Here is a 56,416-nt window from a genome sequence, read left to right as displayed (position 1 = left end):
ATGCGTAGAACGCCCCGAAGACTCACACGCCCCGGGCGGCCCGGCCCGCGCGGGCGGCTCAGACGGCCTCGAAGGCCACACCGTCGTACGCGGCGACCCCGTCCGTGGCGGCGGCCGCACAGCGGTCGATCTCGCACCAGATCGCCTTGCCCGCCCCTTCGGGACGCCAGCCCCAGCGGTCGGCGAGGCCGTCGACGAGTTCGAGCCCGCGGCCGTTCGTCTCCTCGCCGGCCGCGTGCCGGGGCGCCGGGGGCCGGGCGCAGGAGTCGGCGACCTCCACGCGCACGGTGCCGGGACACGCCTCCTGGACACCGGGCAGCACCATCCGCAGCACGGCCGGACGCCCGGTGTGGACCACGGCGTTGGTGACCAGTTCGGAGACGAGGAGGATCAGCGTCTCGGCCATGGGTTCGTCAGGGTCTATCCCCGAACCGGCAAGGCGCGAGCGCGCCCACCTCCGGGCCCGCCCCACCTCCGCGGGGTCGGCCCCGACCTCCAGCTGAACCTGAAGCACCTGCACCGCTCACACCATCCGAACCGGCGGACACGTCGCCTCGCGCCACTGACCACACTGGCCACTGAGGAGGATCACGGAACGTGATCCCCTTGCAGCACAGCATGGTTGACGTACAGTCACCCCAACAAGCGCTTCGGGCATATTCCAGCGCGAAGGAGTACGCGTACGGCATACTGTGCGACGCGTCTCGCGGGGGGTCGAACAGGCGGGCGTGACGCCCCGCCCTGCGCTGCGAACGGCGCCCGCGCGGCGGAGCCGCAGGTCGATACAGCCCGGGTTCCGGAGCCGCCTCGGAGGCGACACCGCGACCGTCGCACGGGTTCTCACTCGCATCTGCCACAAGGTACCGGAGCCCGGCGCCGACTCCGCGCCGTGACGAGCCCCGGGAAGGACACAACCCGATAACCACGCACGGTGACTGTCCGTGCATCCTTCCTCAGAGCACCCGGACCGTCCGCGGGCGCCGAGCTACAGGGAAGCCGCCAGCGTCTCCTCCGCGTCCCGTGCGCTGCCGCCCAACTCGGCCCGCACCCACGCCCTCTTCAGATGCAGATGGACGTCCGCCTCCCAGGTGAAGCCCATGCCGCCGTGCACCTGGAGGCAGTCCCGCGCGCCCTGCACGGCGGCCTCGTCGGCGAGGAGTTCGGCCGCCGCGACCTCGACCGGGTCCCGGGTGACGGCGGCGGCGTACACGGCGGCGCGGGCCACCTCGACCCGTACGAGCATCTCCGCGCACAGGTGCTTGACGGCCTGGAAGCCCCCGACGGGCTGCCCGAACTGCTCGCGGTCCCGGGCGTGTTGGACGGCCATCTCCAGGGTGCGGCCGGCCGAGCCGAGCTGTTCGGCCGCGTACAGGAGGGTCGCCCGCCAGGGCGTGGGTCCCGCGCCGGGGAGCCGGTACAGGGGGGTGAGCGGGTCGACGGAGGCGAGCGGCTCGGCGCCGGCCGCGTCGCCGCGCACCACGTCCGCCGCGTCCCGCCAGGGCAGCAGCCCGCCGTACGGCGCGGTCACCACCGCCTCGCCCGACGCGGCGCCCGGCACCTCGCCCGCCGCGAGGAACGTCGCCACCAGCGGCCCCGGCACCAGCGCCCGCCCCACCTCCTCGAACACCACCACCGCTTCCGGCAGCCCGAGCCCGACCCCGCCCGCCGCCTCCGGCAGACACAGGGCGAACAGCCCGGCCGAACCGAGCTCGCGCCACAGCGCCCGGTCGAGCCGCGGCGCGTCCACGGCGGCGCGCAGCGCGTCCCGCCCGAACCGGCCGGCCAGCAGCTCCCGGGTTCCGTCGCGCAACGCCCGCTGTTCCTCCGTCAGTTGGAAGTGCACGCCTACTTGCCCCCCTTGGGCAGTCCGAGGATGCGCTCGGCGACGATGTTGCGCTGGATCTGCGACGTGCCGGCCGCGATCGTGTACGACAGCGAGGAGAGCCGGTCGAGCGTCCACTCCTGGCCGGTGTCGAGGGCGCCCGCGCCGCCGAGCACCCGGGCCGCCACGTCGTACAGCCGCTGCCGGGCGTGCGAGTAGCGCAGCTTGAAGACCGAGCCGCCCACACCGGGCACCCCGCCGCTCACCTGCGCCTCGCTCACGTTCCACTGCGTGAGCCGCCACAGGCCGCTGAACTCGGCTGCCAGCAGTGCGAGTTCGCGGCGCAGGACGGCGTCGTCCCAGCGGCCGCTCTTGCGGGCGTGGGCCGCGAGTTCGCCGAGCACCCGGCGGCAGGCGACGACCTCGCCGACGAAGGCGGTGCCGCGCTCGAACGACAGGGTCACCATCGTCACGCGCCAGCCGTCGTTCTCGGCCCCGACCCGGTTGCCGGCCGGGACCCGCACCTCGTCGAGGAACATCTCGGCGAACTCGGTCGAGCCGGCGAGCGTGCGCAGCGGCCGCACCGTGATGCCGGGCGCGTCCATCGGCATGGCGAGCCAGGAGATGCCGCGGTGCTTGGGGGCCGCCGAGTCGGTGCGCACCAGCAGTTCGCACCAGTCGGCGACCTCGGCGTGCGAGGTCCAGATCTTCGAGCCACTGATCACGTACGCGTCGCCGTCCCGCCGGGCCCGCGTGCGCAGCGCGGCCAGGTCGGACCCGGCCTCCGGCTCGCTGAACCCCTGGCACCACACCTCCTGCCCGCTGAGGATCGGCGTCAGCCAGCGCGCGCGCTGCTCCGCCGTGCCCTCGGCGGCGATGGTGGGCCCCGCGTGCAGCAGCCCGACGAAGTTCGCGCCGACGTAGGGGGCGCCCGCCTTCTCGGTCTCCTCCAGGAAGATCAGCCGGGTGGTCGGCGAGGCTCCCCAGTGCACGTCCCCGTACCCGGCGTCGTACAGCCTGCGCTGCCACCCGGTGTCGTACGCGCGCCGCCCCGGCCAGTCCCCGGGTGACGGCTTGGGTCCCAGGGCGGGCAGCACGCCCCCGAGCCACTCGCGCAGCCGCGCCCGGAACTCCTCTTCCTCGTCCGTGTACGTGAGGTCCACCGGGCCCGCCTACTTGCCGTGCTTGTCGAGGTCCAGGCCGAGCATGCGGATCGCGTTGCCGCGCATCAGCTTGTAGATCGTCTCGTCGTCGAGGCCCTTGACGTGGTCGAGGGCGACCTCCTTGGTGTTCGGGAAGGTCGAGTCGACGTGCGGGTAGTCGGTCTCGAAGGTCGCGTTGTCGCGTCCGACGACGTCGAGCGAGGCGACGCCGTGCTTGTCGCGGAAGAAGCAGCAGAACATCTGCCGGTAGTAGTACGTGGACGGCGGCTCGGGGATCAGGTCCCGCACCCCGCCCCACGCGCGGTGCTCCTCCCACACGTCGTCGGCGCGCTCCAGGGCGTACGGGATCCAGCCCATCTGGCCTTCGCTGTACGCGAGTTTGAGCGTCGGGAACTTCACCAGGACGCCGCTGAAGAGGAAGTCCATCATCGAGGCCATCGCGTTGTTGAAGCTGAGCGAGGCCTGGACGGCGGGCGGTGCGTCGGGGGACGCGGCCGGCATCTGCGAGGACGACCCGATGTGCATGTTCACCACCGTGCCGGTCTCCTGGCAGACCGCGAAGAACGGGTCCCAGTAGCCGGAGTGGATGGACGGGAGCCCGAGATAGGTCGGGATCTCGGAGAAGGTGACGGCGCGCACGCCCCGCGCCGCGTTGCGCCGGATCTCGGCGACGGCCAGCTCGACGTCCCACAGCGGGATGATGCACAGCGGGATGAGCCGGCCGCCGCTGTCGCCGCACCACTCGTCGACCATCCAGTCGTTGTAGGCGCGCACGCAGGCGAGCGCGACCTCCTTGTCGTGCGCCTCGGCGAACGTCTGGCCGCAGAAGCGCGGGAAGGTCGGGAAGCAGAGCGACGCCTCGACGTGGTTGAGGTCCATGTCCGCGAGCCGCGCCTTGGGGTCCCAGCAGCCGCGCCGCATCTCCTCCCTGGTGATGCCCTCCAGGGTCATGTCGTCGCGGTCGAAGCCGACGGCGGCGATGTTGCGCTTGTACGGGAACTTCAGGTCCTCGTAGATCCACCAGTCCGTGGGCGGCCCGTCCGGGTCCATGGTGATCTGGTACTTCCCGGCGACGTAGGCGAGTTCGCCGATCCCGGCGGTGAGCGGCTTCGGTCCCTTGTCCCGGTACTTCGCCGGCAGCCAGGTCTCGAAGAGGTGGGCCGGTTCGATCACATGGTCGTCGACGCTGACGATGCGCGGCAGTTCCGTCATGGTGCTGAGCCCCTCCGCCGTTTCCTGCACGTTATCTGATGACCCGTCAGATGCAGGCTAGCCCCGCACCCCTGGACCGACAAGAAGCACGGACTTACGCTCTCATCTGATTCTGACGGTCCGTCAGTTGCGGCGCGGCGCGTCAGCAGAGGTCACGGCAACGACTTGGGGGTCACGGCATGACGCAGAGCACCGCACACGCCCTGGGCGCGTCCCGCACGCTCTGGGAGCTGGTCGAGCGCCGGGCCGCGCTCACCCCCGGACAGCCGGTCCTGCTGCAGGGCGAACGGACCGTGACCTTCGGCGAGTTGCGCGACCGCGCCGAACGGGTCGCGGCCGGCCTGCACGACCGGGGCGTCCGCCCGGGCACGGTCGTCGCCTGGCAGCTGCCCACCCGGATCGAGACGGCCCTGCTCACCTTCGCGCTCGCCCGCATCGGCGCCGTCCAGACGCCGGTCATCCCGTTCTACCGGGACCGCGAGGTCGGCTTCGCGCTCCGGGAGTCGAAGGCCGAGTTCTTCGCGACGCCCGGCGTGTGGCGCGGCTTCGACCACGGCGACATGGCACGGCGGCTCGGCGCGCGCGGCGTCTTCGAGGCGTACGAGGACCTGCCGGAGGGCGACCCGGCCGTCCTGCCGCCCCCGCCCTCCGACGGCACGTCGGTCCGCTGGATCTACTGGACGTCCGGCACGACGTCCGACCCCAAGGGCGTGCTGCACACCGACCGCTCCCTCATCGCGGGCGGCTCGTGCCTGGCCCACGCCCTGCACCTGTCCTCCTCCGACGTCGGCTCGATGGCCTTCCCGTACGCGCACATCGCAGGACCCGACTACACCGTGATGCTGCTCCTGTACGGGTTCCCGGCCGTGCTGCTGGAGCACTTCGCGCTGCCCGACTCGCTGGACGAGTACCGGCGCCACGGGGTGACGGTCGCCGGCGGCTCGACGGCCTTCTACTCGATGTTCCTCAAGGAGCAGCGCAAGGACCCGGCGCGGAAACTGATCCCCACGCTGCGCCTCCTCGCGGGCGGCGGCGCCCCGAAGCCGCCGGAGGTCTACCACTCCGTGGTCCGCGAGATGGACGTGCAACTCACCCACGGCTACGGCATGTCGGAGGTCCCGATGATCACCATGGGGGCGCCGGACGACACGGCGGAGATGCTCGCGACGACGGAGGGGCGGCCGCCCGAGGGCATGGAGATCAGGATCGTCGACGGGGACGGCAAGCAGGTGCCCGCCGGGGTCGACGGCGAGGTGCGGCTGCGCGGGGAGGCGGTCTGCCAGGGCTATCTGGACCCGCGGCAGTCGGCGGAGGCCTTCGACGAGGACGGCTTCCTGATCACAGGCGACCTCGGCCACGTCCTGCCCACCGGCCATCTGGTCCTCACCGGCCGCGCGAAGGACATCATCATCCGCAAGGGCGAGAACATCTCCGCGAAGGAGATCGAGGACCTGCTGCACGCCCACCCCCGCGTCCAGGAGGCGGCGGTCGTCGGCCTGCCGGACGCGGAGCGCGGCGAGCGGGTCTGCGCGGTCCTCGAACTCCGGGCGGGGGCATCCGGGTTGACGCTCCCCGACCTCACGTCCTATCTGCGCGCCGAGGGCCTGTCGACCTTCAAACTGCCGGAACAGCTGGAGATCCTCGACGCGCTCCCCCGCAACGAGACGCTGCGCAAGGTCCTCAAGTACAAACTGCGGGAACGCTTCTCGGGGTAACCCGCGGGGCCCGGGTCAGTCCGGCACGGTGAAGTAGAGGGCGAACGCCCGGACGACCTCGTCCTCCGAGATCCGCCCGTCGCCGTCCGCGTCCAGCGCGGCGGCGGCCGTCGCGGCGACCTCGGGCCCGACCCCCACGACGCGCATGATGCGCTCCGCCGCGGCCGTGCTGAGCCCCGCGCCCTCCGGGTCGGCGACGGCGATCGCGCCGCGCAGGAACGGCCGGGCGATCTCCGCGAACCGGTCGGGGCTGTCCCGCAGCCGCTTCACGGCCCCGGTCACGAACTCCCCCCGGGTCACCCGCTGGTCCCCGTCCACGTCCGCGATCCCGGCCATCCCCTGCCAGAACGCCTCGGCGCCCGCGTACAGCGCCTGCCCCCGGTCGCAGCGGGCCGTGGTGCCGAACTCGGCGAGCAGGGCCTTGGCCGCGACGTAGAAGTCCTCGCGGTCGATGTAACCGTTCCCGTCCTGGTCGAATCCGGCGAACCGGGCCGCGATCCTCCGCTCGTCCATGGTCATGGGCCGCCTCTCGGGTAGTGGGGGTGTGCCGCGTTCGGAGCGTACGTCGAAGAGGGGCGGGCGCGGCCTGAAAGGTGACGGTTGTGTCAGGGCTGGTGGAATTCCGGGACAACTCCGTGGCGAGGTCCGTCACGGCCGGTCCGCGGGCGGACGCAACCGCGCTACGCCGACATCGGCTCCGCGTCGTCGTCCACGGCCGCCGCCACGTCCGGGTACACGTCGAAGAGGCGGCGGACGCCCAGGGCGCCGAGGACGCGGTTCACGTGGGAGCCGTCGACCGCGCCCTGGGCGGGGAGGATCAGGCGGAGGCGGCCCTGGCAGGAGCGCATCAGGCGGCGGGACGCGATGAGGACGCCGACGCCGCTGGAGTCGCAGAACAGCACGTCGGAGAGGTCGAGGACGACGCTGCGGCGGCCGTCGGCGACCGCTTCGTGCACCTGCTGGCGCAGCGCGGGCGACGTCACGAGGTCCATCTCGCCCGACGCGCGCACGACGGCCCAGTCGCCCCGCCCTGACTCGGTCACCTTGAGCGCCACGCGCCACGCCTCTCGCTCGCCGTCACTTCGATCCGGAACCTGTGCCTACGTTTCGCTTCCACAGCGCGGCTGCCCGGACGTGTTGCGATGAAACACCACCGCAGGCCTATCACATATGACCTGGTTAAGAACCAGACGGTCCCAGGTGGTCGGATACGGACCCATCCGGTCATACACCAGCTGCACAGGCCACCGGTTCTTTACCACCCGCTACCGCCGCGGAGCGCACAATGCGGCAAAGGTGCGTGCGTTGTCGGCGCCTCGGACTACATTCGGGTAAGAGGCAAGCAGTTCATGAGTACGGGCAGTCGGTGAGGGGGCCTCATGCCCAAGGACACTCCGTCCCGCTGGGACCGGAGGATGCAGCAGCGGCTCGCGCACGGCGAGGCCGCGGCGCTCGGCGAGCTGTACGACCGCTTCGCGTCCCTGGTGCACGGACTCGCCCACCGCGTCCTGGACGACGAGGACGCCGCCGACCAGATCACCCGCGAGGTCTTCACCCAGATCTGGGAGAACCCGGAGGCGTACGACGCCAAGCAGGGCCCGCTGCGGTCGTTCATCGCCACGCTCGCCCACCGCCAGGCCGTCCACCGGCTGCGCCAGACCGAGTCCGCCGCCCTGGTGCGCACCGGCCTCGGCACCACCGAGGACCTGGAGCGCAAGGTGCGCCGCGCGTCCGCCGCGGCCCGCGCCGACTACATCGTGACGTCCATGCCCGCCCCGCTGCGCGCCGCCCTGGAGCTCGCCTACTTCCAGCGCCGTGACTACCGCCAGACCGCTGCCGACCTCGGCGTCACCGAGGACGAGGCGCGCCGCCGCCTCCGCCTCGGCCTGCAGCTCCTGTCCACGGCCCACGACAGCGGCACACCTCCTGGCGGATACGGGAGGCCGGCGTGAGCGGGGCCAACGGACCGGACCGGTTCGATCCGCACGATCCGCACGACCCGTACGAGGAAGAGCCCGGGCAGCCGCAGGACAGCGGCGCCACCGCGGGCGCACCGCGCATACCGACACCGCGCGCCTCCATAGAGGACACCGGCCGCCCGCTGCCCGACCTCGCGGCCCCCGTCCCCCTCGTCCTCGAGCACCGCGTCCTCAAGTCACTGCTCGGCGCCTGGGCCCTCGCGGCCTGCTCGCCCGAGGAGACCGTCGCCGTGGAGGACCACCTGGGCGACTGCGGCTCCTGCGCCGAGGAAGCACTGCGGCTGCGCGACGCCGTCGGCCTGCTGCACGCCGAGGAGTCCCTCGACCTCGACCCCCTGCTGCGCTCCCGCGTGCTGGAGGGCTGCCTCACCCGCCGCCCCGCCCGCGTCCCGGTCCCCGTCTGGGCCTCCCCGTACGACGCGGAGACCGCGCGGCTCGACGCGCTGCTCAAGGACATCGGCGACGGCGAGTGGCACGCGCCGGTCAGGCTCCGCTGGTACGAAAGCGGCGACCAGGTCAGCCGCAAGACCACCGTCGCCGGTGTGATCGCCCATCTCACCAGCGTCGACGGCCTGGTCGCCCGCGCCATCGGCCTCGACGACCCGCTCGGCTCGCCGGCCCGCGAGGGGCTCGGCCCCGCCGCGCGCACGGAGGCGTACTGGAAGGCGTCGTACTTCCCGCCGACCCGCGCCGTCCGCGTCCCCTGGCGCGACCAGTCGCACGCGCTGATCCGCACGGTGTCGTTCGCCGGCGCGGACGCGAGCGGCACCGGCGGTTCCGGTCAACTCCCGATCTCGTACGGGGACTTCGAGCTGTCGTTGCGGGACGCCATGACCGACAGGGCCTTCGAGTGCTGGGTCCACGCGGGTGACATCGCGGACGCGGTGGACTATCCGTACGAGGCCCCGGCCCCGCGCCATCTGAACCGGATGATCGACCTGGCCGCCCGGATGCTGCCCGGTTCCCTCGCGCTGCGCCGCCGCCAGGGGCTGGCCGCCCCGGCGCGGGAGCTGGTCGCGGCCGGTGCCGCGGGGCGCAGTCTGCGGCTCGAGGTCGAAGGGGCGGGGGGTGGCGAGTGGCTGATCTCCCTCGACTCACCCGGGGCGGTCGGTTCCGCCGAGCGGGAGGTGGCGCACGTCGCCCTGGACGGCGTGGAGTTCTGCCGGCTCGCCGCGGGGCACGTCTCCCCTGACGAGGCTGCCGCCGGGCAGGTCGGTGACCGTGAGGCGATCCGCGACGTGTTGTCGGCGACGGCGGCACTGAGCCGGATGTAGCCGGTCCCCGTCTGCCGGGCCCTGAAAGGCACACTCCGTGCGCCTCCAGGAGGCCGCAGGCCTCCTGGGGCGCGGGGAACTGCGCGACCAGCCCCCACTCAGCCGCACCCGACTACGCGAAGACGACCGTGCGGCGGCCGTTCAGGAGGATTCGGCGCTCCGCATGCCACTTGACGGCCCGCGCCAGCGCCTGGCACTCCACGTCACGGCCGATCGCCACCAGCTGATCGGGCGTGACGTCGTGCCCGACCCGCTCGACCTCCTGCTCGATGATCGGCCCCTCGTCGAGATCGGCGGTCACGTAGTGCGCGGTCGCACCGATCAGCTTCACACCCCGGGCATGCGCCTGGTGGTACGGCTTCGCGCCCTTGAAGCTCGGCAGGAACGAGTGGTGGATGTTGATGATCCGCCCGCTCAGCTGCTTGCACAGGTCGTCCGAGAGCACCTGCATGTAGCGGGCGAGCACGACGAGCTCGACGCCCTCCGCCCGCACCAGGTCGAGCACCTGCTGCTCGGCCGCGGCCTTGGTGTCCTTGGTCACGGGGATGTGGTGGAACGGGATGTCGTACGACGACACCAGCTCGGCGAAGTCCGTGTGGTTGGAGACAACCGCGGCGATGTCGACGGGCAGCGCTCCGATCCGCGCGCGGAAGAGCAGGTCGTTCAGGCAGTGGCCGAACTTGCTGACCATCAGCACGACCTTCATCCGGTCCGACGCCCGGTGGATCTGCCAGTCCATCCGGAACGAGTCCCCGATCGCGGCGAAGCTGGCCCGCAGCTTCTCCACGGTGACCGGGGCGTCCGCGCTGAAGTGGACGCGCATGAAGAACAGACCGGTGTCGTGGTCGCCGAACTGCTGGCTGTCCTCGATGTTGCAGCCGGTCATGAAGAGATAGCTCGACACGGCGTGCACGATGCCCTGCTTGTCGGGGCAGGAGAGGGTCAGGACGTACTGCTCGGGACCGGTGACGGGTGCGGACTGCGCGTTCATAAGGGCAAGGTTCGCACACCCGTGGATCCGGCGGAGCGGCGTTCCGGGGTGCGGACCGCGGCCGGAGGTCAGGCGGCCCTGGTCATGATCCGCAGCACTTCGAGGGTGCGCGGCGCCGCGTCGGGATCCTCACCGTCACTCGTGGCGAGCCGCACGTGCGCGTCGCGCGCGGCCCGCACCGCCTCCGGCCATCCCTCGTGGTCCAGGTACGCGGAGACGGGGGCGTCAGGACCCACCTGGTGCATGATCCGCAGGACCCGCAGCACGGCGGAGTCGACGAGCGCCGCCTCCTGCGAGTCCCGGAATATCGTCCCGACGTACTTCTCGGCGGACCAGTTGTCGAGCCAGGTGTCCTCGACGAGGCGGTACACCGCGTCGGTCACGTCCCCGTACCCGTCCACGCCCGCCAGCCACACGTTCCGTTGGAACGCGGGGTCCGAGAGCATGTGCAGCGCGGAGCGCACATTGGTGCGCCAGCGCCACCACGGCATGTCGTTGAGTGGCATGCCGTCCATGTTCGTGGAGCGACGGCCGCGGCGGGAAGACTTCTCCGAGCTTTGCACGGTCATCGATCGTACGTCCCTTCCCCCGGCGCCCCGACCGACCCCCGTAATTCACCTCCGCGTCACCAGGCGTTGACCACCGGTCACTCCCCGGTTCGGGATGCGAGGGAATCGTGCAGGTCCATGACCGGCTGGCGCCACACCACGCGCACCATCAAGCACTCCTTCCGCTACGCGGCCGTCGTCACGGGCGCCGCCCTGGTCACCGGATGCGGGCTGGTCCCTGGAGCCACGGGGGGCTCCGGGGACCAGCCGGTGAAAGTGATGACCTGGGCTCCCGAGAAGACCGAGGCGACGAACATGCCGGGCATGCCGGCGATGGCCAAGGCGTACGCGCGCTGGGTCAACGCCCACGGCGGCATCGGCGGCCGCAGGCTCGAAGTCCTCACCTGCAACGACCACAACGACAGCGTGGACGCCGCGAAGTGCGCCCGCTCCGCCGTCGAGCAGAACGTCGTCGCCGTCGTCGGCTCCTACAGCCAGCACGGCCGCGCGTTCCTCTCACCCCTCGAATCCGCCGGCATCCCCTACATAGGCGGTTACGGCGCGACCGACGCCGAGTTCAGAAGCCCACTGTCGTACCCGGTCAACGGCGGGCAGGCGGCGCTCCTCGCCGGAAACGGCCAGCAGCTCGCCGAGCACTGCGACCGCACCGTCCTGGTCCGGCCCGACACGATCGCGGGCGACGAGCTCGGCCCGCTCCTCGACACCGGTCTGGCGCTGCGCGACCGCCGCGCGGCCACCGATCTGCGCGCCGCCGAGGACGCCACCGACTACGGCGGCCAGGCCCGCCAGGCCCTCAGCACGGCCAGTTCCGACCCGCTCGGCGACGGCTGTGTCGCCGCCGTGCTCGGGGACCGCACGGACACCTTCTTCGACTCGTTCCGGCGGCTGCGCGACGACTATCCGTCGGTGCGGACCGCGACCGTGCTGGGCAGCGTCGACCAGTCCGTCATCGACCGCAGCGGCGGCGCGAAGAGCCCGTACGAGGGCGCGTACGTCACCGGCTGGTACCCGGCGGCGGACGACGCCCGGTGGAACGCGATGCGCAAGGCGATCAACGAGCAGGCCTTCGACGACAACCGGATCGACCCGGCGGACGCGGGCGTGCAGACGACCTGGATCGCGTACAGCGTCCTGAAGCAGGTCGTCGAGTCGCTCGGGGACGGCGAGGTGACGTCCCGCAGCGTGCGCAAGGCCCTCGACGGGGGCGTCAAGGTGACGACGGGCGGGCTCACGCCGGCGCTGCACTGGGGCTACGACCACATGTCGTCGGCCGGCGACTTCCCCCGCCTGGTGAACGCGCGGGTCGCCTTCCAGAAGGTGGAAGGGGGCCGCCTGGTGGCGACCCGCCGGTCCCTGGTGGACGTCACGGCGACCTTGGCGAAGGCGCCCTGAGTCCCGCTACAGCTGGATGGCCGACCGCTGGGTCAGCCCGTACGTGGTGGCGATCTGGTTCCACAGCGACGAGGCCTTCGCCTTCTGGGTGGAGGCCGTCTGGCTGGCCGTGTCGCCCGCCCTGCGCTGCGGCGTCGCCTTGGCGTGCCCCTTCTGGCAGCCCTTCTTGCCGGCGACCTGGTCGCCCCACGCCGCGTAGTGGCTGTCCGCCGACGCGGACGCCTGCCAGGCGCGGGTGAGCGCGTCCTTGAGCGCCGCGTTGTTGGGCAGCTTGTCGACGGCGAGGCCGTTCAGCCGGGTCACCAGGTTCGTACGCTGCGTCGCGGCGTCCCGCAGCGCCTTGGAGGACTGCGGGAGCTCCTTGCAGCCGCCGATGCTGGCGACGGCCTTCACCACGGCGGCGCGGCTGTTGTTGGAGTCGGCGAGCAGCTGGTCCAGCGCGACGGCCTGCGCCCTGACCGGGTCGGCGGCGGACGGCGAGGGGCTCTGTGACGCGGAGGAGGCGTCCGAGACCGTCTTGGTCGTGTCGCTCTTCTTGTCGTCGTCCCCGCCCGCGTTCAGCAGCGCGCCCGCGCCGATGCCCACGGCGAGGATGCCCACGCCGAGCGCGGCGATCAGCGGCACCCGGGAACCGGTGCCGGTGCGGCCCTTGCGGCGCGAGGACGGCGGCTCCGGCTCGTACGCCTGCTGCTGCACCGGCGGGATCAGCGGACCGTTCGGGGCGGCCTGCTGGGCGTGCGGGTCGAAGCGCGGCATCTGCTGCGTCGACGCGGCCGGCGCCTCCGGCTCCGTGCGGAACAGGGCGTCGAACTCGGCCGGCGGCTGCCGGTCGCCCGGCGCACCGGGACGGATGTCATAGGGGGTGGCGCCCGGCTGCGCAGGCACCGGCGGTATGTACTGCGTGGCCTCGCTGTCGCCGCCGCCGGGCACCGCGTCGGGCAGCGCGCCCGGCATCGGCTGCTGCACCGCGCGCCCCAGGTACTGGGTGGCGTCGGCGGCGGGCGCCTCGGGCGGCAGCGGGGCGGCGCCCTGCTGCGGGCCGTGGTCGATGACGGGCGGGATGTACTGCGTGGCGGCCGCGGCACCGTCGTAGGAGGCGTCGTACCCGCCGTCGTAGCCGGCCGGGGCGGCGGGCGGCAGCGGTCCCGCGGGCGCGTGCTGCTGCGGCAGCACGTGGGCCGGGGCCTGCGGCGGCAGCGCGCCGGGCACGCCCTGCGCCGGCGGGGCCGGCTGCTGCGGGCCGGGCTCGCCCCACTCGTACGTCGGCATCGGCCCGGCAGCCTGCGCCTGCTGGGACTCGGGCCCCCACGGCTGGCCCCACGGCGTCGCGCCGGTGGGTCCCGCCTGGTCGCCGAAGGTGCCCGGCAACAAGGGTTCCGAGCCGTCGGCGGGCAGCACGACACCTTCGTGCGCCTGCCGGGCCTGCGGAAGGTGCGGGCCTTCGCCCTGCCCGCTCTGTCCGCTCTGCTGCGTCACCGGGACTCCTACGTATGGGGGGCCGTATATCAACTGCGGAATCGTCGGCTCACGCTACCGGGTCCTCGCACGCCCTTGCTACGCACCTCAAATCCGGAGAGCCTCCCCAGTGACGGGAGTAACAAAACCGAAGCCGATGACGCTGTTTACGACACCACCCTCACCCGGTCCGGTCTCAGGCGGCCTGCAGGTCCACGCGCGCCCCGAACTCCCGCACCACGGGCTCCTCCCGGTACGGCTCCAGTCGCTCCTTGAAGTCCTCCAGGTACTCGGCCCCGCGGTTGGAGCGCAGCGTGCCGAGCAGCTCCACGGCCCGAAGTCCCGTGTGACAGCCCTGTTCCACCTCGCGCTGCTGCACCTGTGCCGTGGCCAGCAGGACGAGGCCGATGGCCCGGCGGCGGGCCCGCGACTCCGGATGCCCGTCGAGCGACTCCTGCGCGCACCGCGCCGCGTCCCTGGACTGCCCCAAGTCCCGGTGACAGTGCGCGAGTTCGTCGGCGAGGTAGGCATGGTCGAAGTGCGCGATCCAGACCGGGTCGTCGCCGGAGTCGGCGCGCCCCGCGGCCTGCTCCATCGCGGCGACCGCCCTGCTGCCGACGGCCTGTGCGGACCGTGCGTCCCCGAGAAGTGCGTGGCCGCGCGCTTCGGCGGCGTAGAACATCGCCTCCGCGCGCGGTGTCACGCGTCCGCGCGCCCCCTCCTGAGCCGCGCGGGCGAGCTGGGCGATCTCGCGCGGGTTGCCGAGCTGCGCCGCCAAGTGGCTCATGGACGCGGCCAGTACGTACCCGCCGTAACCGCGGTCCCCCGCTGCCTGGGCAAGCCTGAGTGCCTGGATGTAGTAGCGCTGCGCGAGCCCCGGCTGCCCGGTGTCGACGGCCATGTACCCGGCGAGCTCCGTCAACCGCGCGACGGCGGCGAACAGTTCGCGCCCCACCGCCTCCCGGTAGGAGCCCGCGAGCAGCCCGCTCACGACGCTGTTCAGGTAGTGCACGACCACCGGCCGCACGTGCCCGCTGCCGTACTGGTGGTCGAGGTCGGTCAGCGCCTGGGTCATCGCCCGCACCGCCGCCACGTCCGATGCGCCGACCCGTGGCCCCGCGGCCCTGGCGACCTGCGAGTCGGGTACCGAGATCAGCCAGTCGCGGCTGGGCTCGACGAGCGCGGACGACGCGACCGAGGACCCGGACAGGAAGTCCCGGCGGCCCACGTCGCTGCGCCACAGCTCACAGACCTGCTCGATGGCGCCGAGCACGGTCGGCGAGAACTGCAGGCCGACGCCGGAGGCGAGGTTCTTCCCGTTCGCCATGCCGATCTCGTCGATCGTCACGGTCCTGCCGAGCTTGCGGCCGAGCGCCTCCGCGATGATGCCGGGCGCCCGGCCGCGCGGCTGCTGCCCGCGCAGCCAGCGGGCGACCGATGTCTTGTCGTAGCGCAGGTCCAGGCCGTGTTCCGCGCCACACATGTTGACGCGGCGGGCCAGGCCCGCGTTCGAACAGCCCGCTTCCTGGATGAGCGCCTGCAGCCGTTCGTTGGGCTGTCGCGCGACGAGAGGCCGTGCGGCCATGGCGTACCCCCTGCTGTGCCCGTCGACGGTGATCGATGGATCAATGCCCTACGGACAAACGGAAGATGCACCACAAACGGGTACGGAATACATAACCCGCCCGAGCGCCTCCCCCTCGTCCACAGAGGTGGCTACCCGCACCCCGCTGCCGCTGCCCGTGCGCGCCCCCGTCCATGCACCCATGCGCCCCACATGCGGGGAGAATGCTCCCGCCCCACCCGCGCGTGCGCCCGTAACCCCAGATGGCGGCGGGAGTTGAGAAGTCCGTGGAAGAGACCATCGCAGGCACCCCGGACGTCACCTCACCCGTCACCGCTGCCGGGCAGATCCCTCAGCAGCGTGGCGAATCCCTTCTCGACACGGCCGTGCGCTACGCGGAAGAGCGGCACTGGGACGTGTTTCCCGGCACCTGGCTGGATGTCGACGAAGGCGTCCAGCGCTGCTCGTGCGGCGACGTCCAGTGCGCCTCCCCCGGTGCCCACCCCGCGCGCCCCGACTGGGCGACGCAGGCGACCGGCAGCGCCACGGTGGCCCGCCGGCTGTGGTCGAAGCAGCCCAAGGCGTCGATCCTCCTCCCCACCGGCCGCACCTTCGACGCGATCGACGTGCCGGAGACCGCCGGGTTCCTCGCCCTGGCCCGCATGGAGCGCATGGAGCTCACCCTCGGCCCGGTGACCTGCACCCCGGACCGGCGCATGCAGTTCTTCGTGCTCCCCGGCGCCACCCTCAAGGTCCCGGACCTGGTACGGAAGTTGGGCTGGCCCCCGGCCTCCCTCGACCTGGTCGCGCTCGGCGAGGGCGGCTACGTCGCCGCGCCGCCGACCCGCTTCGGCAGCCAGGGCGCCGTCCAGTGGGCCTGCCGCCCCACCGCCGCGAACCGCTGGCTGCCCGACGCCGAGGAACTGATCTCGCCACTGGCGTACGCGTGCGGCCGGGAAGGACGCCGCTAGGGCAGCGCCTCCGCCCGCCTCGCACCCCGCCGACGTATCGTGCCCGGATGACTGGGGACACCACCGCCGTACGCGTGCACGACCTGTGGAAGTCGTTCGGCGGGCAGACGGCCGTCGCAGGGATCGAACTCGCGCTCCCCGCGGGCCGGTTCATCGGCCTCGTCGGACCGAACGGCGCGGGCAAGACCACCACCCTCTCCATGATCACCGGGCTGCTCCGCCCCGACCGCGGCACGGTGCACGTCGCGGGCCGCGACGTCTGGTCCGACCCGGCCGGGGTCAAGGCCCGCATCGGCGTCCTGCCGGAGGGGCTGCGCCTCTTCGAGCGCCTCTCCGGGCAGGAACTCCTCGCGTACACCGGCAGGTTGCGCGGCCTGCCCGGCACCGAGGTCGACAAACGGGCCGCGCAGCTCCTCGACGTCCTCGACCTCGCCTCCGCACAGCACAAGCTCGTCGTCGACTACTCGACCGGCATGCGCAAGAAGATCGGCCTCGCCGCGGCGCTCCTCCACAACCCCGAAGTCCTCTTCCTCGACGAACCGTTCGAGGGCGTCGACCCCGTGTCGGCCCAGACGATCCGCGGCGTCCTGGAGCGGTACACGCGCTCGGGCGCGACGGTCGTCTTCTCCTCCCACGTCATGGAGCTGGTGGAGTCGCTGTGCGACTGGGTGGCCGTCATGGCGGCGGGCCGGATCCGCGCGCAGGGGCCGCTGGCCGACGTCCGCGGCGACGCGGCGTCGCTGCAGGAGGCGTTCCTGGAGCTCGTGGGGGCGCGCGGCCGGGACGCCGGGGGATCGCTGGACTGGCTGGGCGGTCCAGCCGGCCCGGCCGTCGACGAGCGGGGTCCGGGGGCGTCGGCGTGACGGGCGGCGGCACCTCCCTCACCGGCACCCTCGTCCGGCTCAAGCTGGCGCTGCTCCGCAACGGCCTGCGGCAGTCCGCCGGACGCCGCGCCGCGTACATCGCCTCCGCCGTCGTCACCCTGCTGATCGCGGCGCTCCAGCTGCTCGGCCTCGTCCTGCTGCACGGCAACGAGCACGCCGCCACCGTCGGCGTCCTGCTCACCGCCCTGCTCGCCCTCGGCTGGGCGGTGCTCCCGCTCTTCTTCCCCAGCGGCGACGAGACCCTCGACCCGACCCGGCTGGCGATGCTGCCCCTGCAGCCCGACCCGCTGGTCAGGGGACTGCTGGTGGCGTCGCTCGTCGGGATCGGACCGCTGTTCACGCTGTCCCTGGCGGGCGGCGCCGCGTACGCGGTCGCGCACGGCGCCGCGGCCGCCGCCGTCGCCGTGCTCGCCGTCCCGCTCGCCCTGCTGACCTGCGTCGCCCTCGCCCGGACCGTCGCCGCCGCCAACATCCGGCTGCTCACCAGCCGCAAGGGCCGCGACCTCGCCGTCCTCAGCGGACTCGTCATCGCGATCGGCGCCCAGCTCGTCAACTTCGGCGTGCAGCGCCTCGGCTCGTCCGGCGGCCTGTCGACGCTCGACCCCGTGCGGGACGTACTGCTCTGGGTGCCGCCCGCGTCGGCGATCGGCGCGGTCGACGCGGCGAGCCACGGCTCGTACGGCCCGGCGGCCGTCCGGCTCGTGCTGTGCGCCGTCGGGCTCGCGGGCCTGCTGGTCCTCTGGCGGCGCGCCCTGACGCGGCTGATGACCTCGCCGGACGGCTCCACGATCCAGGCGGCCGAGCCCACCCGGCGGGCCCGCCGCACGGGCGGCCGCCGCCTGCTGCCGTCCGGCCGCACCGGCACCGTCATGGAACGCAGCCTGCGCTACGTCTGGCGCGATCCGAAGACCAAGGCCGCCTGGGTCACCTCGCTCGCCATCGGCCTGATCGTGCCGGTCTTCAACGCCCTCCAGGGCACCGGCTCCGTCTACTTCGCGTGCTTCGCCTCCGGCATGCTCGGCATCCAGATGTACAACCAGTTCGGGCAGGACACGTCCGCGTTCTGGATGGTCGCCATGACGATCGCCGACCGCCGCGACGCCTACGCCGAACTCCGCGCCCGCGCCCTCGCACTGCTGCTGATCACCCTCCCGTACGCGGCCCTCGTCACGGTCGTCACGACGGCGCTGCTCGACGCGTGGCACGACCTGCCGGAGGTCCTCGGGCTCTCCTTCGCGCTGCTCGGCGCGATGCTCGCCACGGGCGCGTGGACCTCGGCCCGCTTCCCGTACTCGATCCCGCAGGAGGGCTACAAGAACGTCGCGCCGGGGCAGGCCGGACTGGCCTGGATCTCCATCTTCGGCGGGATGGTCGCCGCGGCCCTGCTCTGCGCCCCGGTCCTGGCGCTCACCGTCACCCTGCACGCGACGGGCGCCGACAACTGGTCGTGGCTGCTCCTGCCGGTCGGCACGGCGTACGGGGCGGCGGTGGCGGTGCTCGGCCTGCGGCTGGCGGCGCCGCGCACGGCGGCCCGGCTGCCGGAGATCCTGGCGGCCGTCAGCAAGGGCTAGGACGACGCCTTACGGGCTGCGGGGGGCGTGGCCGGGGCCGGGGTCGTGGGCAGCCCGCGCAGGAGCGTCTCCAGGTAGAGGTCGAAGCGCGGCCCCGCGGTGTCCCCCGCCGGGTCCCCGCCCGCCGCGCCCAGCCAGCGCACGACGCCGAACCCGAACACGTACCAGCTCCGCTCGGCCTCCCCCGGGTCGGCGCCGGCGGCCCGGAACGCGGCGACGACCGCGTCCCGCAGCCGGCCGAAGGACTCGGGGTGGTGGCGGTGCGGGCGGGCTACATGGGCCGCGTAGCCCGGCACCGCGAGGAACGCGTCGTGCATCGCCCACGCGAGCCGCGCGAGCCACTCCCGCCAGTCGTCGGCGCCCGGCTCCCCGGCCGGCAGCACCCGCTCGACCATGACCTCGCTGACCAGGTCGAGCACCCCGTCGCGGTCCGGCACCCAGCGGTACAGCGACGAGTGCGCGACGCCGAGCCGGGTCGCCAGCTCCCGCATGGTGAGCGTGTCGACGTCCCCCTGCAGTGCGGCCTCGACGATCCGCTCACGGCTCAGCCGCGGGGGCCGTCCCGGCCCGGTTCCGGTCTTCTTCATCCCGGCCAGCGTAGGCGCAGAAGCCATCGTCCTCATTTAGCGACCATTGGTCGCTAATACTGCTAGCCTCCCGCCATGACGGACGTGACGAGGGCGATGAAGGCGACGAGGGCGACGAGGGCGGCTGCGGCGCCGCGGGAGATCGACGCCACCGGGCTGCCGATGGCGCAGGCCCAGGACCTGGTGCTGCGGGAGCTGCGGGCGCTGGCCGACCGCGCGGAGCCGTTCACGGCCGTCCTCCTGATGCCCGCCCCGCCGGAGACCACGGAACCCCCGGCGCCGGGCACGGCCACGGACCGGGTCCGCGCCCTGAAGGCGCTCCGGCCCGGCCTCACGGAGCACTGCCGCGGCCTGGCGTTCGTGGCGCCGGCGGACATCACGGCGGAGCGCGCGGCGGCGATCCACAGCGGCGAGAAGCTCTGGGGCTGTCCGACGACCGCCGGCCAGGACGTGAGGGCCGCCCACGCGTGGGCGGGGGAACGCGCCGCCGGGTCGTGAGACGCAGACGACCCGCGAGCCGTGGTTCCTCCCGTACGAGACGGTCGGAAGCCGGCCGGACGTACCGGCGGCTCGCGGGTCGGGTGACTGCTTGGGAATAGGGCCGGCTGCACGCACAACACACGTGCTGGTCCGGCGCCGAATTCGAGATGCGACGTCGGGCCGCTAGCCCGCAGTCACCTCACGCGTCCGGAATGCATACATCTGCCGAACCACCTCCCTTCTTGTGTACGTGCCACCCTAGGAAGCCGTCGGAGACCCTTCAACCGATTTTCCCGAGCTTTGCCTCGGGGGCGGCATGCTGGACGGATGCGCCCACCGGATTCCTCGAAGTTGACCGAACTCCGTGTGGGATGCGTCACGTTCGAGTTGAATGATCTGAGCAGTACGAGGAATGACGAGGACCGCACGGACGTCGTCGCGCCGACACAGCCTGCAGGGGGTGCCAGGTGAGTGCTTCCCGGCGTAGTGGGATCACCGATGAGCTAGGGCCGGACGGGCCCGACGAGCCCGAGCGGGACGGACCCGACGGGGCCGATCTGCTGGCCGCGCTGCTGGACGGCATGGATGCCGCGCTGTGCGCCTTCGACGCCGACGGCGTCGTGACCCATTGGAACCGGGAGGCCGAGCGGATCCTGGGCTGGTCGGCGGCCGAAGCCGTGGGACGGCAGGGATTCGCGGGGTGGGCCGTGCGGTCCGCCGACGCGGCGGAGGTGCAGGACCGGCTGCTGTCGGCGATGCACGCGACGGGCCGGCAGGTGCACGAGTTCGCGCTCGTCACCAAGGACGGCGGCCGAGTGCTCGTACGGACCCAGTCCGCCGCCGTGCCGGGGCCCGACGGGAAGCCCGCCGGGGTCTACTGCGCGTTCAGCGAGGTGCACGCCCAGATCGACCTGGAGCGCTCGATCGCCCTGAGCGAGGCGCTGTTCGAGGACGCGTCGTGGGGCGTCGTCCTGGTCGACGCCGACCTGCGGCCCGCCGTCGTCAACGCGCATGCGGCGCGGGCCCTCGGATCGGGGCGCACGGCGCTGCTCGGGCGGCCGCTGGGCGAACTGATCTCGCAGGGCGTGGAGGAGCTGGAGAGCGCGCTCGCGCACGTGCTCTCGGAAGGGGCGCCGCCGACGCCGACGGAGGTGTGGGTGACGCTGCGGCTGCCCGACGACGGGGGCGCGCGGCAGGAGCGGCGCTGCTGGCGCAGCGGGTTCGTGCGGCTCGCGTCGCCGCTCGCGGAGGAGCCGGTCCCGCTGGGCGTCGGCTGGCTGTTCCAGGACGTGACCGAGGCCAAGCAGACGGAGCAGGAGGCGGCGGGGCTCCGGTTCCGCGCGCACCAGCTGCACCGGGCGGCGCGGGCCGCCGCCGAGTGCGAGGACCCGGCCGAGGCGGCGACCGTGCACCTGGACTTCGCGCTGGCCGGGTTCGCCGACCACGCGGTGATCGACCTGGTGGCGGGCGAGGAGCCGATGCGGCTCGTGCGGGCCGCCGCGACCCCGTCAGGGGCGCCGGGGCCGAGCCTGCTCGTGACGCGCGGGGCGCTGCCCGTGCGGTACGGGGAGGGGCATCCGGCGCTGCAGTGCGCGGAGCGGACCGGCTCGGTGCGGGCCTCGGCCCCCGGGGCGGGCGGCGCCGGGGCCGGCGGGTGGGCCGCGGCCCGGCAGTGGCCCGAGGGGACGCTGTACGCGCTGTGTGCGGTGCTGCGGAGCCGGGGGCGCACGCTCGGGGTGGTGACGTTCCTGCGAGGCGCCAGCCGGGCCCGGTTCGAGCGCGCGGACGCGATGTACGCGGAGAGCGTGGCCGTGCGGATAGCCGCCGCGGTGGACCTGGCCCGGGTGGGCGCGGGCGAGGCGTAGCGGCCCCCGCCCGCCGGGGTCAGTGCTGGTAGAAGATGCGGTCGCGGTACTCGGCGAAGACGCGGGCGTTCCAGTCGTGGCCGCCGTCCACGTTGCCGGAGCGCAGCAGTGGGGGCTGGATGCCGCGGTCGGCGAGGACGGTGGCACAGGTGGCCAGGGTCGCCTGCATCAGGGCGCTGGTGGTGACCGTGGAGGCGGAGGCGAAGGGGGCGTCGACGCCCTCGTGGCTGAGCTCCGCGTCACCGACGGCGATCTTCGAGTCCAGGATCACGTCGCAGTGGTCGCGCAGGTAGGTGCCGGAGACGTGGCGGGACTTCGGGGCGTCGGGGCCGGTGGCGTACGACAGCGAGGTCACGCCGATGACCTTGAGGCCCAGCGCGCGGGCGTTCATGGCCATCTCCACGGGGAGGGCGTTGCGCCCGGAGAGGGAGATGATCACGAGCGCGTCGCCCGCCGTGGCGGGGCTGGAGTCCAGGACGGCCGCCGCGAGGCCGTCGACGCGCTCCAGGGCGGAGCCGAGGGTCGCGGGCATCACGTCGACGCCGACGGCGCCGGGGACGGCCAGCAGGTTCATCAGGGCGAGGCTGCCCGCGCGGTAGACGACGTCCTGGGCGGCGAGCGAGGAGTGGCCCGCGCCGAACGCGAAGAGGCGGCCGCCGGCGACGACGGTGTCGGCGAGGAGGGTACCGGCCGCGGTGATGTTCGCCAGCTCCTCGTCACGGACCCGCTGCAGCAGGCCGATCGTGGCGTCGAGGTACCGCGCGGCCAGTTTGCTCTCGCTCATCGGCGTAGCCCCTTGCGTCATAGCGTGCGTCGTAGCACTCCGTGTCGCGGATCACCGTGCGGTCTGGACCAGGGCCCTGTCAATACGGTCTCGGGCCCCGTCGGGCCGCTGTTTCCCTGGCGCTGCACGGTTGTCAGCGGTATGCGTCAGAATTGGGGGCAGGGCCAGCGCACGAGCGTCGCGGCGAGCCAGCGGAGCGGCCGCGGAGCCAGAGAGCTACACGAGGGGCACGTATGTCCGGACTGATCGACACCACGGAGATGTACCTCCGCACCATCCTCGAGCTGGAAGAGGAAGGTGTGGTCCCCATGCGCGCCCGGATCGCCGAGCGGCTCGACCAGAGCGGCCCGACGGTCAGCCAGACCGTGGCCCGCATGGAGCGGGACGGCCTGGTCGCCGTGGCCGCCGACCGGCACCTGGAGCTGACCGACGAGGGCCGGCGCCTCGCGACCCGGGTGATGCGCAAGCACCGGCTCGCCGAGTGCCTCCTGGTCGACGTGATCGGCCTGGAGTGGGAGCAGGTGCACGCGGAGGCCTGCCGCTGGGAGCACGTGATGAGCGAGGCCGTGGAGCGCCGCGTCCTGGAGCTGCTGCGGCACCCGACCGAGTCGCCGTACGGGAACCCGATCCCGGGCCTGGAGGAGCTGGGCGAGAAGGACGGGGCCGACCCGTTCCTGGACGAGGGCATGGTCTCCCTCGCCGACCTGGACGCGGGCGGGGACGGCAAGACGGTCGTCGTACGGCGCATCGGCGAGCCGATCCAGACGGACGCGCAGCTGATGTACACGCTGCGCCGGGCGGGCGTGCAGCCCGGTTCGGTGGTCAGCGTGACGCAGTCGCCCGGCGGCGTTCTGGTGGGCAGCAGCGGTGAGGCGGCGGAGCTGGAGGCGGACATCGCCTCGCACGTCTTCGTGGCCAAGCGCTGAGTCGCCCCTGAGTCCTCCCTGAGCCATCGCCGACTCACCGCCGAGTCACCGCGCCCCGGCGCACGCCCCGGGCGTGTGCGGGCGTCAACTGCCGTGCCGCGCGGGAAAGTTGACTTGTTTCCGTACACGCAGCACATTCGCGCAGAAAGCAAGATTCACTGTGCGGAATCGCAGCGGTCGCACGCTTCGCGTGCCAGGCTGTCGCGTGAGGGGCATATGACCGGAAGGGGCCAGGCATGGACCGGCCGTTCGGCGAGCGGGACGTGTGGGGGAACCGGGAGACAGAGGGCCCCGGCGCCTTGCGGCGCCGGGGCCTGTCCTCCCCTGATCTGACCCGGAGCCCCGAGCTCCCAGGGTCATTTCCTTCGGACCGTTTTCCCCGAGCGGTCCGCCCCCCGCAGAAGAGATCCCCTCGGCGGCGCCGGTCATTCCTTGAGGGATGTCACTCAAACGAGGGGTGTTACCGGAGAGCACCACGCTTTCGAAAAAGGGTTCGATAGCGTGCGCGGGTACGCGACTGCAGGCGCGACCACAAGGGGGTGCCAGAGCCTATGGCGCGGCGCATCGACGTGACCGGAGCGGGCGGGGTCCGCCTGGCCGCCTGGGAGTTCGCCGACCCGCCCAAGACGGGCGAGGCCGGCAGCGGGCCCGGCGTCCTGTTACTGCACGGCCTGATGGGCCGGGCGTCCCATTGGGCCGGCACCACGCGCTGGCTCGCCGAGCGGCACCGGGCGGTCGCCCTGGACCAGCGTGGGCACGGCCAGAGCGACAAACCGCCGGAGGGCCCCTTCGACCGGGAGGCGTACGTCCTCGACGCGGAGGCGGCACTGGTGCAGCTGGGCCTGGAGCCCGCGGTGCTGATCGGGCACTCGATGGGCGCGCTCACGGCGTGGCAGCTGGCCGCGCGGCGGCCCGACCTCGTCCGGGGCCTGGTCATCTGCGACATGCGGGCCTCGGCGCTCGGCGCGGCCTCCCAGCGGGAGTGGGAGGACTGGTTCAAGGCCTGGCCGCTGCCGTTCGCGACGCTCGCGGACGTCCGGAAGTGGTTCGGCGAGGACGATCCCTGGGTGGAGCGGCCCAATCCGGCGCGCGGTGAGTTCTACGCCGAGGTGATGACGGAGTCGGCGGACGGCTGGCGGCCGGTGTTCTCGCGGCGTCAGATGCTCGCGGCGCGGTCGACGTGGGTGTACGACGCGCACTGGGAGGAGCTGGCGGCCGTGCAGTGCCCCACGCTGGTGCTGCGCGGGCTCGACGGGGAGTTGGGGCGGGCGGAGGCGCAGGAGATGGTGCGGGTCCTTCCCAGGGGGGTCTATGCGGAGGTGGCCGATGCGGGGCACCTCGTTCACTATGACCAGCCCGAGGCGTGGCGCGCGGCGATCGAGCCGTTCCTGGACGGGGTGTTGGCGGGGTTGTAGCCGTGGCCGTGGCCGTGGGTTCGGTGGGCGGGTGCGGGTCTCGTCGTGGCTGGTCGCGCCCCGCGGCGGAGCCGCCGATGACACAGCCCCCACCGGCCCGCAGACGGAAGTCGGAGCCCGCTACGGGCTGAGGCGGTCCACCCGCCAGGCGCCGGAGCCGGTCGGCTCATAGCGGAGGCGGTCGTGGAGGCGGTTCTCGCGGCCCTGCCAGAACTCGACCGTCCGCGGGGTCACCCGGAAGCCACCCCAGTGCGGGGGCACCGGCACCTCGGACCCGGCCGGATAGCGGAGCGTCAGCTCCCGGTAGGCCAAGTCGAGTTCGGCCCGCGAACCGAGCACGGACGACTGCGCGCTGGCCCACGCCCCGAGCTGGGACCCGTACGGCCGGGACCGGAAGTACGCGGCCGTCTCCTCCGGCGGCGTACGGACGGCCGTGCCGGAGACGATCACCTGACGGCTCATCGGGTGCCAGGGGAAGAGCAGTGCCACGTGCGGGTTGCCGGCGAGGTCGGCCGCCTTGCGGGAGCCGTAGTTGGTGTAGAAGACGAAGCCCGCCTCGTCGTACGACTTGAGGAGCACCGTGCGGGAACTCGGGCGGCCCTCGGCGTCGACGGTGGAGACGACCATGGCGTTCGGCTCGGTCAGCGGGGAGCCGGGCGCCGCCGCCTGTTTGAACCAGTGCGTGAACTGTTCCATGGGGTGCGCGGCGAGGTCGGACTCGAGCAGGCCGCCGTCGTGCGTGCGGTACTGCTCCCGCATGGCGGCGGGGTCGGGTGTGTCGTTCACGGCGTCATCCTGCCGGACGGTCCTGCACGGCCGCACATGGAGTGAAACATGGCACTGAGTGCCGCGAAGTCTCGCCAACTGTGGCACCGAGGGCTATCTTCCAAGAGCTGGAACGGTTGAGCCACATCCCGTTCGGGGCATCACGGGTGTGACCGACCCGGAGCGCGAGTCGTGAGTGACCGCGCATCCGATCGCCCCGCCACCGCAGTCCACGCATCAAGAGGAGCCGCCTGATGTCCGACTTCGTACCTGGTCTCGAAGGAGTCGTCGCGTTCGAGACGGAGATCGCCGAACCGGACAAGGAGGGCGGCGCCCTCCGCTACCGGGGTGTCGACATCGAGGACCTCGTCGGCCACGTGTCGTTCGGGAACGTGTGGGGGCTGCTGGTCGACGGCGCCTTCAACCCGGGCCTGCCGCCCGCCGAACCGTTCCCGATCCCCGTCCACTCCGGCGACATCCGGGTCGACGTGCAGTCCGCGCTCGCCATGCTCGCCCCCGTGTGGGGCCTCAAACCGCTGCTCGACATCGACGAGAAGCGGGCCCGTGACGACCTGGCCCGCGCCGCCGTCATGGCCCTGTCCTACGTCGCGCAGTCCGCGCGCGGGCAGGGCCGTCCGATGGTGCCGCAGAGCGAGATCGACAAGGCCGAGTCCATCGTCGAGCGGTTCATGATCCGCTGGCGCGGTGAGCCGGACCCGAAGCACGTCGCGGCCGTCGACGCGTACTGGACGAGCGCCGCCGAGCACGGCATGAACGCCTCCACGTTCACGGCCCGGGTCATCGCCTCCACCGGCGCGGACGTGGCCGCCGCGCTGTCCGGTGCGGTCGGGGCCATGTCCGGGCCGCTGCACGGCGGTGCGCCGTCGCGGGTGCTCGGCATGATCGAGGAGATCGAGCGGACCGGGGACGCGGAGGCGTTCGTGAAGCGGGCGCTCGACAAGGGTGAGCGGCTGATGGGGTTCGGGCACCGGGTGTACCGGGCCGAGGACCCGCGGGCGCGGGTGCTGCGGCGTACCGCGCGGGAGCTGGGGGCTCCGCGGTTCGAGGTGGCCGAGGCGTTGGAGAAGGCCGCGCTCGCGGAGTTGCACGCGCGGCGGCCGGATCGGGTGCTCGCCACGAACGTGGAGTTCTGGGCGGCCATCGTGCTGGACTTCGCCGAGGTGCCGGCGCACATGTTCACGTCGATGTTCACGTGTGCGCGGACCGCTGGTTGGAGCGCGCACATTCTCGAGCAGAAGCGGACGGGGCGGCTGGTGCGGCCCTCCGCGCGGTACGTAGGGCCGGGGACTCGGCCCCCGCGGGACATCGACGGCTACGCGGACATCGCCCACTAGCCCGGTCCGATCCGACGGTTCGCGGGCGCGGGCCGGTGGGGGCTGGTCGCGCGGGGAACTGCGCGAGAAGCCCCACCGGCCCGCAGACGACCCACCGCCGGAGGCACCCGCCCTACCCCAGCAACCGCTCCACGATCCCGCCCCACTCCGCCACGACCCGGTCCCGGCGGACGCCGTCGTCCGTGAGGAGGTTGGCGAGGCCGAGGCCGCGGGCCATGTCCAGCAGGCCCTGGACCACCTCCCGCACCCCCGGGACGGCCTCGTCCGCGCCGAGGAGTTCCACGGCGATGCGGTGGGTCTCACGGCCGACCCGGGCCTCCAGTTCGGAGACCCTGCCGCCGAGCTGGGGCTCGTGGGACGCCGCGACCCACAGGTGCAGCGCCGCCCGGAACAGCGGCCCCGTGTAGAGGTCGACGAGGGCCGCGACCGCCTCCGCGCGCCCCTGCGGACGCAGCCCCCGCAGGGCCGTGGACCGTTCCTCGGCGACGTACTCGACGGCCGCCGTGAACAGGTCCTCGCGGGTCGGGAAGTGGTGCTGGGCCGCGCCCCGCGAGACCCCGGCGTGCTCGGCGACGACGGAGACCGTGGAGCCGGACCAGCCGCGCTCGGCCAGGCACGCCACCGCCGACTCCAGCAGCTTCTGGCGCGTCACGCGCGAGCGGTCCTGCTTGGGCAGGGTCACAGCACCCATGCGGGGTCCCGTCGTTCGAGGAAGGCCGTCATCCCTTCGCGGGCCGGATCGGAGGCGAACAGCCGCGCCGACAGCGCCGTCAGCGCCTCCGCGTCCCGGTCGAAGGCTTCCAGGACCTTAACCGTGAGCAGCCGTTTCGTCTCCGTCAGGGCCTGCGGGGAGGAGCGCCGCAGGCCGTCGACGACCGGGGCGAGGGTCTCGTCGACGTCCTCCCCCGCCGCCGTCACGAGGCCGGTCCTGGCCGCCTCCGCCGCGTCGAACTTCTCGCCCGTGAGGTAGTACCGGGCCACCGCTCTGGGGTCCATGCGGGGCAGCAGCGGCAGCGAGATCACGGCGGGCGCGACGCCGATGCGCACCTCCGTGAAGGCGAACGTGGACCGGTTCGAGACGGCCGAGACGTCGCAGGCGCCCAGCAGGCCGAGTCCGCCCGCCCGTACGTGTCCGTCCACCCGCGCCACCACCGGCTTGCGCAGTTCCACGATCTGCCGGAGCAGAGCGACCAGCGCGTCGGGGTGCGGCGGGCTGCGCAGGTCGGCGCCCGCGCAGAAGGTGCCGCCGGTGTGGGTGAGGAGGACGGCGCGGACGTCCCGGTCCTTCTCGGCGCGGGTCAGCCGCTCGGCGAGTTCGCCGACGAGCGCCGACGACAGGGCGTTGCGGTTGGCGGGCGAGTCGAGGGTGAGGGTGGTGACGCCGCGCGTGTGGGCGTAGTGGATCAGGTTGTCTCCGGCCATGAAGTGCCCTCAGTTCTCCCTCAGTTGACGCCGCAGGATCTTCCCGGTGGCGGCGCGCGGGACGCCGTCGATGAAGGCCACGCGGCGGATCTTCTTGTACGGGGCGACGCGTTCGGCGACGTACGCCATGACGTCGTCGGCGGTGAGCCGTTCGTCGGAGCGGACGACGAACGCCTTGGGGATCTCGTTGCCGTCGTCGTCGAGGACGCCGATGACGGCCGCGTCGGCGATGCCTTCGTGGGTGAGCAGCAGGGCCTCAAGGTCCGCGGGGGCGACCTGGAAGCCCTTGTACTTGATGAGTTCCTTCACCCGGTCGACGACGAACAGCCAGCCGTCGTCGTCGACCCGGCCGACGTCGCCGGTGTGCACCCAGCCGTCCCGGTCGATCATCTCGACGGTCGCCTGGGGGCGGCCGAGGTAGCCCTTCATGACCTGCGGGCCACGGATGAGGACCTCGCCGGGTTCGCCGGGCGCCGCGTCCTTGCCGGGGTCGTCGAGCGAGAGGATCCGCATCTGCGTGGAGGCGATGAGCTTGCCGACGGTGCCCGGCGGCGGGTTCTCCGCGTTCAGGGGGACGACGTGGGTGCCGGGCGAGAGCTCCGTCATGCCGTACGCCTGGCCGACGGGCGGCAGGCCGAGACGGTCGGAGCAGGCCCGTGCGAGGTCGGCGTCGAGCGGTGCCGCCGCGCTGATCAGGTACTTCAGGGAGGACAGGTCGTAGCCCGCCACCGCCGGGTGCTTGGCGAGGGCGAGGACGATCGGCGGCGCCACGTACAGGGCGGTGATGCGGTGCTTCTCGATCGCCGCGAGGAAGGCGTCCAGCTCGAAGCGGGGCAGGACGACGACGGTCGCGCCGCGTCTGAGCGGGGCGTTCATGAGGGCGGTGAGGCCGTAGATGTGGAAGAACGGGAGGACGGCGAGGATGCGGTCGCCGGGACCCGTCGGGATGAGGGGTTCGAGCTGGGCGAGGTTCGTGGCGATGTTGCGGTGGGTGAGCATGACGCCCTTGGGGACGCCGGTGGTGCCCGACGAGTACGGGAGGGCGGCCACGTCCTCGGCCGGGTCGAGGGCGATCCGGGGCTCGGGCGCGGTCGTGCCGAGCATGTCGAGGAGCGAGCGGTGACCGCTGTCCCCGGCCGGGTCGCAGACGAATATCTCCCGTACGCCGCCCGCGAGTTCGGCCGCGGCGCGGGCGGACTCGACGAGCGGGGTGACGGTGATGATCCAGCTCGCCGCGGAGTCGCGCAGCTGCTTCGCGAACTCCTCGGGCGTCGCGAGCGGATGCACCGTCGTCACGGCGGCGCCGGCCCGCGTGGTGCCGTAGAACGCGACCGGGTAGGCGACCGTGTTCGGGCTGTGCAGCGCCACCACGTCGCCCTTGCGGACGCCGGCCTCGGCGAGCCCGGCGGCCACCTTGCGGTGGAACTGGTCGAGCTGGGCGTAGCTGACGGTCGTGCCGGACACGCCGTCGACGAGGGCGGGGGCGTCGCCGCGGGCGGCCGCGCCCCCGAGCACGGCGTCGTGGATGGGCTCGTCGACGACGCTCACGTCTTCGTACTCACTCAAGAACACCATGCTGAACTCCCCTGGCTGCGGATGGAGTTGTGCTCAGTACGACTTGGGCAGTCCCAGGCTCTGGTGGGACACGTAGTTGAGGATCATCTCCCGGCTGACCGGGGCGATGCGCGCCACCCGTGAGCCGGTGATCAGGGAGGCGAGGCCGAACTCGCGGGTCAGGCCGTTGCCGCCGAGCGTGTGCACGGCCTGGTCGACGGCGCGCACGCACGCCTCGGCGGCCGCGTACTTGGCCATGTTGGCGGCCTCGCCCGCGCCGATGTCGTCGCCCGCGTCGTAGAGTCGGGCGGCCTTCTGCATCATCAGGCGGGCCAGTTCCAGCTCGATGTGGACCTGGGCGAGCGGGTGGGCGATGGCCTGGTGGGCGCCGATGGGGGCCTGCCACACGGTGCGGTCGCGGGCGTACTCGACGGCCCGGCCCAGTGCGTAGCGGCCCATGCCGATCGCGAAGGCGGCCGTCATGATGCGCTCCGGGTTGAGTCCGGCGAACAGCTGCAGCAGGCCCGCGTCCTCGTCACCCACCAGAGCTTCTGCGGGCAGCCGTACGTCGTCAAGGGTCAGCTCGAACTGCTTCTCCGGAGCCTGGAGTTCCATGTCGATCTGGCGGCGCTCGAAGCCGGGGGTGTCGCGCGGCACGATGAAGAGGCACGGCTTGAGCCTGCCCGTGCGGGCGTCGGAGGTGCGGCCGACGATGAGGGTGGCGTCGGCGATGTCGACGCCGGAGATGAACACCTTGCGGCCGGTCAGCACCCAGGACCCGTCGTCGGCCTTGGCGGCGGTGGTGGTGATCCGGTGCGAGTTCGATCCGGCGTCGGGCTCGGTGATGCCGAACGCCATGGTGCGGCTGCCGTCGGCGAGGCCGGGCAGCCAGGCCCGCTTCTGCTCCTCGGTGCCGAACCGGGAGATCACGGTGCCGCAGATCGCGGGCGACACCACCATCATCAGCAGCGGCGACCCGGCGGCACCCAACTCCTCCAGGACGATGGAGAGTTCGGAGATCCCGCAGCCTCCGCCCCCGTGCTCCTCCGGCAGGTTGACCCCGAGGTAGCCGAGCTTCGCGGCCTCCGCCCACAGCTCCTCGGGGTGGCCGTCGGCGGCGGTGACCCGGGTCATGTAGTCGCGGCCGAACCGCTTGCCGAGCGCGGCGACGGCGGCGCGCAGGGCCTGGTGCTCCTCGGTCTCCAGGACGGTGCTGGTGCTCATGCGGGGGTTTCCTCCTGTACGACGGCCAGTAGGGCGCCCACCTCGACCTGGCGGCCGACGGTGGCGTGCAGTGCGGTGAGCGTTCCGGCGGCCGGGGCGGAGATCCGGTGTTCCATCTTCATCGCCTCCAGCCAGATCAGGGGCTGCCCTGCGGTGACCGCGGACCCCTCGGCGAGCCCGTCGGCGACGCGGACGACGGTGCCGGGCATCGGGGCCAGCAGGGACCCGGGCGCACGCTGCTCGCTCGGGTCGGTGAACCGGGGCAGCGCGGTGAGCGCGACCCCGTCGACGTACACCCGGTCCCCGTACGCCGCGACCCTGAACTTCCTGCGCACACCGCCGACTTCGAGCACGACGAGCTCGGCCGACGCGTGCACGACGCGCACGCCGTCGGCCTCGGGTCCGGTGCGGGTGTGCCGGTAGCGGACCTCGTGCTCGGCGCCGCCCGGCTCGGTGCGGTAGCGCCTGGTCTGCGGCTGGGAGGGGACGTTGCGGAAGCCGCCGAAGCGGTGCCGGCCGTGGGCGGCGGCGAGCGCGGCGGCGAGCGGCGCGCAGGGGTCGCCGTCGGGGGCGGTGAGGTCGGTGAGGTGCCGCTCGTAGAACCCGGTGTCCATGCGGGCGCCGGTGAACTCGGGGTGGCGCAGGGAGCGGACGAGCAGGTCCCGGTTGGTGGCGGGGCCGTGCACCTCGGCCCGCTCCAGGGCGCCGGCGAGGGCGCGGACGGCGGCGGCGCGGGTGGGCGCGTGGGCGACGACCTTGGCGAGCATCGCGTCGTAGTGCACGCCGATCGTGTCGCCGTCGGCGTAGCCGGTGTCGAGCCGGACGCCCTGCGGTACGCGCAGCCGGTGCAGGGTGCCGGTCTGCGGGGCGAAGGCGGCGGCCGGGTCCTCGGCGTACAGGCGGGCCTCGACGGCGTGGCCGTGCGGGGCCGGGGGTGCGGGGTCGAGCGGTTCGCCCTCGGCGACGCGCAGTTGCAGCGCGACGAGGTCGAGACCGAACACGGCCTCGGTGACGGGGTGTTCGACCTGGAGGCGGGTGTTCATCTCCAGGAAGTGGGCGGTGCCGTCGGCGACCAGGAACTCGACGGTGCCGGCCCCGACGTACGCGGTGGCGCGCACGGCACGCTCGGCCGACGCGTGGAGTTCCGCGACGAGTCCGGGGGCGAGGCCCGGTGCGGGCGCCTCCTCGACGACCTTCTGGTGGCGCCGCTGCAGCGAGCAGTCGCGCGTCCCCAGGACCCAGACGGTGCCGTGCGCGTCGGCCAGCACCTGCACCTCGACGTGCCGCCCTCCCTCGACATAAGGCTCGACGAACACCTCGCCGTCCCCGAACGCCGACAGCGCCTCGGCCCGGGCCGCCGCCAGCTCCCCGTCCAGCTCGGCCAGTTCCCGTACGACTCGCATGCCGCGCCCGCCACCGCCCGCGGCGGCCTTCACCAGCACGGGCAGATCCGCCTCGGTCACCTCGCCCAGCGGCGCGATGCCCATCAGTTCCTTGGCGCGCGTCTTGGACGCCATCGCCTCGATCGCGGCGGGCGGCGGGCCGATCCACACGAGTCCGGCGTCGGTCACGGCGCGCGCGAACTCCGGGTTCTCGGACAGGAACCCGTACCCCGGGTGCACGGCGTCGGCGCCCGCGTCCAGGGCGGCCTTCACGACGAGGTCGGCGCGCAGATAGGTCTCGGCGGGGGTGGCGCCCGGCAGCCGGACGGCGAGGTCGGCCTCGCGGACGTGCAGAGCGTCGGCGTCCGGGTCCGAGTGCACGGCGACCGTACGGATGCCCAGCTCGCGGCAGGTGCGGAAGACGCGGCAGGCGATCTCGCCGCGGTTGGCGACGAGCACGGAAGTGATCATGGCAGTCATGGAGTGGGCCCTCACATGCGGAAGACGCCGAAGCCGCCGCGGGCGCCCTCGTACGGTGCGGTGTGGATGGCGGACAGGCAGATGCCGAGGACGGTGCGGGTGTCGCGCGGATCGATGACCCCGTCGTCGTAGAGCCGCCCGGACAGGAACATCGGCAGCGACTCGGTCTCGATCTGCTGCTCGACCATGGCGCGCAGCCCGGCGTCGGCCTCCTCGTCGTAGGGCTGGCCCTTCGCGGCGGCGGACTGGCGGGCGACGATCGAGAGGACGCCCGCGAGCTGCTGCGGTCCCATGACGGCCGACTTGGCGCTGGGCCAGGCGAACAGGAAGCGGGGGTCGTAGGCCCGCCCGCACATGCCGTAGTGCCCGGCCCCGTACGAGGCGCCCATCAGCACGGACAGGTGCGGCACCCGCGAGTTCGACACCGCGTTGATCATCATCGCGCCGTGCTTGATGATGCCGCCCTGCTCGTACTCCTTGCCGACCATGTAGCCGGTGGTGTTGTGCAGGAAGAGGAGCGGGATGTCGCGCTGGTTGGCGAGCTGGATGAACTGGGCGGCCTTCTGCGACTCCGCGCTGAACAGGACGCCCTGGGCGTTGGCGAGGATGCCGACCGGATACCCGTGCAGCCGGGCCCATCCGGTGACCAGCGACGTCCCGTACAGGGGCTTGAACTCGTCGAAGTCGGAGCCGTCGACGACGCGGGCGATGACCTCGCGCGGGTCGAAGGGGACCTTGAGGTCGTCGGGCACGATGCCGAGCAGTTCCTCCGGGTCGTACTTGGGCGGCTGCACGACCTGCGGATCGGCGTACGCCTTGCGGTGGTTGAGGCGGGCGACGACGCGCCGCGCCTGCCGGATCGCGTCCTGCTCGTCGACGGCGAAGTGGTCGGCGAGCCCGGAGGTGCGGGCGTGCATCTCGGCGCCGCCCAGCGACTCGTCGTCGCTCTCCTCGCCGGTCGCCATCTTGACCAGCGGCGGCCCGCCGAGGAACACCTTGGCGCGGTCCTTGACCATGATGACGTGGTCGGACATGCCGGGGACGTACGCGCCGCCGGCGGTGGAGTTGCCGAAGACGACGGCGACGGTGGGGATACCGGCGGCCGACAGCCGGGTGATGTCGCGGAAGATCCCGCCGCCGGGGATGAAGATCTCCTTCTGCGACGGCAGATCGGCGCCGCCGGACTCGACGAGCGAGATGCAGGGCAGCCGGTTGGCGTACGCGATCTCGTTCGCGCGCAGCGCCTTCTTCAGCGACCAGGGATTGCTGGCGCCGCCGCGCACGGTCGGGTCGTTGGCGGTGATGAGGCACTCGACGCCCTCGACGACCCCGATGCCGGTGACGAGGGAGGCGCCGACGGCGTAGTCGCTGCCCCAGGCGGCGAGCGGCGACAGCTCCAGGAACGGGGTGTCGGGGTCGAGCAGCAGCTCGATCCGCTCCCGGGCGAGCAGCTTGCCGCGCTTCCGGTGCCGGTCGACGTACTTGGGGCCGCCGCCCGCGAGGGCCTTCGCGTGCTCGGCGTCGAGTGCGGTGAGCTTGTCGAGCAGGGCGGCGCGGTGGGCGCCGTACTCGTCGGACCGGGTGTCCAGGGCGCTGGCCAGGACGGTCACAGCAGTGCCTCCGGTATGTCGAGGTGGCGGGAGCGCAGCCATTCGCCCAGGCCCTTGGCCTGCGGGTCGAAGCGGGCCTGCGCGGCGACGCCCTCGCCGAGGATGCCCTCGACGGTGAAGTTCAGGGCGCGCAGGTCGGGCAGGACGTGCCGCGTGACGGTCAAGTCGGCCGTTTCGGGCAGGAGTTGACGCACCAGGTCGACGGTGAGGGTGTGGGCCAGCCACCGCCACGCGTCGTCGGACGCCGCCCACACCCCGATGTTGGCGTCACCGCCCTTGTCGCCGCTGCGGGCACCGGCGACCAGGCCGAGGGGGGCGCGGCGGGTGGGTCCTGGTGGCAGCGGCTCGGGCAGGCCGGGGTCGCCGACGGGTTCGAGGGCCAGCGTGGGCCCGTCGTACGCGGACACGTCCCGCCGCTCACCGCCGGGCAGCACGGCGACGTGCGGGACGTCGCGGCGGTCGGCGTACGCGGCCTCGAAGACTCCGTACGGAGCGCCCTTGCCCGGCGGCGCGGTCACGTGGAACCCGGGGTAGGACCCGAGGGCCAGCTCCACCGCGGCCCCGCTGAGCGTCCGCCCGACGGCGTCCTGGTCCTGGTCCCGGACGACGAGACGCAGCAGGGCGCTGGCGGTCTCCTCGGTGCCGGCGTCGACGCGATCGGTCCTGGCCAGCTCCCAACGGACCGACGCGGGACGTGACGTGGCACGGTCGAACGCCTCCTCCATCTGCCGTCGTACGAGGTCGGCCTTGGCGTCGACGTCGAGTCCGGTCAGGACGAACACGACCTCGTTGCGGAATCCGCCGAGCCGGTTGAGGCCGACCTTGAGGGTGGGCGGCGGCGCCTCGCCGCGCACTCCGTGGATCCGCACCCGGTCGGGGCCCTCCTGGTGGAGCCGGACGGTGTCGAGGCGGGCGGTGACGTCGGGTCCCGCGTAGCGGGCGCCGCCGGTCTCGTAGAGGAGCTGCGCGGTGACGGTCCCGACATCGACGAGGCCGCCGGTGCCGGGGTGCTTGGTGATGACGGCGGACCCGTCCTCGTGGATCTCCGCGAGCGGGAAGCCGGGCCGCGTCAACCGCCCCGCGTGGGCGGCGAAGTGCGCGTAGTTCCCGCCGGTCGCCTGCGTCCCGCACTCCAGGACGTGCCCGGCGACGACGGCCCCGGCGAGCCGGTCGTGGGCGTCGGGGGCCCAGCCGAAGTGCCAGGCCGCGGACCCGCTGACGAGGGCGGCGTCGGTGACGCGTCCGGTGACCACGACGTCGGCCCCGGCGCCCAGGCAGGCGGTGATGCCGGCGCCGCCCAGGTAGGCGTTGGCGGTGAGCGCGCCGGGGAAGCGTCCCGTGCCGAGCAGGTCGTCGCCCTCGACGTGGGCGACGCGCGCCGGGATGCCCAGCCGCGCCGCCAACTCCCGTACTGCGTAGGCGAGTCCGGCCGGGTTCAGGCCGCCCGCGTTGGCCACGATCCGGGTGCCGCGCTCGACGGCGAGCCCGAGGCACTCCTCCACCTGCCGCAGGAAGGTGCGGGCGTAGCCGCGGCCGGGGTCCTTGAGCCGGTCCCGGCCCAGGATCAGCATGGTCAGCTCGGCGAGGTAGTCCCCGGTGAGCACGTCCAGCTCACCGCCGTCGAGCATCTCCTTCATGGCGGCGAACCGGTCGCCGTAGAACCCGGAGGCGTTGCCAACGCGCAGCGGTTCCCGCCCGGTCACCGGGCCTGCCCCTGGGCGGTGCGGCCCGGTCCCGGCGGCCCGGCGAAGGCCTGCGCGATGCCGAGCCAGCGGTCGGCGTCGGGGCCGTCGGCGCGTACGGCGAGGTCGTCGCGGTGGGCGCGCTGGGTGACGAGGAGACAGAAGTCGAGGGCGGGACCGGTCACGCGCTGCGGCGCGTCCTGCGGCCCGAACGTCCACAACTCACCACTCGGCGACCGGAGTTCGACCCGGAACTCCTCGGCGGGCGCCTCGATCCCGTGCACGGCGAAGGCGAAGTTCCGGGCGCGGACGCCGATCCGGGCGACGTGCCACAGCCGGTCGGTGGGCGCCCGCACGACGCCCAGCGCGTCGGCAACGTCCTGGCCGTGCGCCCAGGTCTCCATCAGCCGGCCCGTGGCCATCGACGCGGCGGACATGGGCGGCCCGTACCAGGGGAACCTGGTGCGGCTGGTCGCCGCGTCCCGCAGCACCTTCTGCAGCTCCTCCCGCCCGGCCCGCCACCGGGCGAGCAGGACGTCGGGCTGTTGCGCGGCGCCCTCGTCGGCCCCGTCGTCGACGAACGAATCCGGAGCGGCGATCGCCTTCTCCACTTCCTTCGCGAACGCGTCGGCGTCGCCCATGGCGAGCAGCGCGGCACGGTCGGTCCAGGCGAGATGGGCGATCTGGTGGGCGACGGTCCAGCGCGGCGCGGGGGTGGACGCGGCCCACCGCGCCCCGTCCAGCCGGGCCACCAGGGCATCCAGCTCGTCGCTCTCCTCGCGCAAGTCATCGAAGACTGACGGCAGTTCGGACACGGTGCGCTCCTCTTGGGGCACGGCGGCGTGCGGCGTGGTTGGAGCATGGCAGCGCGGCAATAAACAATCAAGCGTGCTTGCATGAAAATCACCGAGGCCGGTCCCGGGGCCCGGTACGGTGCTCCTCCTGGATCCGACGCACGGGGGTGGCGGTGGCCGAGGACAGACGGTGGCGGCAGGTACCGGAGCGCGGGACGTGTCCCGTGCACGAGCGGGACCGGGTCTGGATCGAGCGGCGGGCGGCGTGGTGCGCGGAGCAGTTCGGGCCGCCGCCCAGGACGCCCGCGCTCCCCGGGTTCGCGCCGCGCGACGCCGCCGGGCCGGCGCAGGAGCGGGCCGAGGACCTGGTGCGGCGGGTCGCCGCGGTGATGGGCGCCGACGTGTCGGCGCTCCGGGTCCGGCTGGTGGACCCCACCCCGGCCGCGCCCCCGCGCACCTGGCACCAGGTGGGCGAGTACCGCGAGGAGCCCGAGGGTCCGGTGGTCGACCTGGACAGGACCGTGGCGGCCCGGCCGGACACCTTCGCGGCCCTGATCGCCCACGAACTGGCGCACGCCCGGCTGTCCGGGGAGGGCCGCCTCGACGGGCTGGACCTGAGCGGCGCCGAGGAGGAGCGGCTCACGGACCTGGTGGCCGTGCACCTCGGCCTGGGCGTCCTGACGGCCAACGCCGCAGACAACTACACGCGGACGGCCGGGTACTCGGTGACGCCGCTGGGCGGGCTCACCGACTGGATGCTGACCGGCCGCAGGGACGAACCGCCACGCCGCCTGGGCTACTTGACCCCGGCCGAGCACGGCTACGCCCTCACGTGCTGGACCCTCCTGCGCTCGGAGCCCCACCCGCCCTGGGCCCACCACCTGGTGCCGAGCGTGCGCGCGGCCCTGACGCAGGGGCTGGCGTACCGGGCGGCGCGCGGGAACTGAGCGGGGCGCGCCCGCGCGGAAGGAAGCGGAAGGCAGCGGAAGAATGAGGAAGGAAGCGGAAGGAAGCCGGCTCAGTCCCGTGGGACCGTGCGGTCCCGGGGGCCCACCTGGGTGCGGACGGCGCCCATGCTCGCCGCGATGACCAGGGCGATCGCCAGGGCCTCCAGCCACGACAGGGCCTGGCTCAGGATGAGGAAGCCGGCCAGGGCCGCGATGGCCGGCTCCAGGCTCATCATCACGGCGAACGTCGACGCGGGGAGGCGGCGCAGGGCCATCAGTTCCAGGGTGTACGGCAGGACCGAGGAGAGGATCGCGATCGCCGCGCCGAGGCCGATCGTCACCGGGTCGAGGAGCCGGCTGCCCGACGACGCGATGCCCAGCGGCAGGCAGAGCACCGCCGCCACCGCCATGGCGAGCGCGAGCCCGTCGGCCTGCGGGAAGCGGCGGCCGGTGCGCGCACTGAAGACGATGTACGTCGCCCACATGACGCCCGCGCCGACCGCGAAGCCGACACCGACGAGGTCGAGGCCGCCGAGCCCGTCGCCCGCGCCGCCCAGCAGGAAGACGCCGCACAGGGCCAGGCCCGCCCAGAGGAAGTTGATCGCGCGGCGCGAGGCCAGGACGGAGAGCGTGAGCGGGCCGAGGACCTCGAAGGTGACCGCGAGGCCGAGCGGGATGCGGGCCGCGGCCTGGTAGAAGAGCAGGTTCATGCCGCCCATGGCGATGCCGAAGGCGACGACCGTGCCCCAGTCCGTACGGGAGTGGCCGCGCAGCCGCGGGCGGCAGACGACGAGCAGCACGAGCGCCGCCACCACCAGGCGCAGCGTCACCACGCCGACCGCGCCCGCGCGCGGCATCAGGGTCACCGCGAGCGCGCCGCCGAACTGCACCGAGACACAGCCCGCGAGCACCAGGCCGACCGGTCCGAGCGCGGCCCGGCGGGAGGTGGCCGGTCCGGCCCCGTCGTGTCCCGCGAGGGCGGCGTCGGGCGCGGGCGCGGACGCCTGCGGCTGGTCGGTGCGCGAGCCGTTCACAAGGCCTCGTTCCTCTCCTGGTCCTTCACCCGTCGATCACCCGCCGATGCGGTGACCGGTCGACACCGGTTCAGGGTGAGTGCAATATCTTGAACTTACCCGTCCACGGTACTGCACTGCGCGCCGGGGGTGAACCTCCACGCTAGAACTCCCGGGCACGGCGTGTGAAATGCCTGTTGCGCTCCGGTTATGCTCCGCAAACATGAGCCGGGACCACGCCCACGCCGTCGAAGTCCGTCACCTGCGCTGCTTCCTCGCCATCGCCGACGAGGGCAGCGTCACCCGCGCCGCCGCCCGCCTGAACCTCACCCAGCCCGCCGTCTCCCGCACCCTCGCCGCCCTGGAGACCGCGCTCGGGGTGCGCCTCGTCGACCGCTCCACGCACCATCTGGCGCTCACCCCGGAGGGCCGCGCCTTCCGGGGCAAGGCCGCCGTGGCCGTCGCCGCGTTCGAGGACGCGCTCGCCGCGCCCCGCGCCCCGCACCGCCCCCTGCGCCTGGGCCACGCCTGGTCGGCGGCGGGCGCGTACACGACCCCGCTGCTGCGCCGCTGGCGCCAGGACCACCCGGACGTCCCGCTGGAGCTGCTGCGCATCGACGACCGTACGGCCGGGCTGACCCGCGGCACCGTCGACATCGCGCTGCTGCGCGGCCCGGTCGACGCGCCCGGCCTGGTCACCCGGCTCCTGCACCGGGAGGCGCGGGTCGCCGCACTCCCCTCCGACAGTCCGCTCGCCCGGCGCCCGCACCTCACCCTGGCCGACCTCCAGGGCGAGGTCATCGCCCTGAACACGGTCTCCGGCACCACCGGCCTCGACCTGTGGCCGCCCGCCGCCCGGCCGGCCGCGACGCTGACCGTCGCCAACACCGACGACTGGCTCGCCGCGATCGCCGCGGACCGGGCGGTCGGGGTGACGTCGACCGCGACGGTCGACATGCACCCGCACCCCGGCGTCAGCTACGTCCCGCTCACCGACGCCCCCGACCTCCCGGTGCTCCTGGCCCACCACCGGATCCCCACCCACCCGTCGGTGCCGGACCTGATCGCCCTGGCCCTCGACGTGACCGGAACGACGCGGGACCACACGCCCTAACGCCTGTCGTCGGCGGCGTCGAGCCCCTCCGCCAGCACCTCCGCCAGATGCCTCCCCCGCACCCCGGCCAGCTGCCCCAGCTGGGTCCGGCAGGAGAACCCGTCCGCCAGCACCACGGAGCCCTCCCCCGCGGCGCGCACGCTCGGCAGCAGCTGCTCCTCCGCGCAGGCCACCGAGACCTCGTAATGCCCCTTCTCGAAGCCGAAGTTGCCCGCGAGCCCGCAGCAACCGCCGCTCAACTCGCCCTCCAGACCGGCCCGTTCACGTAGCCGACGGTCGGCCGTGTCGCCGAGCACCGCGTGCTGGTGACAGTGCGTCTGTCCCACCACCGGGCGGCCGATCCGCGGTGGCTCCCAGTCGGGGGCGAGCCGCTCCAGCGCCTCGGCGAACGTGACCACCCGGTCGGCGAGGCGCCGCGCCCGCGGATCGTCCGGCAGCAGTTCCGGCAGGTCGGAGCGGAGCGCGGCGGCGCAGGACGGTTCCAGGACGACCACCGGCGGACCGTCGTCGACCAGCACCGGCTCCATCAGGTCGAGCGTGCGGCGCTGCACCGCGCGGGCCCGGTCGAGCTGCCCGGTCGAGACGTACGTGAGCCCGCAGCAGACCCGCCCCCGCACCCCGGGCCGCGGGAACGTCCGCGTCGGCGGGAGGACCACGCCCAGCCCCGCCGCCTCCAGGACCCGCCGGGCCGCCCCGGCCACCTCCGGCGCCAGATGGTCCGTGAACGTGTCCGGCCACAGCACCACCTCCGGCCCACCGCGCCGCCCCGCCCTGCCCTGCACGCCCGGCCGCCTGTGCCACCCGGCGCTGAACGTCTCCGGGGCCACCACCGGCAGCTCCCGTTCCGCGGCGACCCCCGCGAGCCGCTTGCCCACCGACGCCAGCACGCCCACCCGGCCGAGGGAGTTGACCAGCCGCGCCGACCGCGTCCGCTCCACCAGCCGCAGCCACCGCGGCAGCCACCCCATCGCATAGTGGGCGGCGGGCCGCCGGCGGCCCTCGTAGTGGTGGTGGAGGAACTCCGCCTTGTACGTGGCCATGTCGACGCCGACCGGACAGTCGCTCCTGCACCCCTTGCAGGACAGGCAGAGATCGAGCGCGTCCCGCACCTCCTCGGAGCGCCATCCGTCCGTGACGACCTCACCGGCGAGCATCTCGTGCAGCAGCCGGGCCCGGCCCCGCGTGGAGTGCGTCTCGTCGCCGCCGGTGGCCCGGAACGAAGGACACATCACGCCGCTGCCCGACGTCATCGTCTCGGTACGGCACTTGGCGACCCCGACGCAGCGGCGCACAGCGGCCGAGAAGTCGCCGCCGTCGTGCGGATAGCCGAAGACGACGTCCACCGGCTCGCGTGGCAGCACCGCGAACCGCAGGTTCTCGTCGAGCCGTGCGGGCCGCACCAGCATCCCGGGGTTGAGCACGTCCGCCGGGTCCCACACGCCCTTGACCCGCTCGAAGAGCCCGACCAGCTCCGACCCGTACATCTTCGGCAGCAGCTCGGCCCGCGCCTGCCCGTCCCCGTGCTCCCCCGACAGCGATCCGCCGTGCGCGACGACGAGGGCGGCCAGCTCCTCGGAGAAGCGGCGGAACCGCCCGATCCCCTTCTCCGTCAGCAGGTCGAAGTCGATCCTGACGTGGATGCAGCCGTCGCCGAAGTGCCCGTACGGCGTGCCCCGCAGCCCGTGCTCGCCGAGGAGTCCCCGGAAGTCCCGCAGGTACGTGCCGAGCCGGGCGGGCGGCACCGCGCAGTCCTCCCAGCCGGGCCAGGCCTCGCTGCCGTCCGGCATCCGGGTCGCCGTGCCGCTCGCGTCCTCCCGGATCCGCCACAGCGCGCGCTGCCCGGCCGGGTCGTCGACGACGAGCGCGTCCAGGACGGCAGACCCGTCGGCGGATCGCACGATCCGGTCGGCGGCGGTCTTCGCCTCTGCGGGCGTCGCGCCCCCGGTCTCCACGAACAGCCAGGCCCCGCCCCGGGGCAGTCCCGAGTCCGGCGGTACGAGGTCGGCGGCCATGCCCTCGACCGTCAGCGGCCCGTACGGCAGCAGGCCGGCGGCCGCCTCCGCCGCCGCGCTCTCGTCGGTGTACGCCAGGACCGCGAGGGCCTTCGCGGGCGGCGCCTCGACCAGCTTCACGGTGGCCTCGGTGACCAGGCCGAGCGTGCCCTCGGTGCCGCAGAAGAAACGGGCGAGGTCGGTGCCGTGCTCGGGCAGCAGCGCGTCCACGGCGTACCCGGAGATCCGCCGCGGCAGCCCGGCGTACGGCGCGAACCCGGTCCGCACCAGCCCCAACTCGCCCTCCACCAGCGCCCGCAGACCGGCCGGGGCGCCGTCCCAGCCCCGGCCGAGCCGGTACGTGCCGCCGTCCGCGCCCGCCACGGCGAGCGCCGCGACGTTGTCGGCGGTGGTGCCCCAGGCCACGGAGTGCGAGCCGCACGAGTTGTTGCCGATCATGCCGCCGAGGGTGCAGCGGCCGTGCGTGGACGGGTCGGGGCCGAACCGCAGCCCGTGCGGGGCGGCCCTCTCCTGGAGCCGGTCCAGCACGACTCCCGGTTGCACGCGGGCGGTTCGGGTGGCCGGGTCGACGTCGAGGATCCGGTTCATGTGGCGGGTGAAGTCGACGACGACTCCGGTGCCGGTCGCCTGGCCGGCGATGGAGGTGCCGCCGCCGCGGCCCACGACGGGGACGCCGCGTTCGGCGCAGGCCGCCAGGACGGCTCTGACGTCGTCCGCGTCCTTCGGTGCGACGACGCCCAGGGGGACTCTCCGGTAGTTGGAGGCGTCCATGGTGGTGAGCGCGCGTGCCGTGGTGGTGAACTCGACGTCGCCCCGGACGACGTCCCGTAGGGCCCTACCGATGTCGTCAGCCATGCGGTTCAGCATGCCCGGTGAGCGCGCACTCAATGGGGTGGTGCTGCGGGTGTGGCGTCCGCCCCCGGGCGCGACCAGCCACGACGAGACCCGCACCCGGAATCCGCAGCCCTCGGCAGACGAGATCCCGCATCTCACCCGGCGGACACGTCGCAGACCGGTTTGGCCCACCCGCTACCCTCCACCTCGTGGCTGAGATCCAGATTCCCGCTGACATCAAGCCCGCCGACGGACGTTTCGGCGCGGGCCCCTCCAAGGTGCGCACGGAGGCGCTGGACGCCCTGGCCGCCACCGGCACGTCCCTCCTGGGCACCTCCCACCGCCAGGCACCGGTCAAGAACCTGGTCGGCCGCGTCCGCGAGGGCGTGCGCGACCTGTTCTCCCTCCCCGAGGGCTACGAGGTGATCCTGGGCAACGGCGGCTCCACGGCCTTCTGGGACGTGGCGACGCACGGCCTGATCGAGAACAAGTCGCAGCACCTGAACTTCGGCGAGTTCTCGTCGAAGTTCGCGAAGGCGGCCAAGCTCGCTCCCTGGCTGGCCGAGCCGACCGTGATCAGCTCGGACCCGGGCACGCACCCGGAGGCGCAGGCCGAGGCCGGCGTCGACGTGTACGGCCTGACCCACAACGAGACCTCCACCGGTGTCGCCGCCCCGATCAAGCGCGTCGCCGGTGCCGACGAGGGCTCCCTCGTCCTGGTCGACGCCACGTCCGGCGCGGGCGGCCTGCCCGTCGACATCACCGAGACGGACGTCTACTACTTCGCCCCGCAGAAGTCCTTCGCCTCCGACGGCGGCCTGTGGATCGGCGTCTTCTCCCCGGCCGCGATCGAGCGCGCCGAGCGCGTCCACGCGTCCGGCCGGCACGTCCCGGAGTTCTTCTCGCTGCCGACGGCGATCGACAACTCCCGCAAGAACCAGACGTACAACACCCCGGCGCTCTCCACGCTCTTCCTGCTCGCCGAGCAGCTGGACTGGATCAACGGCCAGGGCGGGCTCGCCTGGTCGACGGGCCGCACCAAGGACAGCTCGTCGCGCCTGTACACGTGGGCGGAGGAGTCGAAGTACGCGACGCCGTTCGTGACGGACGCGGCAAAGCGGTCGCAGGTCATCGGCACGATCGACTTCGCGGACGAGATCGACGCGGCCGCGGTGGCGAAGGTGCTGCGCGCGAACGGGATCGTGGACACGGAGCCGTACCGCAAGCTCGGCCGCAACCAGCTGCGCATCGCCATGTTCCCGGCGATCGACCCGGCGGACGTCTCCGCGCTGACCGCCTGCATCGACTACGTCATCGGCCAGCTCTGACACCTGCCTCTCCTCGCCGTAGGCCTTCAGGCATCGCGGGGAACTGCGCACCGGCTGTGGCTGGTCGCGCAGTTCCCCGCGCCCCTGAAGGCATGCGCTGACGCGCAGCCTTCCCTACCGTCCCAGCGCCGCGAACTTCCGTGCCGCCAGCGGGAAGAACACCAGCGTGAGCACCGCGGGCCACACCCCCGCCATGAGCAGCGCGTGCTGCTCCACCCACGAGTCGCCCGCCCCGACCGGCGTCCCGAAGAGATCGCGGGTCGCCGCGACCGTCGACGAGATCGGGTTCCACGCCGCCACCGCCCCCAGCCAGTCCGGCATCAGCTGCGGCGCGACGAAGATGCTGGAGATCATCGTCAGCGGGAAGGCGACCGCGAACAGCCCGCCCGCCGCCTCCGGGTTCGGCACCAGCAGGCCCAGCCACACGCCCAGCCAGATCAGCGCGAAGCGCAGCCACAGCAGCAGGGCGAACGCGGCCAGGCCGCCCACGATCCCGCCGTCCGGGCGCCAGCCGATCGCCAGCGCCGTCAGCATCAGGATCGCCAGCTCGGCGCAGGCGACCAGCAGATCGGTGACGCCGCGCCCCGACACCACCGCCGACGGCGCCATCGGCATCGAGCGGAACCGGTCGATGACCCCCTTCGTGGCGTCGTGGACGACGAGCGTCGCCGTGTTGATGAAGCCGAACGCCATCGTCATCGCGAACATGCCCGGCATCAGGAAGTCCCGGTAGTCGCCGCCGCCCGGCACCACCATCGCGCTGCCGAACACGTACCCGTACAGCAGCACGGACAGGATCGGGAAGCCCAGCTGCCAGGCGATGTTGACCGGCTGGCGCTGGTAGTGGGTGAGACCGCGGCGGACCACGTTCCAGCAGTCGGCCACCGCCCAGTACAGCGTCGTCCCCATCAGGCCGCCCTCCCCGTCAGGCGCAGGAACACGTCGTCGAGGCTCGGCCTGCGCAGTCCGATGTCCTCGACCGCGACGCCCTCGTCCTGGAGCGTGCGCGCGGCGTCCGTGAGCGCGGCGACCCGGTCGGCGACCGGCGCGTGCACCCGCAGGGCCTCCTCGTCGACGACCGGCTCGGCGCCGCCCCGCGCGACGATCTTCGCGGCGCGGGAGAGGTCGGCGGCATCGGTGACGACGACCTCGATGCGGTCCCCGCCGACGGACCGCTTGAGGCCCTCGGGGGTGTCGTCGGCGATGGCCCGCCCCTGGTCGATGACGGTGATCCGGCCGGCCAGCTTGTCGGCCTCCTCCAGATACTGCGTGGTCAGCAGCACGGTCGTGCCCGCCGCCACCAACTCCCGCACGCTCTCCCAGACTTCGCCCCGGCCGCGCGGGTCGAGGCCGGTCGTCGGCTCGTCCAGGAACAGCACGTCCGGAGTGAGGATCATGGACGCCGCGAGATCGAGGCGGCGCCGCATGCCGCCGCTGTACTTGCCCACGCCCTTGTCGCCCGCGTCCGTGAGCCCGAACTGGTCGAGGAGCTCCGTCGCCCGCGCCTTCGCCCGGCGCCCGCCGAGGTGGAAGAGACGGCCGAACATCTCCAGGTTCTGCCGGCCCGTGAGCACCTCGTCCAGCGCCGCGTACTGACCCGTGAGACCGATGCGGCGGCGTACCTCCCGCGGCCGGGACGCCACGTCCGCACCGCCGACCTCCGCCCGGCCCCCGTCGAACCGCAGCAGCGTGCCGAGCACCCGCACCGCGGTCGTCTTCCCCGCCCCGTTCGGCCCGAGCAGGCCGTGCACCGTGCCGCGCCGCACGGTCAGGTCGAACCCGTCCAGCGCGCGCTTGTCCCCGTACTTCTTCACGAGCCCCTCGGCCCGCACCGCGTGGTCCCCGTCGGCCACGGCCCCTCCTTCGTCGTCCACCAACTGAGTACACCGTACCCAAATGAGAGTACACCGTACCCAGTTTCGCGGCAGAGGTTTACGCTGAGCCCATGAGCAGCGGCACCAGGGGCACGAACGGCAGCACCGAGACGAGCGGCAGCGGCGACATCCGGCGCAGCCTGGAGCTGCTGTGGGGCACGGGGGCCCGGCCGAGCCGGGGCCCGAAGCCGGCGCTCTCCCTGGAGCGGATCGTCGCCGTCGCGATCGAGGTCGCGGACGCCGAGGGGATCGCCGCCGTCTCGATGCGCCGCCTCGCCACCGACCTGGGCACCGGCACGATGTCGCTGTACCGGTACGTGCCGGGCAAGGCCGAGCTGCTCGACCTGATGCTGGACCGGGTGCAGACCCCGTACGAGGACCCGGCCGCGCTCGGCGACGGGAGCTGGCGGGACGCCGTCGCGACGATGGCCCGCGAGACGCTCGCCCTCTACCACCGCCACCCCTGGCTGCTCCAGGTCAACCAGGCCCGCCCGGTGCTCGGCCCCGGCGCGCTGGCCGGCATGGAGAAGATGATGGCCCGCATCAGGCCCATGGGCCTGACCGATCCCGAGCTGCTCTCGGTCCTGGTCATGGTCGAGGGGTACGTCTCCGGGGTCGCGCGCACCCGCGTCTACGAGGAGGAGGCGGAGAAGACCACGGGCCTGACGGACGCCGCCTTCTGGGGCGCGCAGCAGCCCACCCTGGAGGCCGCCATGGCGAGCGGCGACTATCCGGTGATGGCGTCCCTGTCGGAGGACACCTTCGGGCCCGGCTTCGACCACTTCGAGTTCGGTCTGCAGCGCATCCTGGACGGCCTCGACGTCCTCGTCACGGCGCGCGGCACGGACCGCAGCAGGTGACAGGACGGCCCTCCGGTGCATCCATGGACGTATGACGAACCGACCGGAGAAGCCTCAGGACCGGCCCGCGCCCAGCCCCGCCCTCGCGCCCCTCGTGAAGCAGTACGCCGTGCTGCTCACCACGCACAAGAAGGACGGCACCGGCGTCGGCACGCCCGTGAGCATCGCCGTCGAGGGCGACCACGCGTACATCCGCACCTACGGAAAGGCGTGGAAGGCCAAGCGCATGCGCAACAACCCGGAAGTGGAGATCGCCCCCTCCACGCTGCGCGGCGCCCCCACCGGCCCCGCCCTCAGGGCCCGGGTCCGGCTGCTCGACGAGGGCAGCGACGAGGCCCGGCACGCGGCGAAGCTCCTGCGCCACAAGCACCCGATCATGCACGGCGTCGGGGTGCCGCTCGCCCACCGGGTCAAGCGGGACAAGACGCTCCACTACGAAGTGCGCGTGCTCGGCGAGTAGCCTTCAGCGTTCCTTGGGGCGCCGCAGCAGTCGTCCGATCCCGATGGCGACGATGAGCACGACGGCGGCCCCCACGGCGCCGGCCTTCCCGGTGAATCCGCCGTCGTCGTTCCCCGAACCGCCGCCGGACCCCGAACTCCCGGCGCCGTCCGAGCCGCCGCCCGCGCCCTCGACCTCCACGGGCTCCACCGAACTGCCCCGCCCCTCGCTCCCGTAGAGGAGGGTCCTGCCGTCCAGGGTGTACGTGACGGACTCGCCCTGCGGCTGCATCGGCACGCTCAACTGGCCCTGGCGCTCCGGCTTCCCGTCGTTCCACTTGTACGCGATGCCGCCGAAGTAGCCGCGCAGGGCGAGCTGCTTCCCGTCGGGCGAGAACGCTCCGTCGGTCACCCACAGGTCGATGTCGGCGATCCGCTTGAACGTGTTCGTGGCGGACGGGTCCAGCGGGTCGGGGCCCTCGTAGAGGCCGCCGCCGTCCTCGCCCTTCTCGACGATGTAGACCCGGCCGGTCTTGGGGTGGACCATCATCGCCTCGGCGTTGCGCGGACCGTCCGCGTACTTCACGACGTACTGCGTCGCGCGCACCGTCCGGTCGCGCAGGTCCTTCGGCTCGGGCAGTTTGTAGATCCACACGTGGTCCCACTTGCCGCCGAGGTTGTCGCCGATGTCGGCGACGTAGAGGTTCCCGTCGGGGCCGACCGAGATCGCCTCGACGTCGCGCGGGGCGCCGACGCCGGTCATGGTGAGCGTGGCGACGGTCTTTCCCGTCCGGCCGTCGACCGCGTACAGGTAGGCGCCGTCGTCGCTGTCGTTGTGCGTCCAGTAGACGCCGGGGTGGGCGCGCGAGGCGGCGAGGCCGCTGGACTCGGTGATCCGGGGGTCCTCGATGGTGAATCCGTCGGACCCGGGGGACGGCTCGCCGGCGGCCGCGGGCAGCGCGGTGGCGCCGAGCAGCAGGGCGGCGGCCGCCGCGACCCCGGCCACGCGCGACGACACCCGGGACGGCATCCGGGCAGACAACGCCTTGTACGAACGCATGCCCCAAGCTTGCCAGGCGTGTTCGGTCTCACATGCACGCGGCCGGGGTGATCTCCCCGGCATCGACCATGATGAGCGGATGCTCAGGTTCATGTTCGTCGGCGACTCGATGACGATTGGCAGCGCGGGCGAGCACACCTGGCGCCTGCGCATGTGGCAGCACCTGCGCGCCACCGGCACCGACTGTGCCGTGGTCGGCCCGCGCACCGCCCTGTACGGCGGCGGCCACGACTACGCCGAACCGGACTTCCCGCAGCACCACCTGGCCGGCTGGGGCGAGGGCTGGCAGCACATGGCGCCGGTCATCGCGGACGCGGTCACCGCCGCCCGCGCGGACGTCCTCCTCGTCTCCCTCGGCCTGATCGACCTCGGCTTCTACACGAACGCCGAACAGACCGCGGAGAACATGCGCCGCTTCGTCACCGCCGCCCGCGCCGCGAACCCGGCCGTCCGGATCGCCCTGCTGCCGGTGATCCCGAACGTCAGGGCCGACACGGACGCACCCTTCGCCGCGCAGGTCGCCCACTTCAACACGCTGCTCGCCAAGGCGGTCGCGGACCTGTCCGAGCCCCGCTCGCCGCTCCTGCTGGCGTCCGTCCCCGAGTCGTACGACATCCGGCACGACACGTACGACGGTACGCATCCGAACGCGTCCGGCGAGCACAAGCTGGCGTCCGCCTTCGCCGACGCGCTGCACCAGGCGTGGGGCATCGGCGGCCCGTACCGGATACCGGCCTAGTCCACGCCGACGCGCCGTTCGGAGCACCGATGGCTATCAAGTCGCCCTGGTTCAGGGATAGTTGACCTGAGGGGCGTTACCTTGGTGGTCATGGGGGAACAGAATGTCTCCGGAGGACAACAGGGGCACGTCGTGCAGGCCCGCGACATCGAGAACCTGACGATCACCCCGCCCGCCTCGTCGCCGGAACCCGGGACGGCGGACTCCCCGTTCCTGCGCTATCTGCGGCATCCGGAGTCCTGGCCCGTGGCCCGCGAGTGGCAGGCCCTGCCCGCCGGGGTCCACCGTGCCCGCCCCGGCGAGGACGGCTCCGGACTGCCGCCCTATGTGCCGCGCGACGCGGACGGGCAGGTACGGCACCACCTCAGGACGGCGGCGGCATGGGGAGGCATGACCCTGCTGGTCGGGGACTCCACGGCCGGCAAGACGCGGACCGCGTTCGAGGCGCTGCGGGCGGTGTTCCCGCACCACCGGGTGCTCGCCCCGCCCGCGGGCGGCGGAAAGCTGTGGCAGGTCGCGGAGGCGGCCCACGGCGGCGGGCAGCCCTGCGTCCTGTGGCTGGACGACCTGGAGCGCTACCTCGGCCCCGACGGCCTGGAGCCCGTCGTCCTGGAGGAACTCGGGCGTTCCAAGGTGCCCGTGCTCGCGACCATGCGCAGCAAGCCCTTCCAGAACCTGCGCACCGGCCCCAGCCAGCAGGTGCTCAACGTCGCCGAGATCGTCGATCTGGGGCGGCTGTGGAGCGAGAGCGAGTTGTCCCGCGCGGCGGAGTGCCCCGATCCGCGGATCGCCGACGCGCTCGCCCACCACGACCTCTACGGAGTGGCCGAGTACCTGGCCGCGGGTCCCGCGCTGCTGAGGGAGTGGCGGCAGGCGTGGTCCGCCGACGGGCACGCCCGGGGTGCCGCCCTGGTCGCCGCCGCGGTCGACCTCAGCCGGTGCGGACTGCCGGGCCCGTACTCCACGGAGCTGCTCACGGAGGTCCACGAGCGTCACCTGCGGGACGCGAACGGCAGCTATCTGCGGCCGGAGCCCCTGGCGGCCGCGTTCGACTGGGCCACCCGCGTCCGGCACGGGGTCACCAGCATGCTGCTGCCCGCGGACGACGGCCTGTGGGAGCCCTTCGACTACCTCGTCGACCATGCGGGGCCCGGCGTCCCCGACTGGTTGTGGGACGCGGCGCTCACCCACGCCCGCGACGACACCGACCGCTTCGTCATCGGCCTGCACGCCTACGGGGTCCGTCCGCAGGCGGCCGAGACCGCCTGGCGCCAGGTCCACGACCACGGCCACCTGCTGGGCACCTACAACCTGGCCGTGCTGCTCGCCGATGCCGGACACACCGACGAGGCCGAGGCGCTCTACCGCCAGGCGCACGAGAAGGAGTACCCGCGGGCGACGAACAACCTGGCGCTGCTGCTGCGCGGACAGGGCAAGGCGGCCGAGGCCGAGGCCCTCTACCGCCAGGCCGCCGCGCGGGGATACACGAAGGCGGCGTACAACCTCGGCGTCCTGCTGGAGGAACTGGGCCGCACCGAGGAGGCCGAGCCACTCTTCAGACACATGCACGACCAGGGATTCCGGATCGCCACGAACAACCTGGCCAATCTGCGCAAGCAGGCCGGTGCGCTGGATGAGGCGGAGACGCTGTACCGGCTCGCGCACGAGGACGGTGTCGTGAAGGCCACCTACAACCTGGCGCTGCTGCTCGCCGGCACGGACCGTACGGCCGAGGCCGAGGAGCTGTACCGGGTCGCGCACGCCCGCGGCTACAAGCACGCCACGTACAACCTCGCTCTGTTGCTGGCGCGCCAGGGCCGCGCCGAGGAGGCCGAGGCGTTCTTCAAGCACCCGCACAACCAGCACAACCCGAACGCCGTGTACAACCTGGCCGTCCTGATGCAGGAGACCGGGCACCCGGAGGAGGCCGATCGTTACTACCGCAGGGCCAGTGCCGCCGGACATCCACGGGCCACGCTCGGCTACGCGGACCTGGCCGAGACCACCGGCCGCCTGGACCTGGCCGAGAAGCTCTACCGGGAGGCCCACGCACAGGGATACGTCGACGCCACCTACCGGCTGGCCAGGCTGCTGACGACCACGGGCCGCACCGAGGAGGCCGAGCACTGCTACGAACTCGCGCACCGGGGCGGCCACCCCGAGGCCCTCGTCGACCTGGCCCTGCTCCTGATCGAGACGGGCCGCTCCCAGCCGACCGACGACCCGGCCGGCCCGGACGACGGGCCCACCTGAACCACGGCCGGGTCCGACGGAGTCACCCTCGCCACCGACTGACCGAGAACCCGCTCCCCTCCCGCCGGATCTCCGCCGCCCCGGGCCCGGGAAAGTGGGCCGGGATCACCAACTCGTGTTCGTCGGCGGCTCGTTGGAGCACGCGTACCCGGCTGGCCGCCGACTCCGCCGGGTTCACGCACATCGCGCTGCTGCACGTGGGGGCGAGGAACTGGGCGGGGCTGTGCAGGAGGTCGCCGACGAAGACGGCCCGGTCCGCGCCGGCGGTGAGGCGCAGCACCGAGGAGCCGGGGGTGTGGCCGGGCGCCGGTTCGAGGGTGAGGTGGGCGTCGATGCGGTGGGAGTCCTCCCAGAGCACGGCCTGCCCGGCGGCGACGACCGGCGCGATGCTGTCGGCGAAGAGGAAGCGGTGGTTGTCGTGCGCGGTGCGGGCGGGCCCGTCCGGGGAGAAGAAGTCGTGGTCGGCCCGCGGGATCAGGTAGGTGGCGTGGGGGAATGTGGGCACCCAACTGCCTTTCTCGTCGCGGGTGTTCCAGCCGACGTGGTCGCCGTGGATGTGGGTGTTGACGACGACGTCGACGTCCTCGGGCCGCACGCCCGCCCGCGTCAGCCGGTCGAGGAAGTCCGTGTCGAGGCCGGAGAAGTGCGGGGTGCCGGGGCGCTCGCGGCCGTTGCCGACGCCCGGGTCGACGACGATCGTGCGGCCCTCGCTGCGCACCACCCAGGCCTGCACGGCGGCCAGCACCTGCCCGCTGTCGGGGTCCTGGAAGTCGGGGGCGAGCCACTTCTCGTGGGCCTGCCAGACGTCGTCGATGCCGGGGAACAGGTCGGCGGGCGGCCCGAAGGGTCCGCGCACCTCCACGACCTTGAGGATCTCGATGCCGCCCAGCGTGATGCGTTCGAAGTCGGTGTCCATGACGGCCACGGTAGGGACGGGCCGGCGAGCGCCTCAATGCTCGACAGGCTCCCTCTGATACGCGAGCGGCTCACCGGTGCCGTCCCCACCGGCTACGCTGGCCCCATGGACGTGGTGAGCGACGCGATTGCCGCCGTACGGACGGGCAGCCCGTCCACCGACCGCCTCAGGGTCGGCGGGAGCTGGTGCGTCCGCCTCGCCCCGTACGAGGGCGCCGGCTTCCACGTGGCGCTGACCGGCAGCTGCTGGCTGCTGCCCGACAGCGGCCCGCCGCTCACCCTGCGCGCGGGCGACGCGGTCCTGCTGCCGCACGGCGCGGGCCACGTCCTGGCCGACTCGCCCGCGCCCGCCGCCGTGGTGGCCCGTGCGATCCCCTTCGAGACGCTCCCCGGCACCCTGCCGCCGGCCGCGGGACCGGACGCCGTGGAGCTGCTCTGCGGCAAGTACCGCCTCGACCGCAGCCACACCCATCCGCTCCTGACCGAACTGCCGGACGTCGTCCACCTCCCGCACGACGACGCCCGCCACCCCGAACTCCGGGCGGCGATCGGCCTGTTGAGCCGGGAGGTGGCGGCCGCCGGGCCCGGCTCGTGCGCGGCCGTACCGAGCCTCCTCGACCTGCTGCTCGTCTACATGATCCGGGCCTGGACCACGGACCCGGCGGGCCGCGGCACCGCCCGCTGGCCCGCCGCGCTCGCCGACCCGGTGGTCACCGAGGCCCTCCGCCTGCTGCACACCGACCCGGCCCGCACCTGGACCGCCGACCGCCTCGCGGCCCACGCGGGCGTCTCCCGCGCCACCCTGAACCGCCGCTTCACCGCCCTGGTGGGCCGTCCCCCGATGACGTACCTGACGTGGTGGCGGATGACCCGCGCGGCGACGCTCCTGCGCACCGCGGACGCGCCCCTGGAGTCGGTGGCCCGCCAGGTGGGCTACGCCTCGCCGTACGCCCTCTCGCACGCGTTCCGCCGGGAGTTCGGGGTGACACCCGGCCGCTATCGCACGAACTCGCTTGCCTAGAGCGCACTCCACGCCCTTGGCTGTGGAGCCATGAAGTACACGCAGCTCGGACGCACAGGACTCAAGGTCAGCCGGCTCGTCCTCGGCACCATGAACTTCGGCCCGCAGACCGACGAGGGCGACAGCCACGCCATCATGGACGCGGCGCTGGCCAGTGGCATCAACTACTTCGACACCGCGAACGTGTACGGCTGGGGCGAGAACAAGGGCCGTACCGAGGAGATCATCGGCACCTGGTTCGCGAACGGCGGCGGACGCCGGGACAAGACCGTCCTCGCCACCAAGGTGTACGGGAACATGACGGGCGACGGGGACGTCTGGCCCAACCACGACCGGCTCTCCGCGGTGAACATCCGGCGGGCCGTCGAGGCGAGCCTGAAGCGGCTCCAGACCGACTACATCGACATCTACCAGTTCCACCACATCGACCGCCGCACCCCCTTCGAGGAGATCTGGCAGGCGATCGACGTCCTGATCCAGCAGGGCAAGATCCTCTACGCGGGCTCCTCGAACTTCCCCGGCTACAAGATCGCCCAGGCCAACGAGACGGCGAAGGCGCACGGCCGGGTCGGCCTGGTCAGCGAGCAGTGCCTCTACAACCTCGCCGAGCGCCGCGCCGAGATGGAGGTCATCCCGGCCGCGCAGGAGTACGGCCTCGGGGTCATCCCGTGGTCCCCGCTGCACGGCGGGCTGCTCGGCGGCGTGCTCAAGAAGGAGTCCGAGGGCAAGCGCCGCAAGGACGGCCGCAGCGCGAGCGCCCTGGAGAACACCACGGTGCGCGAGCAGGTCCAGCGCTACGAGGACCTGCTGGACAAGCACGGCATCGCCCCCGGCGAGGCGGCCCTCGCCTGGCTGCTGACCCGGCCCGGCGTCACCGGGCCCATCGTCGGCCCGCGCACCCAGGAGCAGCTGGACTCGGCGCTCCGTGCGGTCGAGCTGGAGCTCGGCGACGAGGTCCTGTCCGGGCTCGACGAGATCTTCCCGGGTCCCGGTCCGTCGCCCGAGGCGTTCGCCTGGTAGTCGCCGTCAGCGGGTACGGCGGCCGCCGGGCAGCGCTCACTGACCGACGGCCGCCGCCACCGCCACGACGACGAACATCAGCACGAGCACACCGGCCATGATCCGGTTACGGGTTTTCGGGTCCACGTCATCGAGACTAACGCGTGCCCGAGAGGGGCCGACCTTCGACCTTCTCGTACCGGGGCCGCTCGCCCGGCACCCCGGACACCGGCAGGTTGCTGCGGACGAGCGCCAGCTCCCGCACGGTCCAGGGGGTGCCCGCGAACGCGTCGAGCTGTGCCACGTACGGCCCGAGATCGGCCGTCTCCCGGCTGCGCGCCAGCGTCAGGTGCGGCCGGTAGCGCCGGTGCTCCCCCGGCAGCCCGGCCCTGCGGCCCGCCGCCTCGGCCCGCTCGGCGAGCCGGCGCAGCGTCGCCACGTCCCCCTCGACGCCGGTCCACAGCGACCGGCCGCCGAACTGCCCGACCCCGCGCAGCGCCAGCCCGAACTCCGGTGTGTGCCCGGCGGCCCGTGCGAGCCGCTCCGCCAGCTCGGGCACGGTCTCGTCCGGTACGTCGCCGTAGAAGGCGAGGGTGAGGTGCCAGCCGGGTCTGCTGGTCCAGCGCAGCCCGTCCCGGTCGGTCAGCCGGTCGACGGCGTGGGCGAGTTCGGCGAGTACGTCCTCCGGAGGCAGCACGGCGGCGAAGAGTCTCATGGGGTTCATTTTCCGTGTGCCGTCGGAGGCTGACCGCCGGTGGGGGCCGGTCGCGCCCCGCGGCGGAGCCACCAGTGACACGGCCCCGCGCCCCTGGAGGCGCGGGGAACTGCGCGGTCAGCCACGACGGCGCCGGGCCCGGCAGTGGACAGGGCCCGGCGGACGTGTCCCGGTCAGGCCGCCGCCGCCAGTGGCTGCGGTTCGCGCGGTACGAACTGCAGGTGCCGCTCGCCGCGCCGCAGGTCGACCTTGAGCCGCAGGTTCGCGGCACGGGCCAGCATCAGGCCGACACCGGCCGCCGCCGCGGCGCAGATCACACCGCCCAGCGTGAAGCTGACGCGGACCCCGTACTGGTCGGCGAGCCAGCCGAAGAGCGGCCCGCCCAGCGGCGTGCCGCCGGTGAACACCATCATGAACAGCGACATCACCCGGCCGCGCATCTCGGGGTCCGTGCCCATCTGGACCGTGGAGTTGGCGGTCACGTTGACCGTCAGGCCGAGGATGCCGAGCAGCACGATCAGCGGGGCGAACGCCCAGACGCCCGGCGCCCACGCCGCCAGGACCTCCAGGACACCGAAGCCGATCGCGGCGCCGACCAGGACCCGCAGGCGGGTCGAGCGCCGCCGGGCCGCGAGCAGGGCGCCGGCCAGCGAGCCGATCGCCATGAGCGTGTTGAACAGGCCGTACTGGCCGACGCCGCCGTGGAAGACGTCGTCGGCGTAGGCGCTCAGCCAGATCGGGAAGTTGAACCCGAAGGTGCCGACGAAGCCGACGAGCACGATCGGCCAGATCAGCTCCGGGTGACCGGAGACGTAGCGTAGGCCCTCGCGCAGCTGGCCCTTGCCGCGCGGTGCGCGCGGGTTCTCGTGCAGCTCGGCGGTGCGCATCAGCGCGAGTCCGGTGAGCGGCGCGAGGAAGGACAGGCCGTTGGCGAGGAACGCCCAGCCGGGACCGACGGCGGCGGTCAGCGCGGAGGCGACGGCCGGGCCGATGAGGCGGGCGGACTGGAAGTTCGCCGAGTTCAGCGAGACCGCGTTGCGGACCTGGTCGGGACCGACCATCTCGGACACGAAGGACTGCCGCGTCGGGTTGTCGACGACCGTGACGAGACCCGTGAAGAAGGCGGCGAGGTAGACGTGCCAGACCTGGACGTTGCCGGACAGGGTCAGCGCGGCGAGGAACAGACCGGACAGGCTCATCGCACCCTGGGTGCAGAAGAGCAGCTTGCGCTTGTCGAACCGGTCGGCGATCACTCCGCCGTACAGACCGAAGAGCAGCATCGGCAGGAACTGCATCGCCGTGGTGATGCCGACGGCGGCCGACGAGCCGGTGATGGACAGGACCAGCCAGTCCTGGGTGATGCGGGCCATCCAGGTGCCCGTGTTGGACACGACGGCACCGGTCGCG

At 73.0% G+C, this 56,416-nt stretch carries 50 protein-coding genes; 21 read left to right on the top strand and 29 right to left on the bottom strand.

The genetic code is table 11. From position 1 onward, the window contains the following. Positions 1-58: 58 nt before the first annotated feature. The 4 genes from M4J07_RS07840 to M4J07_RS07825 form a co-directional block, all read right to left on the bottom strand. Positions 59-520: an ATP-binding protein gene (locus M4J07_RS07840; protein WP_255968811.1), complete on the bottom strand. Its 462-nt coding sequence runs from the start codon at positions 518-520 to the stop codon at positions 59-61. A gap of 465 nt (positions 521-985) precedes the next feature. Beyond that, a complete protein-coding gene (locus M4J07_RS07835; RefSeq protein ID WP_255968809.1) occupies positions 986-1,843 on the bottom strand; it encodes an acyl-CoA dehydrogenase family protein in 858 nt (285 codons plus the stop codon). Between the two features lie 2 nt (positions 1,844-1,845). Continuing rightward, entirely contained in the window at positions 1,846-2,985 is a 1,140-nt protein-coding gene (locus M4J07_RS07830) for an acyl-CoA dehydrogenase family protein (protein ID WP_255968806.1), read from the bottom strand. A 9-nt stretch (positions 2,986-2,994) separates the two neighbouring features. Beyond that, positions 2,995-4,197, bottom strand: coding sequence for an amidohydrolase family protein (locus M4J07_RS07825; RefSeq protein WP_255968804.1), 1,203 nt, complete (start codon positions 4,195-4,197; stop codon positions 2,995-2,997). A 179-nt stretch (positions 4,198-4,376) separates the two neighbouring features. Between M4J07_RS07825 and M4J07_RS07820 the strand changes: the two genes are divergently transcribed. Next, positions 4,377-5,912, top strand: a complete 1,536-nt coding sequence (locus M4J07_RS07820) for a class I adenylate-forming enzyme family protein (RefSeq protein ID WP_255968802.1) — start codon at positions 4,377-4,379, stop codon at positions 5,910-5,912. A gap of 15 nt (positions 5,913-5,927) precedes the next feature. Here M4J07_RS07820 and M4J07_RS07815 read toward each other — a convergent pair whose 3' ends face one another. Then, positions 5,928-6,425 (bottom strand): EF-hand domain-containing protein, encoded by a 498-nt coding sequence (locus tag M4J07_RS07815; RefSeq protein ID WP_255968846.1) that lies wholly within the window; start codon positions 6,423-6,425, stop codon positions 5,928-5,930. Positions 6,426-6,592: 167 nt separating this feature from the next. Then, on the bottom strand, positions 6,593-6,967 hold the full coding sequence (locus tag M4J07_RS07810; RefSeq protein ID WP_255968800.1) for an STAS domain-containing protein: 375 nt from the start codon (positions 6,965-6,967) through the stop codon (positions 6,593-6,595). 324 nt (positions 6,968-7,291) lie between these two features. On the opposite strand from M4J07_RS07810, the gene M4J07_RS07805 reads away from it, so the two are divergent. Further along, positions 7,292-7,864 carry a sigma-70 family RNA polymerase sigma factor gene (locus M4J07_RS07805; protein ID WP_255968798.1) on the top strand — a complete coding sequence of 191 codons (573 nt, stop codon included), beginning with the start codon at positions 7,292-7,294 and terminating at the stop codon, positions 7,862-7,864. Beyond that, the gene (locus M4J07_RS07800; protein ID WP_374215010.1) at positions 7,846-9,165 is read left to right on the top strand and encodes a zf-HC2 domain-containing protein; all 1,320 of its coding nucleotides are present in this window, start codon (positions 7,846-7,848) and stop codon (positions 9,163-9,165) included. The genes M4J07_RS07805 and M4J07_RS07800 overlap by 19 nt, the downstream gene beginning before the upstream one ends. Before the next feature lie 112 nt (positions 9,166-9,277). On the opposite strand, the gene purU is transcribed toward M4J07_RS07800, so the two are convergent. After that, positions 9,278-10,156 (bottom strand): formyltetrahydrofolate deformylase, encoded by an 879-nt coding sequence (gene purU, locus M4J07_RS07795; RefSeq protein ID WP_255968793.1) that lies wholly within the window; start codon positions 10,154-10,156, stop codon positions 9,278-9,280. 68 nt (positions 10,157-10,224) lie between these two features. After that, positions 10,225-10,725, bottom strand: coding sequence for an SCO4402 family protein (locus M4J07_RS07790; RefSeq protein ID WP_255968791.1), 501 nt, complete (start codon positions 10,723-10,725; stop codon positions 10,225-10,227). Positions 10,726-10,842: 117 nt separating this feature from the next. On the opposite strand from M4J07_RS07790, the gene M4J07_RS07785 reads away from it, so the two are divergent. Then, positions 10,843-12,117: an ABC transporter substrate-binding protein gene (locus tag M4J07_RS07785; RefSeq protein WP_255968789.1), complete on the top strand. Its 1,275-nt coding sequence runs from the start codon at positions 10,843-10,845 to the stop codon at positions 12,115-12,117. A gap of 6 nt (positions 12,118-12,123) precedes the next feature. On the opposite strand, the gene M4J07_RS07780 is transcribed toward M4J07_RS07785, so the two are convergent. After that, complete coding sequence (locus tag M4J07_RS07780; RefSeq protein ID WP_374215008.1) at positions 12,124-13,593, bottom strand: hypothetical protein; 1,470 nt, start codon at positions 13,591-13,593, stop codon at positions 12,124-12,126. A gap of 175 nt (positions 13,594-13,768) precedes the next feature. Further along, a complete protein-coding gene (locus tag M4J07_RS07775) occupies positions 13,769-15,157 on the bottom strand; it encodes a transcriptional regulator (RefSeq protein WP_255968787.1) in 1,389 nt (462 codons plus the stop codon). 266 nt (positions 15,158-15,423) lie between these two features. On the opposite strand from M4J07_RS07775, the gene M4J07_RS07770 reads away from it, so the two are divergent. From M4J07_RS07770 to M4J07_RS07760, 3 genes are read left to right on the top strand one after another with little or no spacing between them, the layout of a single operon-like run. Next, positions 15,424-16,107 carry a bifunctional DNA primase/polymerase gene (locus M4J07_RS07770; RefSeq protein WP_372347616.1) on the top strand — a complete coding sequence of 228 codons (684 nt, stop codon included), beginning with the start codon at positions 15,424-15,426 and terminating at the stop codon, positions 16,105-16,107. A gap of 47 nt (positions 16,108-16,154) precedes the next feature. Next, positions 16,155-16,970: an ABC transporter ATP-binding protein gene (locus M4J07_RS07765; RefSeq protein ID WP_255968783.1), complete on the top strand. Its 816-nt coding sequence runs from the start codon at positions 16,155-16,157 to the stop codon at positions 16,968-16,970. Then, positions 16,967-18,562, top strand: coding sequence for a transporter (locus tag M4J07_RS07760; RefSeq protein WP_255968780.1), 1,596 nt, complete (start codon positions 16,967-16,969; stop codon positions 18,560-18,562). Before M4J07_RS07765 ends, M4J07_RS07760 begins: the two co-directional genes overlap by 4 nt. Here M4J07_RS07760 and M4J07_RS07755 read toward each other — a convergent pair. Then, on the bottom strand, positions 18,559-19,149 hold the full coding sequence (locus M4J07_RS07755; protein WP_255968778.1) for a TetR/AcrR family transcriptional regulator: 591 nt from the start codon (positions 19,147-19,149) through the stop codon (positions 18,559-18,561). The two genes, M4J07_RS07760 and M4J07_RS07755, sit on opposite strands and share 4 nt — an antisense overlap. A 75-nt stretch (positions 19,150-19,224) precedes the next feature. Between M4J07_RS07755 and M4J07_RS07750 the strand changes: the two genes are divergently transcribed. After that, positions 19,225-19,647, top strand: coding sequence for a hypothetical protein (locus M4J07_RS07750; protein ID WP_255968776.1), 423 nt, complete (start codon positions 19,225-19,227; stop codon positions 19,645-19,647). A 449-nt stretch (positions 19,648-20,096) separates the two neighbouring features. Next, entirely contained in the window at positions 20,097-21,494 is a 1,398-nt protein-coding gene (locus M4J07_RS07745; protein WP_255968773.1) for a PAS domain-containing protein, read from the top strand. A gap of 19 nt (positions 21,495-21,513) precedes the next feature. Here M4J07_RS07745 and M4J07_RS07740 read toward each other — a convergent pair whose 3' ends face one another. After that, positions 21,514-22,278, bottom strand: coding sequence for an SIS domain-containing protein (locus M4J07_RS07740; protein ID WP_255968771.1), 765 nt, complete (start codon positions 22,276-22,278; stop codon positions 21,514-21,516). A gap of 233 nt (positions 22,279-22,511) precedes the next feature. Between M4J07_RS07740 and M4J07_RS07735 the strand changes: the two genes are divergently transcribed. Together M4J07_RS07735 and M4J07_RS07730 are read left to right on the top strand one after the other, a co-directional pair. Continuing rightward, positions 22,512-23,204, top strand: a complete 693-nt coding sequence (locus M4J07_RS07735) for a metal-dependent transcriptional regulator (protein ID WP_255968769.1) — start codon at positions 22,512-22,514, stop codon at positions 23,202-23,204. Positions 23,205-23,755: 551 nt separating this feature from the next. Continuing rightward, complete coding sequence (locus M4J07_RS07730; protein ID WP_255968767.1) at positions 23,756-24,619, top strand: alpha/beta fold hydrolase; 864 nt, start codon at positions 23,756-23,758, stop codon at positions 24,617-24,619. Positions 24,620-24,739: 120 nt separating this feature from the next. On the opposite strand, the gene pdxH is transcribed toward M4J07_RS07730, so the two are convergent. Then, the gene (pdxH, locus tag M4J07_RS07725; protein ID WP_255968842.1) at positions 24,740-25,378 is read right to left on the bottom strand and encodes a pyridoxamine 5'-phosphate oxidase; all 639 of its coding nucleotides are present in this window, start codon (positions 25,376-25,378) and stop codon (positions 24,740-24,742) included. Between the two features lie 260 nt (positions 25,379-25,638). Here pdxH and M4J07_RS07720 point away from each other — a divergent pair, with 260 nt between their 5' ends. Further along, on the top strand, positions 25,639-26,739 hold the full coding sequence (locus M4J07_RS07720; RefSeq protein ID WP_255968764.1) for a citrate synthase 2: 1,101 nt from the start codon (positions 25,639-25,641) through the stop codon (positions 26,737-26,739). Positions 26,740-26,851: 112 nt separating this feature from the next. On the opposite strand, the gene M4J07_RS07715 is transcribed toward M4J07_RS07720, so the two are convergent. The 8 genes from M4J07_RS07715 to M4J07_RS07680 form a co-directional block, all read right to left on the bottom strand. After that, positions 26,852-27,430: a TetR/AcrR family transcriptional regulator gene (locus M4J07_RS07715; RefSeq protein WP_255968762.1), complete on the bottom strand. Its 579-nt coding sequence runs from the start codon at positions 27,428-27,430 to the stop codon at positions 26,852-26,854. Next, positions 27,418-28,161 (bottom strand): enoyl-CoA hydratase family protein, encoded by a 744-nt coding sequence (locus M4J07_RS07710; RefSeq protein ID WP_255968760.1) that lies wholly within the window; start codon positions 28,159-28,161, stop codon positions 27,418-27,420. The genes M4J07_RS07715 and M4J07_RS07710 overlap by 13 nt, the downstream gene beginning before the upstream one ends. A gap of 9 nt (positions 28,162-28,170) precedes the next feature. After that, the gene (locus M4J07_RS07705) at positions 28,171-29,736 is read right to left on the bottom strand and encodes a 4-coumarate--CoA ligase family protein (protein WP_255968758.1); all 1,566 of its coding nucleotides are present in this window, start codon (positions 29,734-29,736) and stop codon (positions 28,171-28,173) included. A 33-nt stretch (positions 29,737-29,769) separates the two neighbouring features. Further along, positions 29,770-30,939, bottom strand: a complete 1,170-nt coding sequence (locus M4J07_RS07700; RefSeq protein WP_255968756.1) for an acyl-CoA dehydrogenase family protein — start codon at positions 30,937-30,939, stop codon at positions 29,770-29,772. Further along, positions 30,936-32,792 (bottom strand): acetyl/propionyl/methylcrotonyl-CoA carboxylase subunit alpha, encoded by a 1,857-nt coding sequence (locus tag M4J07_RS07695; RefSeq protein ID WP_255968754.1) that lies wholly within the window; start codon positions 32,790-32,792, stop codon positions 30,936-30,938. The genes M4J07_RS07700 and M4J07_RS07695 overlap by 4 nt, the downstream gene beginning before the upstream one ends. Before the next feature lie 20 nt (positions 32,793-32,812). Further along, positions 32,813-34,411, bottom strand: coding sequence for an acyl-CoA carboxylase subunit beta (locus M4J07_RS07690; protein ID WP_255968752.1), 1,599 nt, complete (start codon positions 34,409-34,411; stop codon positions 32,813-32,815). Next, a complete protein-coding gene (locus M4J07_RS07685; RefSeq protein ID WP_445276298.1) occupies positions 34,408-36,048 on the bottom strand; it encodes an acyclic terpene utilization AtuA family protein in 1,641 nt (546 codons plus the stop codon). The genes M4J07_RS07690 and M4J07_RS07685 overlap by 4 nt, the downstream gene beginning before the upstream one ends. 62 nt (positions 36,049-36,110) lie before the next feature. Next, on the bottom strand, positions 36,111-36,908 hold the full coding sequence (locus M4J07_RS07680) for a TIGR03084 family metal-binding protein (protein ID WP_255968747.1): 798 nt from the start codon (positions 36,906-36,908) through the stop codon (positions 36,111-36,113). Between the two features lie 152 nt (positions 36,909-37,060). Between M4J07_RS07680 and M4J07_RS07675 the strand changes: the two genes are divergently transcribed. Further along, positions 37,061-37,834, top strand: coding sequence for a hypothetical protein (locus tag M4J07_RS07675; RefSeq protein ID WP_255968745.1), 774 nt, complete (start codon positions 37,061-37,063; stop codon positions 37,832-37,834). 71 nt (positions 37,835-37,905) lie between these two features. On the opposite strand, the gene M4J07_RS07670 is transcribed toward M4J07_RS07675, so the two are convergent. Further along, entirely contained in the window at positions 37,906-38,868 is a 963-nt protein-coding gene (locus M4J07_RS07670) for an EamA family transporter (protein ID WP_255968743.1), read from the bottom strand. Between the two features lie 202 nt (positions 38,869-39,070). Here M4J07_RS07670 and M4J07_RS07665 point away from each other — a divergent pair, with 202 nt between their 5' ends. Further along, positions 39,071-39,961: a LysR family transcriptional regulator gene (locus M4J07_RS07665; protein WP_255968741.1), complete on the top strand. Its 891-nt coding sequence runs from the start codon at positions 39,071-39,073 to the stop codon at positions 39,959-39,961. On the opposite strand, the gene M4J07_RS07660 is transcribed toward M4J07_RS07665, so the two are convergent. Next, a complete protein-coding gene (locus M4J07_RS07660) occupies positions 39,958-42,828 on the bottom strand; it encodes an FAD-binding and (Fe-S)-binding domain-containing protein (protein WP_255968739.1) in 2,871 nt (956 codons plus the stop codon). The two genes, M4J07_RS07665 and M4J07_RS07660, sit on opposite strands and share 4 nt — an antisense overlap. A gap of 188 nt (positions 42,829-43,016) precedes the next feature. Here M4J07_RS07660 and serC point away from each other — a divergent pair, with 188 nt between their 5' ends. Next, the gene (gene serC / locus M4J07_RS07655; RefSeq protein ID WP_255968737.1) at positions 43,017-44,135 is read left to right on the top strand and encodes a phosphoserine transaminase; all 1,119 of its coding nucleotides are present in this window, start codon (positions 43,017-43,019) and stop codon (positions 44,133-44,135) included. 114 nt (positions 44,136-44,249) lie between these two features. Here the strand turns inward: serC and M4J07_RS07650 are convergent, their stop codons facing one another. Continuing rightward, the gene (locus tag M4J07_RS07650; protein WP_255968735.1) at positions 44,250-45,044 is read right to left on the bottom strand and encodes an ABC transporter permease; all 795 of its coding nucleotides are present in this window, start codon (positions 45,042-45,044) and stop codon (positions 44,250-44,252) included. Further along, positions 45,044-45,988 (bottom strand): ATP-binding cassette domain-containing protein, encoded by a 945-nt coding sequence (locus M4J07_RS07645; protein WP_255968733.1) that lies wholly within the window; start codon positions 45,986-45,988, stop codon positions 45,044-45,046. The genes M4J07_RS07650 and M4J07_RS07645 overlap by 1 nt, the downstream gene beginning before the upstream one ends. A gap of 92 nt (positions 45,989-46,080) precedes the next feature. Between M4J07_RS07645 and M4J07_RS07640 the strand changes: the two genes are divergently transcribed. Both M4J07_RS07640 and M4J07_RS07635 read left to right on the top strand, forming a co-directional pair. Further along, positions 46,081-46,869 carry a TetR/AcrR family transcriptional regulator gene (locus M4J07_RS07640; protein ID WP_255968731.1) on the top strand — a complete coding sequence of 263 codons (789 nt, stop codon included), beginning with the start codon at positions 46,081-46,083 and terminating at the stop codon, positions 46,867-46,869. A 31-nt stretch (positions 46,870-46,900) separates the two neighbouring features. Beyond that, positions 46,901-47,329: a PPOX class F420-dependent oxidoreductase gene (locus tag M4J07_RS07635; RefSeq protein WP_255968729.1), complete on the top strand. Its 429-nt coding sequence runs from the start codon at positions 46,901-46,903 to the stop codon at positions 47,327-47,329. 3 nt (positions 47,330-47,332) lie between these two features. On the opposite strand, the gene M4J07_RS07630 is transcribed toward M4J07_RS07635, so the two are convergent. Beyond that, the gene (locus tag M4J07_RS07630; RefSeq protein ID WP_255968841.1) at positions 47,333-48,337 is read right to left on the bottom strand and encodes a WD40 repeat domain-containing protein; all 1,005 of its coding nucleotides are present in this window, start codon (positions 48,335-48,337) and stop codon (positions 47,333-47,335) included. 109 nt (positions 48,338-48,446) lie between these two features. Here M4J07_RS07630 and M4J07_RS07625 point away from each other — a divergent pair, with 109 nt between their 5' ends. Both M4J07_RS07625 and M4J07_RS07620 read left to right on the top strand, forming a co-directional pair. Continuing rightward, positions 48,447-49,106 (top strand): GDSL-type esterase/lipase family protein, encoded by a 660-nt coding sequence (locus tag M4J07_RS07625; protein ID WP_255968728.1) that lies wholly within the window; start codon positions 48,447-48,449, stop codon positions 49,104-49,106. Between the two features lie 90 nt (positions 49,107-49,196). Continuing rightward, the gene (locus M4J07_RS07620; protein WP_255968727.1) at positions 49,197-51,359 is read left to right on the top strand and encodes a tetratricopeptide repeat protein; all 2,163 of its coding nucleotides are present in this window, start codon (positions 49,197-49,199) and stop codon (positions 51,357-51,359) included. 22 nt (positions 51,360-51,381) lie between these two features. Here M4J07_RS07620 and M4J07_RS07615 read toward each other — a convergent pair whose 3' ends face one another. Beyond that, on the bottom strand, positions 51,382-52,275 hold the full coding sequence (locus tag M4J07_RS07615; protein ID WP_255968726.1) for an MBL fold metallo-hydrolase: 894 nt from the start codon (positions 52,273-52,275) through the stop codon (positions 51,382-51,384). A gap of 105 nt (positions 52,276-52,380) precedes the next feature. Between M4J07_RS07615 and M4J07_RS07610 the strand changes: the two genes are divergently transcribed. Then, a complete protein-coding gene (locus M4J07_RS07610) occupies positions 52,381-53,295 on the top strand; it encodes an AraC family transcriptional regulator (RefSeq protein WP_255968725.1) in 915 nt (304 codons plus the stop codon). 30 nt (positions 53,296-53,325) lie between these two features. Continuing rightward, positions 53,326-54,315 carry an aldo/keto reductase gene (locus tag M4J07_RS07605; RefSeq protein ID WP_255968724.1) on the top strand — a complete coding sequence of 330 codons (990 nt, stop codon included), beginning with the start codon at positions 53,326-53,328 and terminating at the stop codon, positions 54,313-54,315. Positions 54,316-54,451: 136 nt separating this feature from the next. Here the strand turns inward: M4J07_RS07605 and thpR are convergent, their stop codons facing one another. Next, positions 54,452-55,009 carry an RNA 2',3'-cyclic phosphodiesterase gene (thpR, locus tag M4J07_RS07600; RefSeq protein ID WP_255968723.1) on the bottom strand — a complete coding sequence of 186 codons (558 nt, stop codon included), beginning with the start codon at positions 55,007-55,009 and terminating at the stop codon, positions 54,452-54,454. A gap of 173 nt (positions 55,010-55,182) precedes the next feature. Beyond that, positions 55,183-56,416: MFS transporter (locus M4J07_RS07595; RefSeq protein ID WP_255968722.1), on the bottom strand; the 1,234-nt coding region annotated here is incomplete at its 5' end.

This window comes from Streptomyces longispororuber (assembly GCF_024448165.1).
Taxonomy (GTDB): Bacteria; Actinomycetota; Actinomycetes; order Streptomycetales; family Streptomycetaceae; genus Streptomyces; species Streptomyces longispororuber_A.
The sequence above is the reverse complement of the archived record's forward strand: the minus strand, read 5'-3'. Positions and strand labels throughout refer to the sequence as shown.

Excerpts from the sequence above, each read along its gene's own strand:
- M4J07_RS07825 (WP_255968804.1), bottom strand. The coding sequence starts at position 4,197 with ATGACGGAACTGCCGCGCATCGTCAGCGTCGACGACCATGTGATCGAA.
- M4J07_RS07820 (WP_255968802.1), top strand. The coding sequence starts at position 4,377 with ATGACGCAGAGCACCGCACACGCCCTGGGCGCGTCCCGCACGCTCTGG.
- M4J07_RS07815 (WP_255968846.1), bottom strand. The coding sequence starts at position 6,425 with ATGGACGAGCGGAGGATCGCGGCCCGGTTCGCCGGATTCGACCAGGAC.
- M4J07_RS07805 (WP_255968798.1), top strand. The coding sequence starts at position 7,292 with ATGCCCAAGGACACTCCGTCCCGCTGGGACCGGAGGATGCAGCAGCGG.
- purU (WP_255968793.1), bottom strand. The coding sequence starts at position 10,156 with ATGAACGCGCAGTCCGCACCCGTCACCGGTCCCGAGCAGTACGTCCTG.
- M4J07_RS07790 (WP_255968791.1), bottom strand. The coding sequence starts at position 10,725 with ATGACCGTGCAAAGCTCGGAGAAGTCTTCCCGCCGCGGCCGTCGCTCC.
- M4J07_RS07785 (WP_255968789.1), top strand. The coding sequence starts at position 10,843 with ATGACCGGCTGGCGCCACACCACGCGCACCATCAAGCACTCCTTCCGC.
- M4J07_RS07775 (WP_255968787.1), bottom strand. The coding sequence starts at position 15,157 with ATGGCCGCACGGCCTCTCGTCGCGCGACAGCCCAACGAACGGCTGCAG.
- M4J07_RS07765 (WP_255968783.1), top strand. The coding sequence starts at position 16,155 with ATGACTGGGGACACCACCGCCGTACGCGTGCACGACCTGTGGAAGTCG.
- M4J07_RS07755 (WP_255968778.1), bottom strand. The coding sequence starts at position 19,149 with ATGAAGAAGACCGGAACCGGGCCGGGACGGCCCCCGCGGCTGAGCCGT.
- M4J07_RS07750 (WP_255968776.1), top strand. The coding sequence starts at position 19,225 with ATGACGGACGTGACGAGGGCGATGAAGGCGACGAGGGCGACGAGGGCG.
- M4J07_RS07740 (WP_255968771.1), bottom strand. The coding sequence starts at position 22,278 with ATGAGCGAGAGCAAACTGGCCGCGCGGTACCTCGACGCCACGATCGGC.
- M4J07_RS07735 (WP_255968769.1), top strand. The coding sequence starts at position 22,512 with ATGTCCGGACTGATCGACACCACGGAGATGTACCTCCGCACCATCCTC.
- M4J07_RS07730 (WP_255968767.1), top strand. The coding sequence starts at position 23,756 with ATGGCGCGGCGCATCGACGTGACCGGAGCGGGCGGGGTCCGCCTGGCC.
- pdxH (WP_255968842.1), bottom strand. The coding sequence starts at position 25,378 with ATGCGGGAGCAGTACCGCACGCACGACGGCGGCCTGCTCGAGTCCGAC.
- M4J07_RS07720 (WP_255968764.1), top strand. The coding sequence starts at position 25,639 with ATGTCCGACTTCGTACCTGGTCTCGAAGGAGTCGTCGCGTTCGAGACG.
- M4J07_RS07715 (WP_255968762.1), bottom strand. The coding sequence starts at position 27,430 with ATGGGTGCTGTGACCCTGCCCAAGCAGGACCGCTCGCGCGTGACGCGC.
- M4J07_RS07710 (WP_255968760.1), bottom strand. The coding sequence starts at position 28,161 with ATGGCCGGAGACAACCTGATCCACTACGCCCACACGCGCGGCGTCACC.
- M4J07_RS07705 (WP_255968758.1), bottom strand. The coding sequence starts at position 29,736 with ATGGTGTTCTTGAGTGAGTACGAAGACGTGAGCGTCGTCGACGAGCCC.
- M4J07_RS07700 (WP_255968756.1), bottom strand. The coding sequence starts at position 30,939 with ATGAGCACCAGCACCGTCCTGGAGACCGAGGAGCACCAGGCCCTGCGC.
- M4J07_RS07695 (WP_255968754.1), bottom strand. The coding sequence starts at position 32,792 with ATGATCACTTCCGTGCTCGTCGCCAACCGCGGCGAGATCGCCTGCCGC.
- M4J07_RS07685 (WP_445276298.1), bottom strand. The coding sequence starts at position 36,048 with ATGAAGGAGATGCTCGACGGCGGTGAGCTGGACGTGCTCACCGGGGAC.
- M4J07_RS07665 (WP_255968741.1), top strand. The coding sequence starts at position 39,071 with ATGAGCCGGGACCACGCCCACGCCGTCGAAGTCCGTCACCTGCGCTGC.
- M4J07_RS07660 (WP_255968739.1), bottom strand. The coding sequence starts at position 42,828 with ATGGCTGACGACATCGGTAGGGCCCTACGGGACGTCGTCCGGGGCGAC.
- M4J07_RS07650 (WP_255968735.1), bottom strand. The coding sequence starts at position 45,044 with ATGGGGACGACGCTGTACTGGGCGGTGGCCGACTGCTGGAACGTGGTC.
- M4J07_RS07640 (WP_255968731.1), top strand. The coding sequence starts at position 46,081 with ATGAGCAGCGGCACCAGGGGCACGAACGGCAGCACCGAGACGAGCGGC.
- M4J07_RS07635 (WP_255968729.1), top strand. The coding sequence starts at position 46,901 with ATGACGAACCGACCGGAGAAGCCTCAGGACCGGCCCGCGCCCAGCCCC.
- M4J07_RS07630 (WP_255968841.1), bottom strand. The coding sequence starts at position 48,337 with ATGCCGTCCCGGGTGTCGTCGCGCGTGGCCGGGGTCGCGGCGGCCGCC.
- M4J07_RS07625 (WP_255968728.1), top strand. The coding sequence starts at position 48,447 with ATGCTCAGGTTCATGTTCGTCGGCGACTCGATGACGATTGGCAGCGCG.
- M4J07_RS07620 (WP_255968727.1), top strand. The coding sequence starts at position 49,197 with ATGGGGGAACAGAATGTCTCCGGAGGACAACAGGGGCACGTCGTGCAG.
- M4J07_RS07615 (WP_255968726.1), bottom strand. The coding sequence starts at position 52,275 with ATGGACACCGACTTCGAACGCATCACGCTGGGCGGCATCGAGATCCTC.
- M4J07_RS07610 (WP_255968725.1), top strand. The coding sequence starts at position 52,381 with ATGGACGTGGTGAGCGACGCGATTGCCGCCGTACGGACGGGCAGCCCG.
- M4J07_RS07605 (WP_255968724.1), top strand. The coding sequence starts at position 53,326 with ATGAAGTACACGCAGCTCGGACGCACAGGACTCAAGGTCAGCCGGCTC.
- thpR (WP_255968723.1), bottom strand. The coding sequence starts at position 55,009 with ATGAGACTCTTCGCCGCCGTGCTGCCTCCGGAGGACGTACTCGCCGAA.